This is a genomic window from Thauera sp. WH-1 (assembly GCF_047806685.1).
Taxonomy (GTDB): domain Bacteria; phylum Pseudomonadota; class Gammaproteobacteria; order Burkholderiales; family Rhodocyclaceae; genus Thauera.
The window spans coordinates 1-57,048 of sequence record NZ_JBLQGP010000020.1; the positions used below are offsets into that span (position 1 = coordinate 1).

50 protein-coding genes and 1 pseudogene (1 of these 51 only partly in view) are annotated in these 57,048 nt (G+C 68.1%); 28 read left to right on the forward strand and 23 right to left on the reverse strand.

Annotation, left to right across the window (positions count from 1 at the left end; genetic code table 11):
- Positions 1-202 precede the first annotated feature (202 nt).
- The 14 genes and pseudogenes from ACMV5O_RS17040 to ACMV5O_RS17105 form a co-directional block, all read right to left on the reverse strand.
- Positions 203-460 (reverse strand): annotated as a pseudogene (locus tag ACMV5O_RS17040) (Uma2 family endonuclease); the annotation flags it as partial.
- 278 nt (positions 461-738) lie between these two features.
- On the reverse strand, positions 739-1,917 hold the full coding sequence (locus ACMV5O_RS17045; protein ID WP_416164593.1) for a multidrug effflux MFS transporter: 1,179 nt from the start codon (positions 1,915-1,917) through the stop codon (positions 739-741).
- A gap of 92 nt (positions 1,918-2,009) precedes the next feature.
- Positions 2,010-3,794 carry a complex I subunit 5 family protein gene (locus ACMV5O_RS17050; protein ID WP_416164594.1) on the reverse strand — a complete coding sequence of 595 codons (1,785 nt, stop codon included), beginning with the start codon at positions 3,792-3,794 and terminating at the stop codon, positions 2,010-2,012.
- Between the two features lie 31 nt (positions 3,795-3,825).
- The gene (locus ACMV5O_RS17055) at positions 3,826-5,322 is read right to left on the reverse strand and encodes a complex I subunit 5 family protein (RefSeq protein ID WP_416164595.1); all 1,497 of its coding nucleotides are present in this window, start codon (positions 5,320-5,322) and stop codon (positions 3,826-3,828) included.
- Entirely contained in the window at positions 5,319-6,875 is a 1,557-nt protein-coding gene (locus tag ACMV5O_RS17060; protein ID WP_416164596.1) for a complex I subunit 5 family protein, read from the reverse strand. The genes ACMV5O_RS17055 and ACMV5O_RS17060 overlap by 4 nt, the downstream gene beginning before the upstream one ends.
- A complete protein-coding gene (locus ACMV5O_RS17065) occupies positions 6,872-7,183 on the reverse strand; it encodes an NADH-quinone oxidoreductase subunit K (protein WP_416164597.1) in 312 nt (103 codons plus the stop codon). Before ACMV5O_RS17065 ends, ACMV5O_RS17060 begins: the two co-directional genes overlap by 4 nt.
- Positions 7,180-7,896 (reverse strand): hydrogen gas-evolving membrane-bound hydrogenase subunit E, encoded by a 717-nt coding sequence (gene mbhE, locus ACMV5O_RS17070; RefSeq protein ID WP_416164598.1) that lies wholly within the window; start codon positions 7,894-7,896, stop codon positions 7,180-7,182. The genes ACMV5O_RS17065 and mbhE overlap by 4 nt, the downstream gene beginning before the upstream one ends.
- Positions 7,893-8,216 carry a Na(+)/H(+) antiporter subunit B gene (locus ACMV5O_RS17075; protein ID WP_416164599.1) on the reverse strand — a complete coding sequence of 108 codons (324 nt, stop codon included), beginning with the start codon at positions 8,214-8,216 and terminating at the stop codon, positions 7,893-7,895. Before ACMV5O_RS17075 ends, mbhE begins: the two co-directional genes overlap by 4 nt.
- Positions 8,213-8,545 (reverse strand): monovalent cation/H(+) antiporter subunit G, encoded by a 333-nt coding sequence (gene mnhG / locus ACMV5O_RS17080; RefSeq protein WP_416164600.1) that lies wholly within the window; start codon positions 8,543-8,545, stop codon positions 8,213-8,215. The genes ACMV5O_RS17075 and mnhG overlap by 4 nt, the downstream gene beginning before the upstream one ends.
- Entirely contained in the window at positions 8,542-8,940 is a 399-nt protein-coding gene (locus ACMV5O_RS17085) for a monovalent cation/H+ antiporter complex subunit F (RefSeq protein WP_416164601.1), read from the reverse strand. The genes mnhG and ACMV5O_RS17085 overlap by 4 nt, the downstream gene beginning before the upstream one ends.
- Positions 8,937-9,440, reverse strand: coding sequence for a Na+/H+ antiporter subunit E (locus ACMV5O_RS17090; protein WP_416164602.1), 504 nt, complete (start codon positions 9,438-9,440; stop codon positions 8,937-8,939). The genes ACMV5O_RS17085 and ACMV5O_RS17090 overlap by 4 nt, the downstream gene beginning before the upstream one ends.
- Before the next feature lie 23 nt (positions 9,441-9,463).
- Positions 9,464-9,757, reverse strand: a complete 294-nt coding sequence (locus tag ACMV5O_RS17095; protein ID WP_416164603.1) for a hypothetical protein — start codon at positions 9,755-9,757, stop codon at positions 9,464-9,466.
- 27 nt (positions 9,758-9,784) lie between these two features.
- Positions 9,785-10,423: a hypothetical protein gene (locus ACMV5O_RS17100; protein WP_416164604.1), complete on the reverse strand. Its 639-nt coding sequence runs from the start codon at positions 10,421-10,423 to the stop codon at positions 9,785-9,787.
- Entirely contained in the window at positions 10,420-10,959 is a 540-nt protein-coding gene (locus tag ACMV5O_RS17105) for a superoxide dismutase family protein (RefSeq protein ID WP_416164605.1), read from the reverse strand. Before ACMV5O_RS17105 ends, ACMV5O_RS17100 begins: the two co-directional genes overlap by 4 nt.
- A 137-nt stretch (positions 10,960-11,096) precedes the next feature.
- Between ACMV5O_RS17105 and ACMV5O_RS17110 the strand changes: the two genes are divergently transcribed.
- The 5 genes from ACMV5O_RS17110 to ACMV5O_RS17130 all read left to right on the forward strand — a co-directional run bounded on the left by ACMV5O_RS17110 (position 11,097) and on the right by ACMV5O_RS17130 (position 18,194).
- A complete protein-coding gene (locus ACMV5O_RS17110; RefSeq protein WP_416164606.1) occupies positions 11,097-12,734 on the forward strand; it encodes an NYN domain-containing protein in 1,638 nt (545 codons plus the stop codon).
- A complete protein-coding gene (gene ugpQ, locus ACMV5O_RS17115) occupies positions 12,731-13,486 on the forward strand; it encodes a glycerophosphodiester phosphodiesterase (RefSeq protein WP_416164607.1) in 756 nt (251 codons plus the stop codon). The genes ACMV5O_RS17110 and ugpQ overlap by 4 nt, the downstream gene beginning before the upstream one ends.
- A gap of 75 nt (positions 13,487-13,561) precedes the next feature.
- Positions 13,562-14,782, forward strand: a complete 1,221-nt coding sequence (locus ACMV5O_RS17120) for a ChaN family lipoprotein (RefSeq protein ID WP_416164608.1) — start codon at positions 13,562-13,564, stop codon at positions 14,780-14,782.
- Between the two features lie 4 nt (positions 14,783-14,786).
- Complete coding sequence (locus ACMV5O_RS17125; protein WP_416164609.1) at positions 14,787-16,940, forward strand: M1 family metallopeptidase; 2,154 nt, start codon at positions 14,787-14,789, stop codon at positions 16,938-16,940.
- 36 nt (positions 16,941-16,976) lie between these two features.
- Positions 16,977-18,194, forward strand: coding sequence for a lytic murein transglycosylase (locus ACMV5O_RS17130; protein WP_416164610.1), 1,218 nt, complete (start codon positions 16,977-16,979; stop codon positions 18,192-18,194).
- A 105-nt stretch (positions 18,195-18,299) separates the two neighbouring features.
- Here ACMV5O_RS17130 and ACMV5O_RS17135 read toward each other — a convergent pair whose 3' ends face one another.
- Complete coding sequence (locus ACMV5O_RS17135; RefSeq protein ID WP_416164611.1) at positions 18,300-19,070, reverse strand: GntR family transcriptional regulator; 771 nt, start codon at positions 19,068-19,070, stop codon at positions 18,300-18,302.
- 298 nt (positions 19,071-19,368) lie between these two features.
- Here ACMV5O_RS17135 and ACMV5O_RS17140 point away from each other — a divergent pair, with 298 nt between their 5' ends.
- The 4 genes from ACMV5O_RS17140 to ACMV5O_RS17155 all read left to right on the forward strand — a co-directional run bounded on the left by ACMV5O_RS17140 (position 19,369) and on the right by ACMV5O_RS17155 (position 24,099).
- On the forward strand, positions 19,369-21,066 hold the full coding sequence (locus ACMV5O_RS17140) for an L-lactate permease (protein WP_416164612.1): 1,698 nt from the start codon (positions 19,369-19,371) through the stop codon (positions 21,064-21,066).
- Between the two features lie 79 nt (positions 21,067-21,145).
- Positions 21,146-21,991: a (Fe-S)-binding protein gene (locus ACMV5O_RS17145; protein ID WP_416164613.1), complete on the forward strand. Its 846-nt coding sequence runs from the start codon at positions 21,146-21,148 to the stop codon at positions 21,989-21,991.
- On the forward strand, positions 21,988-23,427 hold the full coding sequence (locus ACMV5O_RS17150; protein ID WP_416164614.1) for a LutB/LldF family L-lactate oxidation iron-sulfur protein: 1,440 nt from the start codon (positions 21,988-21,990) through the stop codon (positions 23,425-23,427). Before ACMV5O_RS17145 ends, ACMV5O_RS17150 begins: the two co-directional genes overlap by 4 nt.
- Entirely contained in the window at positions 23,428-24,099 is a 672-nt protein-coding gene (locus tag ACMV5O_RS17155; protein WP_416164615.1) for a LutC/YkgG family protein, read from the forward strand. It abuts the gene before it with no gap.
- Positions 24,100-24,193: 94 nt separating this feature from the next.
- Here the strand turns inward: ACMV5O_RS17155 and ubiG are convergent, their stop codons facing one another.
- The 3 genes from ubiG to ACMV5O_RS17170 all read right to left on the reverse strand — a co-directional run bounded on the left by ubiG (position 24,194) and on the right by ACMV5O_RS17170 (position 27,170).
- Complete coding sequence (ubiG, locus tag ACMV5O_RS17160) at positions 24,194-24,898, reverse strand: bifunctional 2-polyprenyl-6-hydroxyphenol methylase/3-demethylubiquinol 3-O-methyltransferase UbiG (protein WP_416164616.1); 705 nt, start codon at positions 24,896-24,898, stop codon at positions 24,194-24,196.
- A 148-nt stretch (positions 24,899-25,046) separates the two neighbouring features.
- Complete coding sequence (locus ACMV5O_RS17165) at positions 25,047-25,751, reverse strand: OmpA family protein (RefSeq protein ID WP_416164617.1); 705 nt, start codon at positions 25,749-25,751, stop codon at positions 25,047-25,049.
- Between the two features lie 99 nt (positions 25,752-25,850).
- Entirely contained in the window at positions 25,851-27,170 is a 1,320-nt protein-coding gene (locus ACMV5O_RS17170) for a TRZ/ATZ family hydrolase (protein ID WP_416164618.1), read from the reverse strand.
- 249 nt (positions 27,171-27,419) lie between these two features.
- Between ACMV5O_RS17170 and ACMV5O_RS17175 the strand changes: the two genes are divergently transcribed.
- Positions 27,420-28,781: a serine/threonine protein kinase gene (locus tag ACMV5O_RS17175; protein ID WP_416164619.1), complete on the forward strand. Its 1,362-nt coding sequence runs from the start codon at positions 27,420-27,422 to the stop codon at positions 28,779-28,781.
- Between the two features lie 49 nt (positions 28,782-28,830).
- Here ACMV5O_RS17175 and hemH read toward each other — a convergent pair whose 3' ends face one another.
- Both hemH and hrcA read right to left on the reverse strand, forming a co-directional pair.
- Positions 28,831-29,928 (reverse strand): ferrochelatase, encoded by a 1,098-nt coding sequence (hemH, locus tag ACMV5O_RS17180; RefSeq protein WP_416164620.1) that lies wholly within the window; start codon positions 29,926-29,928, stop codon positions 28,831-28,833.
- 61 nt (positions 29,929-29,989) lie between these two features.
- Positions 29,990-31,018: a heat-inducible transcriptional repressor HrcA gene (gene hrcA / locus ACMV5O_RS17185; protein WP_416164621.1), complete on the reverse strand. Its 1,029-nt coding sequence runs from the start codon at positions 31,016-31,018 to the stop codon at positions 29,990-29,992.
- A gap of 155 nt (positions 31,019-31,173) precedes the next feature.
- Here hrcA and ACMV5O_RS17190 point away from each other — a divergent pair, with 155 nt between their 5' ends.
- A complete protein-coding gene (locus ACMV5O_RS17190; RefSeq protein WP_416164622.1) occupies positions 31,174-32,055 on the forward strand; it encodes an NAD kinase in 882 nt (293 codons plus the stop codon).
- 126 nt (positions 32,056-32,181) lie between these two features.
- Positions 32,182-33,837, forward strand: a complete 1,656-nt coding sequence (gene recN / locus ACMV5O_RS17195) for a DNA repair protein RecN (RefSeq protein WP_416164623.1) — start codon at positions 32,182-32,184, stop codon at positions 33,835-33,837.
- A 35-nt stretch (positions 33,838-33,872) separates the two neighbouring features.
- On the opposite strand, the gene fur is transcribed toward recN, so the two are convergent.
- Entirely contained in the window at positions 33,873-34,319 is a 447-nt protein-coding gene (fur, locus tag ACMV5O_RS17200; RefSeq protein ID WP_416164624.1) for a ferric iron uptake transcriptional regulator, read from the reverse strand.
- A gap of 167 nt (positions 34,320-34,486) precedes the next feature.
- Between fur and ACMV5O_RS17205 the strand changes: the two genes are divergently transcribed.
- The 6 genes from ACMV5O_RS17205 to greA all read left to right on the forward strand — a co-directional run bounded on the left by ACMV5O_RS17205 (position 34,487) and on the right by greA (position 43,430).
- Positions 34,487-34,903, forward strand: coding sequence for an outer membrane protein assembly factor BamE (locus tag ACMV5O_RS17205; protein WP_416164625.1), 417 nt, complete (start codon positions 34,487-34,489; stop codon positions 34,901-34,903).
- Positions 34,904-34,982: 79 nt separating this feature from the next.
- A complete protein-coding gene (gene dapB, locus ACMV5O_RS17210) occupies positions 34,983-35,789 on the forward strand; it encodes a 4-hydroxy-tetrahydrodipicolinate reductase (protein ID WP_416164626.1) in 807 nt (268 codons plus the stop codon).
- Positions 35,790-35,791: 2 nt separating this feature from the next.
- The gene (locus ACMV5O_RS17215; protein WP_416164627.1) at positions 35,792-38,257 is read left to right on the forward strand and encodes a response regulator; all 2,466 of its coding nucleotides are present in this window, start codon (positions 35,792-35,794) and stop codon (positions 38,255-38,257) included.
- Between the two features lie 223 nt (positions 38,258-38,480).
- Positions 38,481-39,623 (forward strand): glutamine-hydrolyzing carbamoyl-phosphate synthase small subunit, encoded by a 1,143-nt coding sequence (carA, locus tag ACMV5O_RS17220; RefSeq protein ID WP_416164628.1) that lies wholly within the window; start codon positions 38,481-38,483, stop codon positions 39,621-39,623.
- 103 nt (positions 39,624-39,726) lie between these two features.
- Positions 39,727-42,957 (forward strand): carbamoyl-phosphate synthase large subunit, encoded by a 3,231-nt coding sequence (gene carB, locus ACMV5O_RS17225; protein WP_416164629.1) that lies wholly within the window; start codon positions 39,727-39,729, stop codon positions 42,955-42,957.
- Entirely contained in the window at positions 42,954-43,430 is a 477-nt protein-coding gene (gene greA, locus ACMV5O_RS17230) for a transcription elongation factor GreA (RefSeq protein ID WP_324539071.1), read from the forward strand. The genes carB and greA overlap by 4 nt, the downstream gene beginning before the upstream one ends.
- Before the next feature lie 89 nt (positions 43,431-43,519).
- Here the strand turns inward: greA and yhbY are convergent, their stop codons facing one another.
- On the reverse strand, positions 43,520-43,981 hold the full coding sequence (yhbY, locus tag ACMV5O_RS17235; protein ID WP_416164630.1) for a ribosome assembly RNA-binding protein YhbY: 462 nt from the start codon (positions 43,979-43,981) through the stop codon (positions 43,520-43,522).
- An 88-nt stretch (positions 43,982-44,069) separates the two neighbouring features.
- Between yhbY and ACMV5O_RS17240 the strand changes: the two genes are divergently transcribed.
- From ACMV5O_RS17240 to ACMV5O_RS17280, 9 genes are all read left to right on the forward strand, one after another.
- Entirely contained in the window at positions 44,070-44,693 is a 624-nt protein-coding gene (locus tag ACMV5O_RS17240) for an RlmE family RNA methyltransferase (protein WP_416164631.1), read from the forward strand.
- A 123-nt stretch (positions 44,694-44,816) separates the two neighbouring features.
- Complete coding sequence (gene ftsH, locus ACMV5O_RS17245) at positions 44,817-46,709, forward strand: ATP-dependent zinc metalloprotease FtsH (RefSeq protein WP_416164632.1); 1,893 nt, start codon at positions 44,817-44,819, stop codon at positions 46,707-46,709.
- A 119-nt stretch (positions 46,710-46,828) separates the two neighbouring features.
- Entirely contained in the window at positions 46,829-47,659 is an 831-nt protein-coding gene (gene folP, locus ACMV5O_RS17250) for a dihydropteroate synthase (protein ID WP_416164633.1), read from the forward strand.
- Between the two features lie 30 nt (positions 47,660-47,689).
- A complete protein-coding gene (gene glmM / locus ACMV5O_RS17255) occupies positions 47,690-49,042 on the forward strand; it encodes a phosphoglucosamine mutase (RefSeq protein ID WP_416164634.1) in 1,353 nt (450 codons plus the stop codon).
- 275 nt (positions 49,043-49,317) lie between these two features.
- On the forward strand, positions 49,318-50,343 hold the full coding sequence (locus tag ACMV5O_RS17260; RefSeq protein ID WP_416164635.1) for a substrate-binding domain-containing protein: 1,026 nt from the start codon (positions 49,318-49,320) through the stop codon (positions 50,341-50,343).
- Between the two features lie 120 nt (positions 50,344-50,463).
- A complete protein-coding gene (gene pstC, locus ACMV5O_RS17265) occupies positions 50,464-51,840 on the forward strand; it encodes a phosphate ABC transporter permease subunit PstC (RefSeq protein ID WP_416164636.1) in 1,377 nt (458 codons plus the stop codon).
- 74 nt (positions 51,841-51,914) lie between these two features.
- Entirely contained in the window at positions 51,915-53,225 is a 1,311-nt protein-coding gene (pstA, locus tag ACMV5O_RS17270; RefSeq protein WP_416164637.1) for a phosphate ABC transporter permease PstA, read from the forward strand.
- An 86-nt stretch (positions 53,226-53,311) separates the two neighbouring features.
- Positions 53,312-54,058 (forward strand): phosphate ABC transporter ATP-binding protein PstB, encoded by a 747-nt coding sequence (gene pstB, locus ACMV5O_RS17275; protein ID WP_324539150.1) that lies wholly within the window; start codon positions 53,312-53,314, stop codon positions 54,056-54,058.
- A 26-nt stretch (positions 54,059-54,084) separates the two neighbouring features.
- Positions 54,085-54,630: an arsenate reductase ArsC gene (locus tag ACMV5O_RS17280; protein WP_416164638.1), complete on the forward strand. Its 546-nt coding sequence runs from the start codon at positions 54,085-54,087 to the stop codon at positions 54,628-54,630.
- 137 nt (positions 54,631-54,767) lie between these two features.
- Here ACMV5O_RS17280 and ACMV5O_RS17285 read toward each other — a convergent pair whose 3' ends face one another.
- Positions 54,768-55,607, reverse strand: a complete 840-nt coding sequence (locus tag ACMV5O_RS17285; protein WP_416164639.1) for an aldo/keto reductase — start codon at positions 55,605-55,607, stop codon at positions 54,768-54,770.
- Between the two features lie 326 nt (positions 55,608-55,933).
- On the opposite strand from ACMV5O_RS17285, the gene ACMV5O_RS17290 reads away from it, so the two are divergent.
- On the forward strand, positions 55,934-57,048 hold the 5' portion of the coding sequence (locus ACMV5O_RS17290) for a molybdopterin-dependent oxidoreductase (protein ID WP_416164640.1). It continues 1,534 nt past the right edge of the window; 1,115 of the gene's 2,649 nt are visible here — the first part of the coding sequence; it begins with the start codon at positions 55,934-55,936; its stop codon lies beyond the right edge, outside the window.

Genomic DNA, 57,048 nt, shown 5'->3' on the forward strand with positions numbered 1-57,048 from the left:
TCCTCCGCTCCGCATGCATGAAGCATGATAGCGGAAGTCGTCAATTAAGTATCCTCAAGAGCACAGCACTACACTAGGCTGACGCGGATCTTCAAGCTCACTGAGTTTCTCCATCAGACTGACTCCCGCTCCACGCATTTCTTCCGCCCAAAAAGCGAGAGTAGACGCGTTTTCGAGAAGGTCCACAAGATGGCTGCATAAGCTATTGAACGTGAACGACTTTTCTGGAGATTTTCAGGAGGAGCATGTCATTCGAGTGCGATGACCCTGGGACGTCGGGGTAGAGATAAGCCTCGTCCTCTGCGGCCTGGACCTTCATGTCGGCCATGTAGGCGCGACAGGGCGTGCCTTCGAGAGCGTCGTCGAGGGCAGCGAAAACGTTGCCCGAGATCGTCACATGCCGCCGGCTGGCGCCGCCCATGGCGAAGGTTTCGCCGCGCACGTATTCGTGCTTGTCGGGCTGCTCTGCTTCCCACTACAGGTAGTCTGCGGCGGTGGAGGGGGCGGCGGGCTGGGGCAGGGCCATGGTGTCCTCGTCCGGGCAGATGAATTCTGCGTCGAATTATAGTCCCGAGGATGAGCCCGCTCGCCCCCATGCGCGGGACCCGATGGACGGGGCGCCATGCAGCAAGGTTCGGGCTCGCGCCGCAAGCCGAGGCGGTTCGCGATCAGGTGCGAGCCGCTACGGCTGCGTCGCCCTCGGCGTGGGCCGGGCGCGAAGCGGTGGTGGCCCTTGAGTCACAGCCGCACGCGCTGCACCGGCACCCAGGCAATGAAGGCGACGAGGGCGCTGCACAGGGCGATGCCGACGATCATCGGCATGGCGCTGCCGTCCATCAGGGCGCCTACCCCGTAGGCGGCGCCGAAGGCGACCAGCATCATCAGGAAGCCGGTGAGGGCCGAGGCGGCGCCGGCGGTTTTGGGAAAGGGGGCGATGGCGCCGCTCTGGCCGCAGGGCTGGTGCACGCCATGGCCGATCATGAACACGAAGGCCGGCACCATGATGGCCCAGACGCTGTTCACGCCGGCGAGCGCGAGCGCGAGCATCAAACCGCCACCGATGAAGGACAGCACGCCGCCGATCATCACCGTGCGTTGCACACCGAGGCGCAGGATCAGGCGGCGGCAGACGATGGTGCCGGTGATGTAGAAGGCCGAGAGTAGAAGCAGCAGCACACCGTAGAAGCTCGGCGAGCTGCCGTGAAGATTGATGAAGACGAAGGACGAGGCCGACAGGAAGCAGAACAGCCCGCCGAAAGAGGCGGTGCACAGGGCGGCATAGGTCCAGAAGCTGCCATTGCCCAAGATGCTGCCTGCGGTGCGCAACAGCACCGCCGGCTGCAGCGCCTCGGGGTGGCGTTGGTGCAGGGATTCCTCGAAATACCGTGCCACCACGAACAGCGTGATCGCACCCATCACCGTCAGTGCGAGCAGGGTCGAGCGCCAGCCGAACCATTCGGCGAGCAGGCCGCCGAGCAGCGGGCTGAGGCAGGCGGCCACGCCCAGGCCCGACAGCCCCTTGCTCATCGCCCGCGCGCCTTCCTGCGGCGTGTACAGGTCACGCACGATGGCGCGCGCGCACACCGTGCCCGCGCCCATGAAGGCGCCTTGCAGCACGCGCCAGAACACCATCAGCTCGATCGAGGTGGCGAGCGCGCTGCCGATGGCGGCGAGCGTGTAGCCGGCAAGGCCGATCAGTAGCACCCGGCGCCGTCCGACGCGATCGGACAGCGGCCCCCAGAACAGTTGCGACGCGCCGAAGGCGAGCAGCAGCGCGGTCAGTGTCAGCTGGGCCTGGGCCGGCACGGCGCCGAAGGCGGCGGTAAGTGCCGGCAGGGCAGGGAGGTAGAGATCGGTAGTGATCGGCTGCAGGCCGAGCAGCAGCGACAGGATCAGAATGACGAGCAGGGCGGACATGGAGGCCGATCACTATAACGTGGTTCAAAAATCTCGAGATTATAGCAGGTTTGATCGCCTCGACATGCCGGCGGCCGCGGGCTGTCGTCGAACTACGGTGCCGCGCCGAGCCCGAGCAGCACCAGTGTCAGCGTCACGGCGGCCAGCAGCGCGAACAGCGCCGCGGCATGTCGGCGCAGGGCCAGTTCGAGCGGGTTGGCCGGTGGTGGCGCAATGGCGTCCGTGTGAACCTGGGCCGATTGCGCGGCCGATGGCCGGTAGCGTGCGCCCCATCCGGCCAGGCCGGCGCCGATCCGACCGCCCCGTTCGGTGCCTGCCCGCAGCAGTTCGAGCAGTGGTCCGAGCACATCACCCGCCGGCACCGGCCACGCCTGCACACGGCGGGCGGCCCACAGCGCAAGCACGCCGCCGACCAGCACCGGCCACAGCAGATCCGGCAGGTAGGCCGGGTCAGGCGGAAAGCCTGCCGGTACCGGCACCCAGGGCAGCAGGATCAGGCCGGCGACGCTGGCACCCAGCACCAGCCCCCAGCCCAGCCACTGGGCGGCGACGGGCGCGGCATGCGGATGGTCGTCGGCGCCTTCTTGCACGCTGTGCGCCAGCAGCCACAGGTAGCGCGCGATCAGCGCGGTGGTGCCGACTGCGGCCAGGCTCAGTACCAGCGGCAGGTGCTGCCACCACGCTGGCGTGACGATGCCCGCCGCGAGCGCGCTCTTGAGGCTGATCTTGGCTGCGGCGCCGCTCACCATCGGCCCGGCCAGGGCGAGGCCGGGCAGCGCGAGCGCCAGCCACAGCGCGCGTCGGCGCCCGCCCTGCAGGCCCGCCAGCGCCGGCGCGATGCCCACGCCGAGGAACAGCGCGCCCTTGGCCAGGCCGTGGTGCAGCGCGTACAGCGCAATCGCCGGCGCCAGCGCCGGCCACAGCGCCGGCTGATGCAGGCCGGCGCCGACGCCGACGGTGATCAGCCCCATCTGGCTGATGCTCGAATAGGCGAGCACGGTCTTGGGTTTGCGCTGATGGATGCCGATGGCGGCGGCACCGAAGGCGGCGGCAAAGCCCACCGTAATCAGCGCGCCGCCCCACTGCGGCAAGGCCAGCAGGCCGAGCGGCAGCGTGTTGAGCCAGCCCAGCAGGCCGGCCTTGATCATCGCCCCCGACAGCACCGCGCTCGCCGGCACCGGCGCCACCGGGTGCGCCAGCGGCAGCCACATGTGAAGCAGCGGCAGGCCGGCCTTGATGCCGAAGCCGGCGATGAGACAGGCGATGGTGAGGTCGCGGCGCGGCGAGGCGGCGATGGCCGCGGGCAGGTCGGCGAGCAGCGGCGCCTGCGGCGCAGGGCTGGCGCCGGCGGCGAGCAGCAGGCCGGCGATGATGAGCCCCTCGCCGATCACCGCCATCGTCAGATACACCCGCCCGGCGTGGAGCGCCGCGCGGCTGCGGTCGTGGATCACCAGGCCGTAGGCGGCAAAGCTCATCAGCGCGAAGCTGGCGTAGAAGCTCGCCAGGTCGCGGGCGAGGATGAGGCCGAAGTTGCCCGCCATGGTCGCCAGCCACAACAGGCGGAAGGCGCTCGCCCGTTCGTCGCCGGCCAGGGTGCCGCGGCTGTAGAAGCCCGCGCCCAGCCACAGCAGCGCGGTGAAGGCGAGAAACACCCGGCTCAGGTCGTCCAGCGCCAGCACGGTGCCGAACAGCACGGCGTCCAGGCGCACGCTCACCCCCTGCGCGCCGCTCAGCGCCAGCAGCAGGGCCGGCAGCGCCGCCCACGGCGTCCAGCATTCGATGCGGCAACGCCAGCCCGGCACGCACCAGGCGAGCATCATCGCCAGCGGCAGCGCCGGCACCAGCACCAGGCCGAAGGCGTCGATCGCGCGGTCCATCAGCGGGCCTCCCGGATGATCGCGGCGGGCTTCACGGCAGGTACTCCCGCCCGACCACCACCTCCGCCCAGTACAGCGGCGAGTAGGGCAGGCTGGCGAAGAGGCCGGCGATGAGGCTGAAGGCGGCCGTCGCCAGGGCTGGGGCGAGCAGCAGCGGATGGGTGTCGTGACAGTGCTGGAAGCGCTCGTCGGGCCACGGCCCGCGCTGCGCCCGGAACCAGATGCGGTGCAGGATGGGCAGGAAGTAGGCCGCATTGAGCAGGCTGCTCGCCACGAGCACCGCGATGACCCAGCCCATGCCGGCCTCCAGCGCGCCCAGGCCCAGATACCACTTGGTGACGAAGCCCGCCAGCGGCGGCACGCCGATCATGCCGAAGGCGCCGATGGTGAAGGCGATGCTGGTGGCGGGCATGCAGCGCCCGGCACCGTCGAGCTCGTCCACGCGGTGCACGCCCAGGGTCTCGGCGTAGTTGCCGGCGCAGAAGAACAAGGTGATCTTCATCAGCCCCTGGTGCAGCAGATGCACCAGGCCGCCGGCGGTGCCGAGCGGGCCGAACAGCGAGATGCCGAGCACGATGTAGGACACCTGGCTCACCGTCGAGAACGCCAGCCGGCGCTTGAGGTCGGTCTGCGCCAGGGCGCGCAGCGAGGCATACAGGATGGTGAAGCAGGCCAGCGCCGCGAGCGGCTCGAGCAGACCGAGCTGCCAGGCGAGCTCGATGCCGAACACGTCGTACACCACGCGCACGATGCCGAAGGCGCCGGCCTTGACCACCGCCACCGCATGCAGCAGCGCGCTCACCGGCGCCGGCGCCACCATCGCGGTGGGCAGCCAGCCGTGCAGCGGAAACAGCGCCGCCTTCACCCCCAGGCCGGCGACCAGCAGCACGAAGATCAGGATGAGTTGCGGATGCGAGGCCGTCTCGAGTGCGGCCAGGGTCGCGCCGGCGCCGAACGCCACATCCCCGGCCAGGGCATGCAGCCAGGCGATGCCGAGCAGCAGCACGGCACCGCCGCCGAGGGTGTAGACCAGATAGATCCGCCCGGCGGCGAGCGCCTTCTCGGTGCCGCGATGCACGACCAGCGGATAGGTCGACAGTGTCAGCAGCTCGTAGAACAGGAAGAAGGTGAACAGGTTGCCGGCGAGCGCGATGCCCACCGTGCTCGCCACGCACAGGCTGAAGAAGCCGAAGAAGCGGCTGCGGTTGGGCGCGTTCTCGAGGTAGCCGATCGCGTAGATCGTGGTGAACAGCCACAGCACCGAGGACAGGCCGGTGAACATGATGCCCAGCGCATCGGCACGGAGCACGAAGGCGACGCCGTCCACCAGGCTGTAGCGCAGCTCGAAGCGCTCGCCCTCCAGCACCCCGAGCGCCATCCACACCACCAGCCCGAGCTTGAGCAGCGCGGCGGCGAGGTTGAAGCCGCTGCGCAGGCGGTGGCGGTGCTCGGCGAGCAGGAAGATGCCGAGCGCGGCCAGCAGCGAGGTGCCGATCACCGCCAGCGGCAGCACGGCGTTGGCGTTCATGGCGCACCGCCGGCGAGGATGGGGATGCCTCCGGCGAGGATTGGTACGCCTGCGGCGAGGGGGCCGCCGATGCGCAGCCAGGCCAGCGGCGCCTGCGCGGCGAGGCCGAGCAGGATGCTCGCGCTGCCCAGCAATAGCGCCGACAGCTCCAGCCCGAGCGGCGGCGAGGCGAAGCGGTCGCGCGCCGGGCCTTCGACGAAGGCGTGGGCAAACACACGGAACACGTAGGCTGCGCTCAACAGGCCACCGCCCACGAGTACCCCGATCCACACCCATTGCCCGCTCGCCAGCGCGCTTTGCAGCAGCAGCCACTTCGCGCTGAAGCCCGCGCTCGGCGGCAGCCCCATCAGGCTCACGCCGGCCAGGCCGAAGCTCATCAGCGACAGCGGCCGGAAGCGGCTGATGCCGGTGAGGTCGGCGATGTGCGGGCTGCCCACCGCCAGCACCAGGTTGCCGGCGGCGAGGAACATGCCGGCCTTGGCCAGCGCATGCGCCACCAGCATCAGCAGCGTGCCGTCCCACGCCAGGCGGGCGGCCTCCGCGCTGGCCACGCCGAATAGCGGGAAGAACAGGAACAGGTAGCCGATCTGCGCCACGGTGGAATAGGCGACCAGATGCTTGAGCCGCGCCTGGCGCAAGGCCATCCAGCCGCCCCAGAACACCGCGGCAGCGCCCAGCACGCCGAGCAGCCAGCCGAGTGCGAGCGGGGTCAGGTCCGGGCCGAGGGTCAGCCACAGGCGGATCAGGATGTAGAGCGAAGCCTTGATGACCAGCGCCGACAGCAGCGCGCTGACCGGCGGCAGGGCCCCGCCGTGGGCCGGCGGCAGCCAGCCATGCAGCGGAAACAGCGCGGTCTTGAGCAGCAGGCCGACCGTCATCAGGGTGAGCGCGACCACGCTGGTGGGGTGCGTGTGGAGGTGTCGCGCGGCGCCTGCGCCAGCCATCTCCCCCGGGCCGCCAGGGCTGGTTGCGGCGATGAAGCGGGCCAGATCGGCGAGCGACAGGCTGCCCCAGGCGGCATACAGCAGGGCGACCCCGATCAGGTAGGCGAGCGAACCGAGCAGGGCCGCCAGCAGGTAGCGCATCGCCGCGGCGAGCGCCGCGGCCGAACCCTTGAGGGCGACCAGGCCGACGGCGGCGAGGCCGAGCAGCTCCAGCCCCACATAGAGGTTGAACAGGTCGGCCGACAACCAGATGCCGTTGAGCGCCGCCCACAGGAACCAGAACAGCGGCCAGAAGCCGTCTTCCGGGGCCGTGCCGCGCAGGCCGAGGGCGGCGTGCAGTGCACAGGGCAGGGCGATCGCGGCGCTCAGCAGCACCATGCCCGCGGCCAGCCCATCGGCCCTCAGCGAAATGCCGAGGGGTGCCGCCCAGCCGCCGAGCGCGTGCGTCTGCAGCCCGGCGCCGACCACCTCGACCTGTAGGCTGATGGCCGCAGCGGCCACCAGCAGTGCAAGCGCCACCCCCACGGGTCCACGCCAGCGCAGTGGCAGCAGCATGGTCGCCAGCGCCGCGCATAGCGGCCCCATCACCAGCGCGGGCAGCAGGTTCATACGTCCTCCGGCAGCGTGCTCTCGCCGCTGACGCGGTGCCAGCGGCGAAAGATCACCAGCGCCAGTGCGGTGGAGGCGACCGCGACCACGATGCCGGTGAGCACCAGCGCCTGCGGCACCGGGTCCGGCCCGCGGCCGTCCTGCGCGAGCCCGACCAGCAGCAGGAAGCTGCCGCTGCCCATGATGTTGAAGGCCAGCAGACGGCGCAGCAGGTGGCGATGGACGACGAAGGCGAACAGGCCCAGCCCGCACAGCAGCACGCCGAGCCAGGCGTAGAAGGCAGCGCCGCTGGCCAGCGCGGCACTCATTGGCGCGGCCTCCGTCGACGTTCGGCCAGGCGCTCGACGTCGGACTGTGGCGGTGCGAGGCGGAACAGGGACAGCAGGGCGAGCGCGATCGACAGCGTGAGCGCGAGCTCGATGACGAGGATCAGGCCGCCGGCGAGGGCAGGCGGATAGTCGAGAAAGGCACGACCGCCAAGCTGTGTGCCGAGCCCGACCGCGACGAACGCCGCCGGCCCGAGCACGAGCAGCAGGCGCAGCCGGGTGGCGCCTCCGGTGCCTGCGAAGCCGCCCAGGCGCACCCCCGCCAGGCGCAGCAGCACGCCCGCCGCCGCGAGCACGGCGCCGGCCTGGAAGGCGCCGCCCGGGCGCGTGGCGCCGGCCCACAGCAGGTAGGCCGATACCAGCAGCATCAGCGGCAGCAGCCAGCTCATCACCGCGCGCAGCAAGGGGTTGTCCAGGCCCATGCGGTCGGGGCCATCGGGCTGGGCTTCGCGCAACGCGAGCGCGACCACCACGGCGACCAGCAACACCGCCACCTCGAGCAAGGTGTCGACGCTGCGGAAATCGAGCAGCACCGCGGTGATGGGGTGGGCGGCGCCGGCGTCGGCGATGTGCTGGCTGACGCGCTGCGGCAGGTTCTCGGCCGGGGCGGGACGCTCCAGCACGGCGAACGCCAGCGCGGCGGTGACGATCAGGCTGGCGATCGCCGCGAGCAGGGTCGGGAGGCGCGGCTTCATGGGTTGCCCCCCTCGCCGTGCTGGCCCTGGCGGCCCCGCTGGCTCTGTGCGGGTGGCGTCGTGTCCTGCGCGCGCGGGCGCTCGAAGCGGCGGCGCAGGTAGCCCAGCGTGTCGAGCAGCAGCACGCCGGTCAGCCCGGCACCGATCGCCGCCTCGGCGAGCGCGATGTCGGGCGCCTGCAGCCGCACCCAGGCCAGCGCCATCAACAGGCCGAACACGATGAACATGACGATGGCGCGAAACAGCTCGCGCGAGGCGAGCGCGCCGACGGCGGTGGCGAGCAGCGCCAGGCCGAGCACGACATCGAATCCGCCCGTCACCGCCCGTCCTCCGCAGGGCGGGCGCTGGGCGCGCGCTGCCAGGGGGCGATGCCGCGCCGGCGCGCCGCGCGCGCCACCAGGTAACCCGAGCAGGCGCTGGCGAGCAGGGCCAGGATCCACACCAGCAGCAGCTTCAGCGCAGCAGCGACCGACTCCGCGCCGGGTAGCAGGCCGAGCACGACCAGGCCGAGGCCGAGGTTGTCGGCCTTGGTGAGGGCGTGGATGCGGGTGTACACGTCCGGAAAGCGCAGCACGCCGATCGAGCCGACCACGAAGAAGGCCACCCCGGCACTGATCAGCAGGCCCTGCAGCACCGCGATGAGCATCATCCGCGCCTCCCGCTGGCCTCGCCTGAACGGCCCGTTTGCCGTGTCGGCCTCGCGCTGCTTCCGTCCGTCCGGCTTGCCGGGTGCGCGTCGGGCGCGCCAGCGCCGTCGTCCTGAGGCCGTTCGTCCGGATCCCACACCCGGGCGACGAAGGCGAGCACCGCCAGCACCGCGAGCAGGGCGAGCACCAGCGCCACGTCGCGCAGCGCCGGCAGCCCGAGCGGGTCGGCCAGCAGAAGCAGCATCGCTACCCCGGTGGTGCCCAGCAGTTGCGCGGCGAGCATGCGATCGGCAAAACCCGGACCCTGCCAGATGCGCAGCAGGCCGAGCACCAGCGACAGCAGCAGTACCAAAGCGAAGGCTTCGAGCAGGGTGTCCATGGTGAGCATGGCCTTCATTGCCGCACCGCTGCGGTTGGGTCCGCTGCGAGCTCGATCCCGAACAGGCGGGCGATCTGGGCCTCGGCATGGCGCACGTCGGCCTCGACATTCAGCCCGGCGTCGAGGCAGTGAATCTCCAGGCCGGGCCCCCGACGCTGCACGCTCAGCGTGCCCGGCAGCAGGCTGATCACCAGCATCAGCCACCAGCCTGGCGCGCCCTCGGGGAGCCTCGGCGCCATGCTGAGCAAGCCCGGGTCGAGCGGCAGGGCCGGATGCAGGGTGCGCCGCGCCACGTCCCAGCCGGCGCGCAGGGATTGCAGCAGGAAGAAGGCGACGAAGGCGGGGAGGCGGCGCGCGCGCAGCCGATGGGCCGCCGGTGGCGTCAGGCGCAGACTCAGCGCAGCCGCCAGTGCGGCGGCGGCCACGCCGAACAGCCATCCCTCGCCGCCGCTCAGCATCCACCACAGCAGGAGCAGGGCGAGGGCACGAAAGCTGAAGGCCTGCAGCGAGTCGGGCATCGGCAATGAAGGGGGCGTGTCGTTCAGGACTCCCGGGAGAGTAGCCGAAGGAAGCGCTGCCACGCAGTCAGGGCTTGCCCGCCGGATACGATCGCGCTGCCATCCGGAGGGCGGTGGATGTCGGCGGACGGCTCGGCGGCGGACGGCTCGGCGGCAGACCGCTGCGCAGCGGACGACGGTGCGCCAGGCGACGCCTGCGCGGCCATGTACGCCTCGAGCTCGGCGCGGCTCATCATGTCCATGTCCCAGTGCTTCGTATGGGCGAGCTTCACCTCGTCCTGGAAAATCTGCATCTTCGGCTTGCGCGCTGCGTCCATGGACCGGCTCTCCGCGTGTCGATGTGGTCAGGAGCGGGGCGGGGGGCCTTGTCCGGCGCCCTTGCCACGACCGCCGAACTGAAGCAGCAGGTCGCAGCTGCGGCCGCCGGCGAACCAGCGGGCGACCACTCGTGCGCCGCCTTCGAAGCGGAAGCGGAATTCGTCCGACACCGGCTTGCGTTCCATCGCTTGCGCTGTGGCCGCGCCCAGGCGGTGAGACAGTGCCTGGGCGAAACGTTCGCCATGGGCCTGGCAGGCCTCGGCGCTGTCCAGACGCCGTGCGCCCTCGACCGGCAGCGCGAGGACCTCGTCGATCCGCCCATCGGCGCCGGCCATTGCCATCACCGTCAGCAGGTGGTTCTCCACCTGCAGTACCACGCTGACCTGGTCGCGATCGTCACAGCCGGGGCCGATCTGCGCGGCAGCGGGGTCGAGCGGCAGGGTACGGCGGGCAGCTTCGGTCAGGCGGGCGCCCAGGACGAGCGGCCCGACCCCGTTGGCGTGCAGGGGCACGCCGGCTGCGGCCTGGGCGACGATCCCGGGATCGGCCGGAACAGCCTCGCCAGCCTGTGCGATCGGTGCCCCGCCCAGCCAGGCGCCGAGCAGCAGCGCGTGGCGGGCGAGTGCGGTGCAGCCGAGGGGGCTGCGGGCGCGGGCTTGCTTCACTGGGCCTTGATCACGCCGCAGAAGAAGCGCGGGCCGGCGCCGCCGATCGGCTGCGTCAGGTGGTCGTCGCGGTTCTCGTGGATCACCAGCGCGGCACCGTCCTCGTCGAGGATGGTCGGGCGCTGGCCGGCACCGCCGAGGCTGGCCAGCGTGGTGAAGAACTCGGCCTCGACCGAGCCGTCGGCATGCACGAACAGGTTGGGCAGGTCGCCCGCATCCGGGCCCTCGGGGTTCATCAGGCCGTGGGGCTTGGCGGCGGGGTTGAGGTGGCCCTTGGAGGCGACGAAGCCCTTGTCGGGGTCCTCGCAAGTCCCGACGCTGTGGATGTGGATGGCCTTTGGACCGGGCGGCAGGCCCTTGGCGGCGACGTGGATGAGCACGCCATGCGGGCCTTCGGTGAGGGTAGCGGTGCCGACGGCCTTGCCGTCGCGGTCGATGATCTCGGCGCTGGCGCGCTCCGTTGCTGCAGCCGGCGTGGCGAAGGCGGCAAGCGCGACGGTGAAAAGGCTCAGGGCGAGGGCAGGGCGGTGGCGCATGGGTTTGTCTCCTCTAGATGTGTGTCTGTGCAAGGCCTGGCTGCGATCAAGCCAATTGCATGATAGGCGATGGCGCCGGCTGGCGCCGCGTCGGCCCAGGCCTTACCATCGACGCCTCGACTGCAACGGAGACGTTCATGGCCTCATCCCCCGACAGCATCAGCATGGCGCTGTTCTGCGACTTCGAGAACGTGGCGCTGGGCGTGCGGGATGCCAATTACGAGAAGTTCGACATCAAGCGCGTGCTCGAACGCCTGTTGCTCAAGGGCAGCATCGTGGTCAAGAAGGCCTATTGCGACTGGGACCGCTACAAGAGCTTCAAGGCGGCGATGCACGAGGCCAATTTCGAGCTCATCGAGATCCCCCATGTGCGCCAGTCGGGCAAGAACTCCGCCGACATCCGCCTCGTCGTCGATGCGCTCGACCTGTGCTACACCAAGTCCCATGTCGACACCTTCGTCATCATCAGTGGTGATTCGGATTTCTCGCCGCTGGTGTCCAAGCTGCGCGAGAACGCCAAGCAGGTGATCGGCGTCGGCGTCAAGCAATCGACCTCCGACCTGCTGATCGCCAATTGCGACGAGTTCATCTTCTACGACGACCTGGTGCGCGACAGCCAGCGCGCGGCGGCCAAGCGCGATGCGCGCGACAGCGCGCCGGCACCCAGGCGCTCGCCGGAGGAGGAAAAGCGGCGCAAGGAAGAGAGCGAGGCGCGGCGCCGCCAGGCGATCGACATCGCGGTGGAGACCTTCGAGGCGCTGCTGGCCGAGCGCGGCGAGAGCGGCAAGATCTGGGCCTCGATGCTCAAGGAGGCGATCAAGCGGCGCAAACCGGACTTCAACGAGAGCTACTTCGGCTTCCGCGCCTTCGGCAACCTGCTCGAAGAGGCGCAGACGCGCGGCCTGCTCGAGCTCGGGCGGGACGAGAAGTCGGGCACCTATGTGAGCCGACCGAGTGCGACGGTCGAGCGTGCAGCCGCCGAGCATGAGGCGGCGCTGGCGCATGCGGAGCCGCCGGCGGTGTCGGACGAGGTGGTCGTCGAGCCCGTGACGGCGGAGGTGGCCGCGCCAGAGGAGCGCGGTGGTCGCGGGGACAGGGGCGCGGCGCGCGCGTCGCGTCGGCGCGGCAGTGGCCGGGGGGCTGCGGAGTCCACGTCCAGGGAGCAGGAGGCGACGCAAGCAGCGGCCGACGAATTGGGTACGGGGGGTGCGGGCGCAACGGAGGCCGCGTCTGTCGCAGCCGCGGCGGCCCCGGCAGCTCCAGCCTCCGCAGTGCCCACATCCGGACGTCCGGCCTCCAAACCTCCGGCCGCCGCGGCGGAGACGCTGCCGGCAGCGGCTGCAGCCATGGCCGCGAGTCCCGCCGAGGCGGGCAAGGCAGGGCATGCGGCGGATCGCGTCGAGCCCGCAAGCCCTGAAGCCGCCGTCGCGTCCGCCCCGGCCAGGAAGCCGGCGCGGCGCACGCGGGCGCCAGCCGAGAGTGCGCCGGCGGCCAGCGAAGCGCGCGCGAAGGGCGGCGCACGACGCAAAGCCGGTGGCAAGGCAGAGAAGGACGCCGCAGCGGCGGCGGGAGCCTCCACGGTGCCGGTGCGGGCCGGCGAAGTTGCGCCCTTGGCGAGCGCGCCGTCCCCGGCTGCACCGCTGCCCGCCTCGAGCGCGGGTGGCACGGCCGCGGGCAGCACCGCAGAGGGTGCAGAGGCCGACGCCCCGCCCGTAAAGAAGCCGGCCAGCCGCAGCCGCCGTTCGCACAAGCCGAAGGCCGAAGCGGGCGGATGAGCAGGGACGGGCCGGCCTGGCCCTATCCGCGCTGGATCGCCCATCGCGGTGCCGGTCGCCTGGCGCCCGAGAACACGCTGGCGGCCTTTGCGCTCGGTCATGCGTACGGCTATCGCATGTTCGAATGCGACGTCCGTCTGAGCGCGGACGGGCAGGCCTTCCTGCTCCACGATGATCGCCTCGAGCGCACCACCAGTGGCTGCGGCGAGTCCCTCGATTTCGACTGGAACACGCTATCCGTGCTTGACGCCGGCGCCTGGCATTCGGCTCGCCACGCGGGCGAGCGCCTGCCTTCGCTTGCGGCGGTGGTGGACTTCTGTCGTCGCCAGGGGTGCGCATTGAACGTCGAGCTCAAGCCTGCGCCCGGTGACGAGCGGCGCACCGGACGGGTGGTGGCGCAGCAGCTGGCGCGAAGCTGGACGTGGGCGCCGCCGCCGCTGCTGTCGTCCTTTGCGGTGGCGGCGCTCGAAGCCGCCGCCGGGGCAGCGCCCGATCTGCCGCGCGCCCTGCTGCTCGCGCGTTTCGAGGGCAACTGGCGGGCGACCGCGCAGCGCCTCGGCTGCGTGGCGGTGGTGGGCGAGCGTTCGGCGTGGACGGCCGCGCATGCCGAGCGCGCGCGACACGCCGGGCTGCGCCTGCTGGCCTACACGGTCAATACCGACGAGGATGCGCAGCGCCTGCTCGCCCTGGGGCTCGACGGGCTGATCACCGATCGCGTCGATCATTTCACGCCGGACGCGCTGCCCGCCTAGTTCGCCCTTGGCGCCGGCCGGAACTCGCGCGCGGACCCGCGCTCTACCGCTTGTTCTTTTGACGAGCAGACCATCATGTCCCTACGTTCTCGGTTCGGCGCCGTCGCGCTTGCCGGCAGTCTCCTGGCCCTGGCCGCGCCGGGCGCGTTCGCCCAGCCTGCCCGTGCCGGTGGGCAATGCCTGGAGCCGGGGAACTGGATGCGGCTCGACGCGGCGACGCCGCAGGCAGCCGACGCCGTGTCCTTGCTCGCCGCGATGGCGCGGCGCGACGTGGTGCTCCTCGGCGAGCAGCACGACGACATGGACCACCACCGCTGGCAGTTGCAGACGCTGGCCGCGCTGCATGCGCAGCGGCCGCACATGGTGATCGGCTTCGAGATGTTCCCGCGCCGGGTGCAGCCGGTGCTCGACCGCTGGGTTGCGGGCGAGCTGAGCGAGGCCGACTTCCTCGCCGAGGCCGACTGGGGCCGGGTGTGGAGCATGCCGGCCGAGCTCTACCTGCCGCTGTTCCACTTCGCGCGCCTGAACCGCATCCCGATGGTGGCCTTGAACGTGGACTCGGCGCTGACGCGCAGCGTGGCACAGAGGGGCTGGGCCGCCGTGCCCGAAGCCGAGCGCGAGGGCGTGGGGGCTGCTGCGGCCCCTTCGAGCGAGTACGAGGACTTCCTGTACGGGATCCATCGCCAGCATGCCGGCATGGGTGGCCGCGATCCGCGCCCGGGCGGGCGGCGCGACGCCAGCTTCCGCAACTTCGTCGATTCGCAGCTCACCTGGGATCGCGCGATGGCCGAGGCCCTGATCGCGGCGCGCAGCGCGCATGTCACGGCGGGCGGCGAGGCGCCGCTGGCGGTCGGCATCATGGGTAGCGGGCACGTGCGCTTCGGCCATGGCGTGGCGCACCAGTTGCGCGATCTTGGCGTGGCTTCGATCGGTCAGTTGCTGCCGATGGCGGCGACGACCGATTGCCGTCAGCTACGCCCTGGCCTGGCCGACGCCGTGTTTGCCGTGCCGGCGCCGATCCACAACGCGCCACCGCCGCCGCGCCTGGGCGTGGCGCTGGAGGAGCATGCCGATGGCGTGCGCATCGCGGAGGTCAGCGCGGGCAGCCTGGCCGAGCAGAGCGGGCTGCTGAGCGGGGACATCGTCACCGAGGCGGCGGGCGCGCCGATGAAGCGCAGCATCCACCTCATCGCCGCGGTGCGCCAGCAGCCGCCCGGCACCTGGTTGCCGATGAAGCTCAAGCGCGGTGCAGAGACGCTGGAGATGGTGGTGCGCTTCCCGCAGCAGGGACGCTGAGGGCATGAGGGTGGAGGGTTTTCGCCGGCTGGCGGTGCTGCTGCTGTGCGGCCTGCTGGGGGTTTCCGTCCGCGCGCTGGCAGCGCTGGAGGCGGCGCCCGAGCGACCGGTCGACATTCATCTCGAGGTTCGGCTCGATCCAGCCACGCGGGTTCTGGCGGTGCGCGCCGAGTTGCAACCGGCCGAAGCGGATTTTCGCTTCCTGCTGCACGAGAGCCTGCAGCCGCGCGTGGCGAGCGCCGCCGGCCGAAGCTTGGCGGTGCAGGCGCTGGGCCAGCGCGGCAGCCTGCGCGCGTGGCGGGTGCAGGTGCCGGACGGTGCGCGCCTGCGGCTGGAGTACGGCGGCACGCTGGCGGCGCTCGAACGGGGGCGTGATCACCGCGGCGTGCTGCAGGGCATGCCGCCGATGGCGGCGCCCGCGGGCAGCTTCCTGCCGGCGGGCAGTGCCTGGTATCCGCGTCCGGCCGAGCTCTTCTCCTATCGGGTCGATATTGCCGTACCTGGCGCGCAGCGCGCGCTGGTGGCGGGACGGTTGGCGGATGAAGGACTGCCGACGGCCGACGATCCCGAATACCGCGCCTCCTTCGTCTTCTCGCAGCGCAGCGATGGCATCGACCTGATGGCCGGGCCCTGGCAGGTGCGCGAGCGCGAACATGTGCAGGCGGACGGTCGCCCGCTGCGCATGCGCACCTATTTCACGCCCGAACTCGATGCCGAGCCGGGCCTCGCGGACGGCTATCTCGCCGACAGCCTGCGCTACATCGAGCACTACAGCGCGCGTATCGGCGCCTACCCCTTCACCGAGTTCTCGGTGGTGGCGAGCCCGCTGCCGACCGGCTTCGGCATGCCGACGCTGACCTACATCGGCGAGCAGGTGCTGCGCCTGCCCTTCATCCGCGCCACCTCGCTCGGCCACGAGGTGCTGCACAACTGGTGGGGCAACGGCGTGCTGGTGGATTACGCGCACGGCAACTGGTCGGAAGGGCTGACCACCTTCATGGCCGACTACGCCTACAAGGAGGCTGAGTCGGCCGCGGCGGCGCGCGAGATGCGCCTGGGCTGGCTGCGCGATTTTGCCGCGGTGCCGGCCGGCGAGCACCAGCCGCTCGCCGCCTTCCGCTCGCGCACCCATGGCGCGGCCGCGGCGGTGGGCTATGGCAAGGCGGCGATGGTGTTCGTGATGCTGCGCGACCGTCTGGGCGAGGCGGCGTTCGAGCGCGGCATCCGCTTGTTCTGGGCGCAGCAGCGTTTTCGCATCGCGGCCTGGGGCGAGCTGCAGGCCGCGTTCGAGTCGGTGTCGGGCGAGGCGCTCGACGGCTTCTTTGCGCAGTGGCTGGAGCGGGCGGGCGGCCCGCAGGTGCGCGTGGCGGCGGCGCGGATCATCGATGACATCACGGACCGGGCGGCGGGCGACGAGGAGCGGGCGGGAGCGATCGCGGAGCCGGGGGATGACGGGGCCAGGGCAGCGAGGACGACGCGCGTGCAGGTGCGCCTCGAACAGGATGCCCCCGCGTACGTGCTGGACTTGCCGCTGGAGTTCGTCGCCGATGGGCGGCGGCAGACGCACTGGGTCAGGCTCGATACCGAGTCGGCCGAGACCGCGCTGACGCTCGACTTTCGTCCCGACGTACTGCACCTCGACCCGGAACTGCGTGTCTGGCGCCTGCCCGAGGCCGAGCAGCTGCCGCCCATCCTGCGCCAGTGGATCATCGCCCGCGCACCGCGCCTGGTGCTCGCCGATCGCGAGCAGGCCGGGCGCGCGGCGAGCGCCGAGGTGATGGCGGCCGCGGACGCGCTGGCGCAACGCCTGTTCGAGCGTCCGCCGCGCAGCTCGGGGCGTGCCGAGCTGGCGCGCGGCAGTGAGCCGCTGCTGCTGGTCGGCAGCCATGCGGCGGTCGATGCACTGCTCGCCGGGGCCGGACTGCCGGCGCGGCCGACGGTCCTGCAGGGCAGGGGGACGGCCCAGGTGTGGACCGTGGAAGGCCGCGATGGCCCGCGGCTGGCCGTGGTGTCGGCACAGGATGCGGCGGCGCTGGAGGCCTTGCTGCGCCCGCTGCCGCATTACGGCAGCCAGAGCTGGCTGGTGTTCGACGGCAGTCGCGCCATCGACCGCGGCGTCTGGGATGCGCCCGGGCGTGCGATCGAGATCGCGCCCTGAGGTAGACTCCGCCTGACCATCAGCAACGGAATTCCCATGCGCCGCCACCTGCTCGCTGCCACGCTCGCCGTCTCCCTTGTTCCTGCCATTTCCCCCGCCCGGGCCGATGAGGCGGCGTTCGCCGCCTGCCTGGCGGGCCTGCGCGCCGAGGCGCCCGCCAAGGGTGTCAGCACGGTAAGCTTCGACACCCATACCGCCGCCCTGGCGCCGGACATGGCGGTGATCGGCTTTCTCGACGCCCAGCCCGAGTTCGTCACCCCGATCTGGGATTACATGGCCGGCCTGGTGGATGAGGAGCGGGTGGCCGACGGCCGGGCGATGCTCGCCGAGTGGCGCGAAGTGCTCGCTCGCGTGGAGGCCGAATATGCGGTCGATGCCGCCACGGTGGTGGCGGTGTGGGGCGTGGAGAGCAACTACGGGCGCAATTTCGGCAGCCGGCCGCTGCTCACTTCGCTGTCGACGCTGTCCTGCTTCGGACGGCGCCAGAGCTTCTTTCGCGGCGAGTTCTTCACCACGCTGAAGATCATCCAGGACGGGCATGTGGCGCCCGAGCGCCTCACCGGCTCGTGGGCAGGGGCCTTCGGCCACACCCAGTTCATGCCCAGCACCTTCATGCGCCTGGCGGTCGATTTCGATGGTGACGGACGGCGCGACCTGGTCGACAGCGTGCCCGATGCGCTGGCCTCGACCGCCAACTTCCTCAAGCGCGCCGGCTGGCGCAGCGATCTGCCGTGGGGCTTCGAGGTGAGCCTGCCGCGCGGTATGGACAGCTCGGGCGCGGGGCGGCGCAACAAGCAGCCGATGAGCGACTGGGCGGCGCGCGGCGTCAGGCGCGTCGATGGTTCGCCGCTGCCGGCGGGTGCGACGCCCGCCGGCCTGTTGCTACCCGCAGGGGCGGCGGGGCCAGCCTTTCTGGTCACGCGCAACTTCGACGCGCTGTATTCCTACAACGCCGCCGAGAGCTACGGCCTGGCGATCGCCCACCTGTCCGACCGCCTGCGCGGCGCCGGCAGCTTTGCCACCCCCTGGCCGACCGAGGATCCGGGCCTGTCGCGGGCCGAGCGCCGCGAGCTGCAGGAACTGCTGATTGCCCGAGGCCATGACATCGGTGCCGCCGACGGCATGATCGGCGCGCGCACGCGCGAAGCGCTGAAGCTCGAGCAGGCCCGGCTCGGACTGCAGGCCGACGGCCGCGCCGGCCAGCGCGCACTCAACGCGCTGCGGGCGCAGGCGGCGCGTCAAGGCGGGGGCTGAGCGAGGCGAGCGGGCTTGCGAGGCGCCGTTTCACCGGCCGACCGTCATGCGGCGGTGTGGTGCGCAGCGCGGCAGTGCCGGGTCGGGCCGCGCGTGCGCTGACGCTCAGGCCGTCGCCCGCCGGCGCTGCGAGCGCTCGATGCGTCGGGCTTCGTTCTGTGCTTCGGTGAGGACGTCCCGCACGTAGTCGAGGTGCGAATACACGAGCTGGCGCGCATCCTCCGCACGCCGCTCCATGATGGCGTGGTAGAGCGCGCGATGCTGGTCGAGCAAGGCATCCCGCACTTCGCTGCCCGCCGGCAGCATGCCGCCGATATTGGTCACGACATTGCGTTCGAGCAGCTCGAACAGGCTGCGGATGGTGTGCAGCAGCACCGCGTTGTGGCTGGCCTCGGCGATGGCGAGGTGGAAGTGCGCGTCGGCTGCCCCTTCATCGGCACGGCTCACCCGACCCTTGCGTAGATAGCACGCTTCCACGCGCTCGAAGGCGGCGGCGAGGCGTTCAAGATCGGGCTCGGTGGCGCGCAAGGCGGCGTAATAGGCGCAGGAGCCCTCCAGCGTATGGCGGAACTCGATGAGGTCGCGCTGGGCCTCGGGGCTGTGCTCGAGCAGCTCGATCATCGGGTCGCGGAAGGACGAGCCGAGCGCGTCGCTGACGAAGGTGCCGCCGCCATGGCGGCTCAGCAGCAGACCCCGCGCGATGAGCTTTTGCAGCGCTTCGCGCACCGAGGGGCGGGAGACGCCGAACTGCTCCGCCAGCGCACGCTCTGCCGGCAGGCGCTCGCCCGGGCGCAGGCTGCCCTCGAGGATCAGCGTCTCGACGCGCTCGACGATGTCGTCGGACAGGCGACGTTGCTGCAGGGGCATGGCTTTCATCGATTCTTCTCCAGGTTCGTACACCGGCGCCGCGTGCATCGGCACGCGGCGGCTGGAATCTAGCCGCTAGAGGTGCCGCGGGCAAGCCGCCGGAGTCTTATGTGCTAATCGGAAAAATTGATCTTTGCGATTGACAGCCCTCACCGGCTCCCCTAGTCTAAGCCAACAAATGGTCAAGTGGTAAGACCAGTAAGGGTAAAAGATGAATTCAACTGCTGCGTGGAGAGTGTCGATGTCGGGTCTGGTCCTTCAATCCCTGGTGCGCAGCGCGCGCCTGCCGTTCTGAGCGAGGTGCTGCATGCAAGCCGGTACGCTCGCTTTACTTGCCTTTTCTCCGATCCTGCTCGCCGCGATCCTGCTCGTCGGCCTGCGCTGGCCCGCCAAGCGGGCGATGCCGCTGGTGTATGTGCTCACCGCGTGCATCGGCCTGTTCGTGTGGGACATGAGCTTCAACCGCGTCCTCGCGTCGACGCTGCAGGGCCTGATCATCACCATCGGCGTGCTGTGGATCATCTTCGGCGCCATCCTGCTGCTCAACACGCTGAAGTACTCGGGGGCGATCAGCACGATCCGCGCCGGCTTCGCCACGATCAGCCCCGACCGTCGCATCCAGGCCATCATCATCGCCTGGCTGTTCGGCTGCTTCATCGAGGGCGCCTCGGGCTTTGGCACGCCGGCCGCCATCGCCGCGCCGCTGCTGGTGGCGATCGGCTTCCCCGCGCTGGCCGCGGTGCTGCTCGGCATGCTGGTGCAGAGCACGCCGGTGTCGTTCGGGGCGGTCGGCACGCCGATCATCATCGGCGTCAATAGCGGTCTGGACACGGCGGCGATCGGTGCGCAACTGGTCGAGCGGGGCTCGAGCTGGGAGGTCTTCCTGCAGCTCATCACGAGCAATGTCGCGATCATCCATGCCTTCGTCGGCACCGTGATGCCGCTGATCATGGCGATGATGCTGACGCGCTTCTTCGGCAAGGACAAGAGCTGGAAGGCCGGCTTCGAGGTGCTGCCCTTCGCGCTGTTCGCCGGTCTGTCCTTCACCGTCCCGTATGCGCTGACCGGCGTCTTCCTGGGGCCGGAGTTCCCCTCGCTGCTCGGCGGCCTGGTCGGCCTGGCGATCGTCACCTCGGCGGCGCGCTTCGGCTTCCTGGTGCCGAAGAAGCACTGGGACTTCGCCGAGCCCAAGGACTGGCCGAGCGACTGGATGGGCAGCGTCGAGATGAAGCTCGACCAGCTGCCCCGTCACCAGCAGATCGGCATGCTGCGGGCCTGGCTGCCTTATGTGCTGGTCGGTGCGCTGCTGGTGCTGAGCCGCGTGGTGCCGGAGTTCGGCGATGCGCTCAAGGCGGTGGTGGTGAGCTTCCCCAACCTGCTCGGCGAGAAGGGCATCAGCGCCAACTTCCAGCCGCTCTACTTACCCGGAGGCATCCTGGTGGCGGTGGTGCTGATCACGGTCGCACTGCATGGCATGCATGCGCGCTCGCTGGCCAAGGCGGTGGGAGAGTCGTCGCGGGTGCTGCTCGGCGCCGGTTTCGTGCTCCTCTTCACGGTGCCGATGGTGCGCATCCTGATCAACTCCGGTGTCAACGCGGCCGACCTGCCGAGCATGCCGATCGCGATGGCGCAGTGGGTGGCCGACAGCGTGGGCGGGGTCTATCCGCTGCTCGCACCCTCGGTCGGCGCGCTGGGCGCCTTCATCGCCGGATCGAACACGGTCAGCAACATGATGCTGAGCCAGTTCCAGTTCGGCGTGGCGAGCACGCTCGGCATCTCCGGCGCGGTGATCGTGGCGGTGCAGGCGATCGGGGCGGCAGCGGGCAACATGGTGGCGATCCACAACGTCGTCGCGGCATCGGCCACCGTCGGCCTGCTCGGGCGCGAGGGCGCGATCCTGCGCAAGACCTTCTGGCCGACGGTGTATTACGTGCTGATGTCCGGCGTGGTGGCGATGGTCGCGATCTACGTCCTCGGCGTCACCGATCCGCTGGTCGCGCAGTAGCCGCAGTAAGTGTTAGCAGCAGTCGCGGGCACCCCCGCGCTGCTGCAGAATCAGCAAGACCCCAAGGGAGACGATTCGCATGAGTCATTCCACATCAGCCGCAGCAAACGCGACCCGGGTGGCGCCGGCCATCGAGCCGCCGCGTGCGTATCCGGCCAAGCCGTCGGACGTGTTCCTGTTCGGGACCTGCGTGCTCGACCTGTTCTTTCCGAGCGCCGGCATGGATGCGATCCGCCTGCTCGAGCGCGAGGGCATCCGGGTGCATTTCCCGCAGGCGCAGAGTTGTTGCGGCCAGCCGGCCTACACCTCGGGTTACACCGATGAGGCGCGCGAGGTGGCGCGCGCGCAGCTCGCGCTGTTTGCCGGCGAGTGGCCGGTGGTGGTGCCGTCCGGCTCCTGCGCCGGGATGTTCCGCCATCATTACTTCGAGCTGTTCAAGGACGAGCCGCAGACCTTGAGCCAGGTCGAGTCGCTGGCGGCACGCACCTTCGAGCTTGCCGAGTTCCTGCTGAACGTGTGTCGCGTCCAGCTGCACGACGGCGGCGCGCCGGTGAAGGTCGCGCTCCACACCTCGTGCTCGGCACGGCGCGAGATGAACACCCACCTGCATGGGCGCGCGCTGCTGGCACAACTGGACGGCGTGGAGCGGGTCGATCACGACCACGAGAGCGAATGCTGCGGCTTTGGCGGTGCCTTCAGCGTGCGCATGCCCGACATCTCCGGGGCGATGGTCAAGGACAAGACCGCGGCGCTGAAGGGCTCGGGTGCGGCCGAAGTGGTGAGCGCCGACTGTGGCTGCCTGCTCAACATCAACGGCTGTTTCGAGAAGCAGGGCGAGCGCCTGCGCGGCGAACACCTGGCCAGCTTCCTGCTGCGTCGCACAGCGGCCGGGGCAGGCGAGGGCAAGGAAGGAGTTCGGCAATGAGCACGATCACCGAGGTGCCTGCCGTCCCGATCGCGTTCAAGCGCAACGCACGCGAGGCGCTGGCCGATCCGCAGTTGCGGCGCAACTTCCGTGGTGCGATGGACTTCCTGATGGACAAGCGCCGCGCCCAGTTTCCTGACGGCGACGAGCTCGAGCGCCTGCGTGCATTCGGCAACCGCGTGCGCGCGCGCGCCCTGTCAAAGCTGCCCGAGCTGCTCGAGCGCCTGGATGCGAACCTGAGCCGCAACGGCGTCAGGGTGCATTGGGCGGAGACGGTGGACGAGGCCAACGCCATCGTGCACCGCATCGTCGAGCAGCACGCGGCGAAGAAGGTGATCAAGGGCAAGTCCATGGTCAGCGAGGAAATGGAGATGAACCATTACCTCGGTGAGCGCGGGGTGGATTGCCTCGAATCCGACATGGGCGAATTCATCGTGCAACTGCGCGAGGAGAAGCCCTCACACATCATCATGCCGGCGATCCACCTCAACGTTGGCCAGGTGGCGTCGCTGTTCCATGACAAGCTCGAGGTGGATTACACCGAGGATGTCGATCGCCTGATCCAGATCGGCCGCGAGACGCTGCGCCGCAACTTCTTCGAGGCCGATATCGGCGTGTCGGGGGTGAACTTCGCCATCGCCGAGACAGGCACCCTGCTGCTGGTCGAGAACGAGGGCAATGGCCGCATGTCGACCACGGTGCCACCGGTGCACATCGCGGTGACTGGCATCGAGAAGGTGGTGGAGAACCTGCGCGACGTCGTGCCGCTGCTGTCGCTGCTGACGCGCTCGGCCACCGGACAGGCGATCACCACCTACGTCAACTTGATCTCGGGTCCGCGCAAGGCCAACGAACTCGACGGCCCGCAGGAGGTGCACCTGGTGCTGCTCGACAATGGCCGCAGCCAGGCTTTTGCCGACGGCGAACTGCGCCAGACGCTCAACTGCATCCGCTGCGGTGCCTGCATGAACCACTGCCCGGTCTACACCCGCATCGGCGGCCACGCCTACGGCACGGTGTATCCGGGGCCGATCGGCAAGATCATCACCCCGCACATGCTGGGCCTGGACACGACCCGCGACCTGCCCACGGCCTCGTCCATGTGTGGCGCCTGCGGCGAGGTCTGCCCGGTCAAGATTCCCATCCCCGCGCTGCTGCGTCGGCTGCGCGAGGAGGCGGTGCGCCCGCCTGAAGCCGAGCCGCACCACATGCGGGGGCAGGGTACGAAGTATTCGAAGAAGGAGGCGATGGTGTGGAAGGCATGGCGCAAGATGAATACCTCGCCCGCCCTCTACCGCGCCCTCACCTTCGCCGGCACGCGCTTGAGCGCCTTGATGCCGTCCAGGATCGGCCCCTGGACCGAGCATCGCAGCGCCCCCAAACCCGCCGCACGAACCCTGCACGAGCTCGCGCGCGAGCATCTCGGAGAAAGTTGAATGAGCGCCAAGGACAGGATTCTCGCCAAGCTGCGCGCCAGCCTGGAAGGCACGACCCCGGTCGCCGACGACTACGACGTCGCCCTGCTCACCGAGCCGTGGCGTTACGCGCCGGCCGATCGCATCACACGCCTGCGCACCATGCTCGAGGCGGTGCACGGTGAGACCCAGCTGACGACCCAGGCCACGTGGCCGCAGCAGGTGCTCGAGGCGCTGGCCGCGCGCAACATCGGCGAACTGCTGATCTCGCCGGCGACCACGCATGGCCAGCAGCTTGCGGGCCATATTGCGCTCACCGGCGCCGGCTTGCGCCTGAAGGCCTACGATCGCCCGGTGGAGGAGTGGAAGGATGAGCTCTTCTTCCGCACGCCGGCCTCGTTGACCGGCACGCTGGGCGGCATCGCCGCCACCGGCAGTCTGGTGGTGTGGCCGACGCCGCACGAGCCGCGCCTGATGAGCCTGGTGCCGCCGTTCCACATCGCCCTGCTGAAGGCGAGCGAGGTGCGCGACAACCTGTTCGAGATGATGCAGGCACAGAACTGGTCCGCAGGCCTGCCGACCAATGCGCTGCTGGTCTCGGGGCCGTCCAAGACCGCCGACATCCAGCAGACGCTGGCCTATGGCGCCCATGGGCCCAAGGAGCTGCTGGTCCTGATTGTCGAAGACGCCTGACACCGGGCTGTGAATGCACTGCGCCCCGATCGGCCCCTTGAGGGCGATCGGGGCGCAGTGCATTTCGGGGCGCGGATCCGCTCAGCGCGCGGACTCAGTCCGGGCGATGGGTATGCAGCAGGTAATTGACGTCGGTATCGCGACCGAGGGAATAGACCTTGGTGAGCGGGTTGTAGCTCATGCCGATCAGTTCCTGCGCGTCGAGACCAGCGTGGCGGCAGTAGCGCGTGAGTTCCGAAGGCTTGATGAACTTGGCGTACTCGTGGGTGCCGGCGGGCAGCAGCTTGAGGACGTACTCGGCACCGATGATGGCGAACACATAGGACTTGAGGTTGCGGTTGAGCGTGGAGAAAAACACGTGGCCGCCCGGCTTGACCAGGCGCGCGCAGGCGGCGATGGTGCTGGCGGGGTCGGGCACGTGTTCGAGCATTTCCATGCAGGTGACGATGTCGAAGGCGGCCGGGTTCTCGTCGGCGAAGGCCTCGGCGCTGACCAGGCGGTAGTCGACCTTGTGGCCGCTTTCGAACAGGTGCAGTCGCGCCACGCTGAGCGCCTTTTCCGACAGGTCGATGCCGGTCACCTCGGCACCGACCGCTGCCATGCCCTCGGCCAGGATGCCACCACCACAACCGACGTCGAGGACCTTCTTGCCGGCAAGCTCGGCCTTGCCGTTGATCCAGCCCAGCCGCAGGGGGTTGATCTCGTGGAGCGGGCGAAACTCGGAGGCAGGATCCCACCAGCGGTGGGCGAGCTCACTGAATTTCTGCAGTTCGGCGGGGTCGGCGTTGAGTGTGCTCATGGTCGGTGGACTCGCGTTGCAGTTTGCGAAGGGATGCGTGCCAAAAAGGACCGCAAGGTCGGGGCAATGTTCCAGGGGTGCCGCGCAGGCCGCGGTCCAAATGAAAAAGCCCCGCCGAAGCAGGGCTTTTCTGGCATCGGACTCGAGATTACTTGGAGCCGATGACTTCCACTTCCACGCGACGATCCGGCTGCAGGCAGGAGATCAGCGCAGCGCGACCACGAACGTTGTCGCACTGGTTGCCGGTCACCGGCTGGGTCTTGCCCTTGCCTTCGGTGTAGATGCGGTTGGCGTCGACGCCCTGCGAGACCAGGTAGGTCTTGACAGCGGCGGCACGGCGCTCGGACAGGCGCTGGTTGTAAGCGGCCGAGCCGATGCGGTCGGTGTGGCCGACGGCGAGGATCACTTCAAGCTTGAGGTCCTTGGCCTGAGCGGCGAGTTCGTTCAGGCGAGCCTGGCCTTCGGGCTTCAGCACGGCCTTGTCGAAGTCGAACAGGGCGTCGGCCGACAGCTTGATCTTGTCGGCGGTGGGCTTCGGAGCCGGCGCCGGTGCAGCGGCAGCGACCGGGGCGACGCATTTGTCGGCCGGAACGATGTCGGCGTCGCAAGCGCAACCAACCGGGAACTCGCCAGCCAGCGCGGTCGAGGCGGCAGCCGGGCTCCAGTAACCGGTGCGCCAGCACAGGCCGGTACCGCTACGGGCGACGACGTTACGGGCGTCGATGACGTACGGGATTTCCCCCTGGCCGGCCACGACAACATCGTTGACCTGCGCGAAGGCGCTGGGAGCGGACACGCCGAGCGAGGCGATGGCGGCCAGCATGAGCATCTGCTTCTTGGTTTGTTTGATCATGGTTTCCTCTTTGAAGGGCGAGTCGCCGGAATTGCCACTGAACGAAATGAAAACGTGCGTTATGCCGTCTTCGCGTCGGGTTGCACCAGTATATCCAGTTCAATTACCGAGCTTAGTTTGCCACACCGACGCGAGCCGCAGCAATTCGCTGTCTCTAATATGCAACAGCGGAACGCCTTTGTCCACGCGGGTTTCTCCGTTTACCCACACATGGCTGACGTCCTCGCGGCCGGCAACATAGACGAGGTGTGAAACCGGATCAAAGCGGGGCCGACAATGCAGGCTGCCAAGGTTGACTGCGCACAGGTCTGCGGCCTTGCCGGGCTCGATCGAACCGATGCGTGCGCCGAGTCCCAGTGCCTGTGCGCCGCCGAGTGTCGCCATGTGCAAGGCGGTGTGGGCGGGCACGGCGGTGGCGTCGTGGCTGGCCACTTTCGCGAGCAGGGCGGCGTGGCGCATCTCCTGCAGCAGGTCGAGCCGGTTGTTGCTGGCGGCGCCGTCGGTGCCCAGCCCGACGCGGATGCCGGCTTCGAGCAGGCGCGGCAGCGGGGCGATGCCGCTTGCGAGCTTCATGTTCGAGGTCGGGCAGTGGGCCACGCTGCAACCGTGGCGCGCGAGCAGCTCGATGTCGCCGTCGTCCAGATGCACGGCATGCACGCCGATCAGGTTCTCGCCGAGGAGGCCGAGCCGAGCCAGTCGGGACAGCGGGCGCATGCCGTGGGCGGCAAGCGAATCGGCGATTTCGCCCGTGGTCTCGTGCACATGGATGTGGATCGGCAGGCCAAGCTCGTCGGCAATCGCCAGCGCGCGGCCGAAGCTCGCGTCGCTCACGGTATAGGGCGCATGCGGGGCGATGGCGAAATCGATCAGAGGGTCGGTCTGCCAGCGATCGCGGGCGGCCAGGCCCTTGCGCAGATAGTCGTCGGCGTCGCTTGCGAAGGGGGTGGGAAACTCGAGCATGACGACGCCGACCACGGCGCGCATGCCCAGCGTCGAGAAGGCCTCGGCCGCGGCTTCCGGGTGAAAGTACATCTCGTTGCAGGTGGTGATGCCGCCACGCAGCATCTCGGCCGCTGCCAGCAGGGTGCCGTCGCGCACGAAGGCGGCGGATACATGGCGCGCCTCGGTGGGCCAGATCGCCTCCTGCAGCCAGCGCATCAGCGGCATGTCGTCGGCTATGCCGCGCATCAGGCTCATCGCGGCGTGGACGTGCAGATTGACCAGGCCGGGCATCAGCAGGTGCTCGGGCAGTTCGACCACCTTTTCGGCGCGGAAGGCCGCGGCAGCCCGGGCGCGCGGCAGCAGCGCGACGATGTTGCCGCCACGGACGGCGACCGTATGGTCCTCAAGGACGACGCCGGCCGGTTCGACGGGGACGATCCAGCGCGCGTGGATGAGCAGGTCGACGGTTTCGATCAAGGCGGTGCTCCGGGTCGGATGAGGGCGGATCGGTTGGGGTCAGGACAGCGGCCGATTTAAGCATCCGGGCCGCCATGCACACAACACGCGGGGCTGCGAACCCGATGCGGTTTGTGGCGGACGCAGAGGGTCGGCAGCCGCACGCGGGAAATCGCCCGGCGTGCGGAGGCTCACTGCCACGCACCGGTTCATGCAACAATCAGTGCATTCGTCACGCCGCATGGCAGTGCTGCAACTGCCCACCAACGCATGAACCGGATTCCGAACCGTATCGGCAACTACAGGATCGTCAGGGAGGTCGGTCGGGGCGCCACCGCGATCGTCTATCTTGCCGAGAGCGATGATCATCCCGGGCCGGTCGCGGTCAAGCACGTGCGCTTCGACGACAAGGTCAAGGACGAGGCCAAGTGGAACCGCCGTCTGGTGAAGCTGCTGAAGGCCGAGCAGGTGGTGTCGAGTCGCCTCAATCATCCCAACATCATCCGAATCTTCGATGCGTCGATCGAGCCGACCCAGGCCTACGTGGTGATGGAGTACTTTCCCGGCGCTTCGCTTGAGCGCTATTGCAGCTTCGATAAGCTGCTGCCCATCCACCGCACCATCGGCATCGTGTTCAAGTGCTGCATGGCGCTCGATCACGCCTACAGGCAGGGCATCGTCCATCGCGACATCAAGCCGGCCAACATCCTCGTCGACGACGAGGACAACGTGAAGATCACCGACTTCGGCCTGGCGCTGAACATCAACAAGAAGATGGATACCGACTCCACCTTCATCATGGGGGTCGGCTCGCCCGCCTACATGAGTCCGGAGCAGATCAAGGGCTACCCGCTCAACCAGAAGACCGACCTGTATTCGCTCGGCGTGTTGCTTTTCCATCTGCTCACCGGTCGCCTGCCGTTTCGCGCCAGCAACCCGGCCCAGCTCGTATACAAGATCATCAATGCCGACCCGCCCTCGGTGTCGCAGCTCAATCCCGACGTGCCCGAGCAGATGGATGCGGTGATCCGCAAGGCACTGGAGAAGGACCTGTACTCGCGCTACCGCAACGGCGCCGAGTTCGCCAAGGATCTGGCCGCGGTGCGCTATCAGATCCTGGATGAGAACTACGTGCCGCTCGATGCCGAGCGCTTCGGCAAGTTGCGCCGACTGGCCTTCTTCACCGAGTTCGAGGACGTCGATCTATGGGAAGTCATGCGCATCTGTGCCTGGCGCAAGGTGGGGCCGCGGGTCGCACTGATGCGGGAGGGGGATAACGACCAGCGCTTCGGCATCGTGCTCGAGGGGCGCATCGAGCTGTCGGTCGAGGGGCGCCGCGTGATGGAGCTGGGCCCAGGCGAGGTGTTCGGCGTGCAGGCCTGGCTCGATCAGCTCGAGCATCGTCACATGCTCACCGTGGTGTCGCTCGAGGACCTGAGCTACCTCGAGGTGAATCCGGCTGCGCTCGCGCTGGCCAGCGAGGAGGTGCTGGAGCGCTTCCGGCGCGAGATCTCGACCGTGGTGGTGCGGCGTCTGGCGCACCTGTCCCGGCAGATGGCGGCCGCTGCGCCGCCGGCCGTGCGTGCCGAGCACACGGCGACCGGCTTCGACCTGCAATTGCTCGACACCTGAGCGGCGCTGCCGTCCGATCGGGAATCCCCCGCCGCCGGGCGCCCCGCGTTCACTGTTTGGCGCCGAGCGCGCGCGCGCGGGCTTGGCAGGCGGCGCTGGCGGCGGCGTCCAGCGGCGGGATGTCGAGCCAGTTGCCGAGATGGCTACGGGTGAGTTCCATCAGGGCACGGATCCAGTCGTCGCGCTCGTTGAGGCAGGGGATGTAGTGGAAGACCTTGCCGCCTTTCTCGAGGAAGGCCTCCTTGCACTCCATTGCAATCTCCTCGAGGGTCTCGAGGCAATCCGCGACGAAGCCGGGGCACATCACGTCGACCCGGCCCACGCCCTGGGCGGCGAGCGCTTCCAGCGTAGGCTGGGTATAGGGTTTGAGCCATTCTGCCTTGCCGAAGCGCGACTGGAAGGTGACCATGACGCGCTCCGGCGCGACGCCCAGTGCTTCGGCAACCAGGCGGCCGGTCTTGTGACATTCGCAGTGGTAGGGGTCGCCCAGATCGAGCGAGCGCCGCGGCACGCCGTGGAAGCTGAGCAGCAGGCGGTCGGGCGCTCCATTGACGGCCCAGTGGTCACGAACGCTCTGCGCCAGCGCGGCGATGTAGCCCGGGTGGTCCTGGAAGCTGCGCACGAAACGCATCTCGGGCTGGTTGCGCCAGCGGGCGAGGCAACGGCCGACCTCGTCGAACACGGTGGCCGAGGTGCTCGCCGAATACTGCGGATAGAGCGGCAGCACCAGGATGCGCGTGCAGCCGCGGCTGCGCATCGCATTCAAGGTGTCAGCGATCGAGGGGGCGCCGTAGCGCATGGCATAGGCGATGTCGAGCCCGTCATGGCCGGCCTTGGCCAGGTAGCCGGCGAGCAGCTTGGCCTGGCGCTCGGTATGGACCTTGAGCGGCGAGCCTTCGTCCATCCACACGCTGGCGTACTTCTTTGCCGAGGCCTTGGGGCGGGTGTTGAGGATGATGCCGTTGAGGATGGGCCACCACACGAGGCGCGGAATCTCGACCACCCGCGGGTCGGACAGGAACTGCTTCAGATAGGGGCGCAGGGCGGTCGCGGTGGGCGCCTCGGGCGTGCCGAGATTGACCAGCAGCACGCCGGTGCGAGGCGAGGTGCCATGCTTGAACGGGGGTTCGGTCCAGTAACGGGGCATCGGGGTCCTTTGCAGGGGCGCAGCCGGGGCCGGCGCAAGCCCTCGCCCCGTGCGTTGATGTTCAGTGATTCGAGGACAGGGCGTTCGACAGCAGGCGGGCCGTGATGTCGACGATCGGGATCACGCGGTCGTAGGCCATGCGCGTGGGGCCGATGACGCCGAGCGAGCCGACGATGCGGCCATCGACCTCGTAGGGCGCGGTGATCACGCTGCAGCCATCGAGCGGGGCGAGGCCGGATTCGCCGCCGATGAAGATCTGCACGCCCTCGGCGCGTTTGGACAGGTCGAGCAGCTGCATCAGACCGGTGCGCTGCTCGAAGAGCTTGAACAGCTCGCGCAGGCGCGACATGTTCGAGGACAGGTCTTCGACGTCGAGCAGGTTGGTCTCGCCCGAGATGACGTAACGCGTTGCGTTTTCCTCGGCGGCCTGGCTGCCGGCGTCGACGGTGGCGGTCATCAGCTCGGTCATGTCGCTGCGCAGCTGGCGCAGTTCGTCGGTGAGGCGGTGGCGGATCTCGTCGAAGGACAGGCCGGCGAAGTGTTCGTTGAGGTAGGTCGCGGCGCCGCTCAATTCGCCCGTCGTGTACGCGCGGCGGGTGATGAGGATGCGGTTCTGCACATCGCCCGCCGTGGTGACGATGATCAGCAGCACGCGGTTTTCGGCGAGGCTGATGAACTCGAACTGGCGGATGCGCACCGCATCCTTGCGCGGCGCGACGACGATGCCGGCAAACTGGGTGAGTTCCGACAGCAGGTGCGAGGCCGAGTTGAGCAGGCGTTGCGGCTGATCGGGCACCAACTGACCCTCGAGGGCACGCACCCGGGCGTTCTCCAGCGGCTGCACGGTGAGCAAGGAGTCGACGAAGAAACGGTAGCCCAGTGCGGTTGGGATCCGCCCCGCCGAGGTGTGCGGACTGGCGATGAAGCCCATCTCCTCGAGGTCGCTCATCACGTTGCGTACGGTCGCGGGCGAAAGCTCCAGGCCGGAGTAGCGCGACAGAGCGCGTGAGCCAACGGGCTGACCGTCCGCGATGTAGCGTTCGATCAGGGTTTTCAGCAGGATCTGGGAGCGTGCGTCGAGCGAGTTCATGGCAGTCGCAAACTATACTGCGAATTGAAGTGGATTGCGGTGGGTGAGCGTGCACGACACTGCCCGGCGCGAGCTTGCGCCGGGCGAGTGGCACAAGGTGGAACGACTGTGTGGCGATGCCAGCGCGCTGCATGATTGTGGTTTAATCCGCGCTCATGAGCACCGAGTTCCGCACCCTTGCCCTGATCGGCAAATACCAGAGTCCCGACGTTGCCGAGTCGGTGTTGACCATCGCACGTTTCCTGCGTGAACGCGGCCTGCAGGTGTTGATCGAGCAAGGTACGGCGAGTTCAATCGGCGGCGCGCCGGATTTTCCCGTCGCCAGTTACGAGCACATCGGCGCCGAGGCCGATCTTGCGGTGATTATCGGAGGCGATGGCAGCATGCTGCACAGCGCGCGTCGCCTGATCGAACACGGCGTGCCACTGGTCGGCGTCAATCTGGGGCGCCTGGGCTTTCTCACCGACATCTCGCGCGCCGACGCCTGCGAGCGCCTCGGCGAGATGTTGTCGGGACGCTACAGCGAAGAGACGCGCTTCATGCTCGACGCCGAGATCCTGCGCGCTGGCGTGCGCGTGTTCCACACCCTGGCGCTCAACGACGTGGTGGTGAACAAGGGCGACCTCGGGCGCATGATCGAGTTCGATCTGTCGATCGATGGCGAATTCGTCTATACGCAGCGTTCCGACGGCATGATCGTGTCCACGCCGACCGGCTCGACCGCCTACGCGTTGTCGGCCAATGGCCCGATCCTGCATCCGAGCGTGGGGGGCATCGCACTCGTCCCGCTGTGCCCGCATGCCTTGACGGCGCGCCCGATCACCCTGCCTTCGTCCTGCCGCATCGACATCGAGTTGCTCCCGCCGCAGGACGCCCGGGTGCATTTCGATGGCCAGACGCGCTTCGATCTGCGCGCCGGCGACTGCGTACGGCTGTCGCGTTCATCGCGCTCCCTGCGCCTGTTGCATCCCGAGGGCTACAGCTATTTCGCCATGCTGCGCCAGAAGCTGCACTGGAGTGCAACGCCGCGCAACTGATCCGTCGTCCGTGCCGGCGAAGGGATGGGCGCCAGGGTCCATCCCTCGCCCCAATCGGCTGCCTCGCCCGGCCTCAACGGGCGGCGACCTCCAAGTCCTCCAGACCTTCAACCTGCCGAATCCGCCATGCTGCGCAGTCTCACCATCCGCGACTTTGTCATCGTCGATCGCCTCGAGCTGGAGTTCCAGGCCGGCTTTGGCGCGCTCACCGGCGAGACCGGCGCCGGCAAATCGATCCTGCTCGATGCGCTGGGCCTGGCCCTGGGGGGGCGTGGCGAAGCGGCGATGGTGCGTGCCGGGCGCGAACGCGCCGACGTCGCGGCGGAGTTTGATCTGCCCGCAGAGGGCAGCCTGCTCGCCTGGCTGCGCGAGCAGGACCTGCCCTCGGATGAGGGTGTGGTCATCCTGCGCCGCACGATCGACGCCGGCGGGCGCAGCCGCGCCTGGATCAACGGCAGCACGGTGACGCTGGCGCAACTGCGTGCCGCAGGCGAATGGCTTGCCGACATCCATGGCCAGCACGCCCATCACGCCCTGTTGCGCGCCGACGCGCAACGCGCCTTGCTCGACGCCTATGCGGGCGCCGTCGACGTGGCGGCCGAGGTGGGGGGGCTGCATCGCGAATGGCAGCGCCTCGTGCGCCTGCGGCGCGAGGCCGAGGCCGATTCGGCAAGCTCGGAACGCGAGCGCGAACTCCTTGCCTGGCAACTGCGCGAGCTCGACGAACTCGGCTTCGATGCCGGCGAATGGGAGGAGACCAACCTCGAGCACAGCCGCCTTTCGCATGCGGCCGGCCTGATCGAGGGCGCGGACGAAACGCTCGCCGCGCTCGGCGAGGGGGACATGGCCGTGTGTTCGATCCTGCGCCATCTCGACAGCCGCATGGCGGCACTCGCCGATTACGACGCCGGGCTGGCGGACGTGCGTGAGTTGCTGTCGGCGGCAGCCATCCAGGCGGATGAGGCGCTGCATGCGCTGCGTCGCTATCGTGACCGCCTGGATCTCGATCCGCAGCGCCTCGCCGAGGTCGAGCAGCGGATTGCCGCGGTGATGGACATGGCGCGCAAGTACCGTGTCGCCCCTGAGCAATTGCCCGAACTGCGTGAGCAGTGGGCGGCGCGCCTCGCCACCCTCGAGGCGACCGCGGATCCGCAGCGGCTGGCGCAGGAAGAGGGCGCCGCACGCGCAGCCTTCGATGCCGCCGCCGCACGCCTGAGCGCAATGCGGGCACCGGCCGCGCGGCGACTGTCCGACGAGATCACCGATGCCATGCAGACGCTGGCCATGACGGGCGGGCGTTTCGAGGTCGCGCTCGAGTCTTGCGACGCGGCGCCAGGCGGGGTGGAGACCGTGGAGTTCAGGGTTGCGGCCAACCCCGGGCAGGCACTGCGCAGCATGGCCAAGGTGGCTTCGGGAGGAGAGCTGTCACGCATCGGGCTGGCGATTCAGGTCATGAGCAGTCGCGACTCCGCAGTGCCGACGCTGATCTTCGACGAGGTCGATGTCGGCATCGGCGGCCGCGTGGCCGAGATCGTCGGCAAGCTGCTGGGCCGGCTCGGCAAGGACCGTCAGGTCTTGTGCGTGACCCACCTGCCGCAGGTCGCAGCCTGTGCCGACTGGCAGTGGCGCATCGCGAAGCGCGAGCAGGCGGGCGAGACCCTGAGCGAGGTGCTTGCGCTCGATGGCGAAGGCCGGCTGGAAGAGATCGCGCGCATGCTCGGCGGTGTCAGCATCACCGCGACCACGCGCGAGCACGCGGCGGAGATGCTCGGGCAACGCTGAGCGGCGTTTGGCGCGGCCGCCGCTGGCGTGCCCCATCAGCCGCCTTGTTGTTCGCCGTCGCGGTTGGGGCAGTTCTCGCGCTTGCAGTCGGCGTAGATGTAGAGCGCATGCTCACGGATCGCATAGCCGCGCTCTTCGGCGATCTTGTTCTGGCGGCGCTCGATCTCGGCGTCGAAGAACTCCTCGACCTTGCCGCACTGCATGCACACCAGATGGTCGTGGTGGCCGCCCTCATTGAGTTCGAACACCGCCTTGCCCGACTCGAAATAGTGGCGCTCGAGCAGGCCGGCCTGCTCGAACTGGGTCAGCACGCGATACACGGTGGCCAGGCCGATGTCCATGCCTTCGTTCATCAGGGCACGATAGACATCCTCGGCCGTGAGGTGGCGTTGATCCGAGCTCTGAAAGAGGTCGAGGATCTTCAGCCGCGGATAGGTCGCCTTCAGGCCGATGCTTTTCAGGTTCTTCGAATTGTCGGACATGGGAGCCTGGGGAGGTGAGGAGGGCGGCATGGCAGAAATTGACTCGTCGTGAGCGGCGCCGGCAGCGAGCCTCATGTCGAGCGGGCGCCTTGCAAAGACAGCCTATGTTATATTTTTTACCCCCTTCTGAGAACTGCGACCCCGTCGCGCCAGGCCCGAAACCTTTCATGCGTTCCTATCTCGCTGCGACGCTCGTCGCCTCCGGCCTGCTGGCCGGCTGCTCCTTCGATTCTGCCGTCGGCATGGTCAATCCCTACCGCATCGATGTCCGTCAGGGCAACTACGTCGATCAGGAGATGCTGTCCCAGTTGCGTCGCGGCATGTCGCGCGACCAGGTGCGCTTCGTGCTCGGCTCGCCGCTCGTGGTGGACATGTTTCGCGCGGACCGCTGGGATTACGTCTATCACCATAGGCCTGGCCGCGGACAGCCCGAGCAGCGGGTGATCTCGGTGTTCTTCGTCGATGAGGTGCTCGATCGCATCGAGGGGGACGTCGAGGTTGCCGCCGATGCGGGCGCCGCCGGCGAGGTGCAGCAACCGCGCACGCGCGTGGTCGAGGTACCCGCCCCCGCCGCGCGCGACTGAGCTCGCCACCGCAACACACGCGCCCTTGTTTGTGCCCGCCAGGTTTGGGCGGGCGCGTCAATTTCAGGAATGGAGTTCCATGTCCGACATTCGAGTAGCCATTGCCGGGGCGTCCGGCCGCATGGGCAGGATGCTGATCGAGGCCGCGCTCAGGGAACAGGGGGTCGCGCTCGGCGCCGCCTTCGATCGCCCTGGCACACCATTCATCGGTCGCGACGCCGGCGAGATGGCCGGGGTGCACACGGGTGTGTCGATCAGTGACGATCCGGGTGCCGCGATTGCCCAGGCGGATTGCGTGATCGACTTCACGCGGCCCGAAGGCACGCTTGCCCATCTGAATCTGGCGCGCGAGCTGGGCAAGGCGGTGGTGATCGGCACCACCGGTTTCGACGCTGCCGGCAAGGCTGCGATTGCCGACGCGGCATCGGCGATCCCGGTGGTGTTCGCGCCCAACATGGCGGTGGGGGTCAATGCGGTGTTCAAGCTGCTCGAGGTCGCCGCCCGCATTCTCGCCGAAGGCTATGACGTTGAGGTGATCGAAGCCCACCACCGCTTCAAGGTCGATGCGCCGTCCGGTACCGCCTTGCGCATGGGCGAGGTCGTCGCGCGCGAGCTCGGTCGCAGCCTCGACGAATGCGCGATCTACGGTCGCGAGGGGCACACGGGCGAGCGCAAGGCCGAGACCATCGGTTTCTCGACGATTCGTGGCGGCGACGTGGTCGGCGACCATACCGTGCTGTTCGCCGGCATCGGTGAGCGCATCGAGATCACGCACAAGTCGGGCAGCCGCATGCCCTATGCCCTGGGGGCGATGCGCGCGGCCCGCTTCCTCGCGGGACGCAGGCAGGGACTGTTCGACATGCAGGACGTGCTCGGCTTGCGCTGACCATGCCGACCAACGGGGAGCCGCCTCTCGATCCTGAGGAGGCGATGGCCGAGCTTGCCAGGGCGCGCAGGCATCTCGAATTGGTGCAACGCAACATCGGTGTGGGCGTGTGGGAGCTCGACCTGGGTAGCGGCAGGCTCGAATTCGGATCTGGCCTGTTTACGGCATTGGGGCTGGATCAGGACCAGGCCGACGAGTGGCTGTCGTTCGTGCAGGACGAGGATCGCGAGGCCTTGCGCGAGCGCTTGACTGCGCACCTGAGCGGTGACGCCCCCGAGCTGTTCGCCGAGGTCCGGGTGCGCGCGGGCGATGGCAGCTGGCACTGGGTCGAGGTGCGCGGTCAGGCCGGCGGGCGCGGTGCCGATGGGCGCTGGCAGCGCGTGGCCGGCACCCATCGCGACATCACCGAACGCAAGCGGCGCGAGCTCGAGCTGCTCGAAGCCAAGGAGGCGGCAGAGGCGGCGAATCGCGCCAAGGGCGACTTCCTCGCCAACATGAGCCACGAGATCCGCACGCCGATGAACGGCATCATCGGCATGACCGATCTGCTGCTCGATTCGGGCCTGGTCGGTGAGCAGCGCGAGTACCTGCAGACGGTCAAGTCATCGGCCGAAGCCCTGCTCACCATCATCAACGACATCCTTGATTTCTCGCGCATCGAGGCGGGTCGGCTCAACGTGGAGTCGATCGACTTCTCGATCGCGTCGGTCATCACCGAGACCGCGCGGGCGCTGGCGCTGCGGGCCAGCCAGAAGGGTGTCGAGCTGTTCTATGACATTTCGCCCGACGTGCCGGCCGTGCTCAGGGGCGACCCCACGCGGCTGCGCCAGATCCTGTTGAACCTGATCGGCAATGCGATCAAGTTCACGGACAAGGGCGAGATCGAGGTCGTCGTGCAGGCCTCGGCGGCGGCGGACGGGGTGGCGCTGCAGGTCGAAGTGCGCGACACCGGCTGCGGGATTGCGCCGGACAAGCTGGAGACGATCTTCGGTGCCTTTTCCCAGGCCGACACCTCGACCACGCGCAAGTACGGCGGAACGGGCCTCGGTCTGGCGATCACCCGTCACCTGGTCGAGCTGATGCATGGTCGCATCGAGGTCGACAGTCAGCCCGGACGGGGCAGCAACTTCCGCTTCTCGCTGCCGCTGGAGCGCGTCGCCGATGCGCGGCCGCGGGACGCGTCTGACCTGCGCGGCGCGCGGGTGCTGGTCGGCGCGCGCAACCCTGCCTTTGCCGCCATGCTGTGCCGGCTGCTGGAGGCGTTGGCGATGCGGCCGCAGCCCGCAACCAGCGCCGATGCAGTGCTCGCCGCGCTCGTTTCGGCCCGCGATGGCAGTGATCCGTTCGATTTCCTGCTCATGGATGCGGACATGCCTGAGCCTGCGGGCTTTGCGCTGGCGCAGCGCTTCGCCGATGCGGATGCCCGGCTCGACCGGTTGATCATGATGCTGTCCAGCCATTCACAGCGCAACGATGCAGCCCGTTGTGTCGCCATCGGCCTGCCGTTCCGGCTCGCCAAACCCTTCTCGCGCGACGACCTGCTCGACGTGCTGGGGCTCGCACGCCGCGGCGGTGGTGCTGGCGCGGACGAAAGCGTGGATGATGCTGGCTTCGCGCTCGAGCCCGCACGCCTGCCCGAGGACGGCGCGGTCGAGCCTCAGGCCGCCGAGCACCTTGATGTCCTGGTGGTCGAGGATAATCCGGTCAACCAGACCGTCGCGCAGCGCATCCTCGAGCGCGCGGGCCATCGGGTGACGCTTGCCAACAATGGCGAGGAGGCGCTCGAGGCTTTCGACAGCGGTCGTTTCGATCTCATCCTGATGGACGTGCAGATGCCGGTGATGGGCGGCATCGAGGCCACGCAGGCGATCCGCGCGCGCGAGGCCAGGCACAGTTGGGTGGTGCAGGGCGACTGGCGGCCGATGCCGATCATCGCCATGACCGCGCACGCGATGGAAGGCGACCGCCAGCGCTGCCTCGATGCGGGCATGGACGACTACGTCTCCAAGCCGATCCGTCCCGACGACTTGTTCGCGGCCATTGCGCGGGTGTCCGAACCCGGTGGCGAGGCCGACGAGCAGGGCAGTGACATCAGCCTGCTCGAACTGGGCGACGCAAACCGTCGCCAGATCGCATGCCTCGACGAAGCGCGGGCGATGTTCGAGGGCGACGACGCCGTGGTGCAGCAACTGGTGAGCGTCTTCCTGCGCGACCACGACCGCATCGTGGGCGAGCTTCAGCACGCCGCGGCGAGTCTGGATTTCAAGCACTTGCGCGAACTCGGTCATGGGGTGAAGGGCTCGGTCGGGCTGTTCTCCGCAAATCGTGCGGTCGAGGCGGCGAAGCGGCTGGAGGAACTCGCGCGCGCCAGCGACCCGGAGGCGGCGACTTCGCAGGCGCGCGTGCTGATCGGTGAGCTCAATCTGTTGAGCCAGGTGCTGCGCTCGGAGCTCGCCCAAGCGCGCTGAACCCCGCGGCGCGGCGCGTTCGCCACGTCGATGGCGCGCCGCGGTGAGTCGCTCGCCCTTGTGCCGGTTCGCTCTTGCGTCGGTTTGCCTTCAATCTCGCGAAAATATACAATTTCGGGGTTTGTAAGCGGGATCGGCCCCGAGGCCCGTCCCGCTTTTTGTACATATCGGGTGTGCGCGTCGTGTGCGCCCCGGATCATCAAGCTGAATCCAGGAGCTTCTCGTGAGTGCATACCCGTCCGCCCTTCTTGCGCTTGCCGACGGAACGATCTTCCACGGCAAGGGTATCGGCGCGGTTGGCAGCACGGTTGGCGAGGTCGTATTCAACACCTCGATGTCGGGTTACCAGGAGATCCTGACCGACCCGAGCTATTCCCGCCAGATCGTCACGCTGACCTATCCGCACATCGGCAACACCGGTGTCAATGCCGAGGACGTCGAGTCCACCCGCGTGCATGCGGCCGGCCTGGTCATTCGTGACCTGCCCCTGCTGCCGTCGAACTTCCGCATGAGCCAGCGCCTCGATGCCTACCTGCGTGGCGAGAACGTGGTCGCCATCGCCGGGCTCGACACCCGCAAGCTGACTCGCGTGCTGCGCGAGAAGGGCGCCCAGGCGGGTTGCATCGTCACCGCCGCCGAGGGTGAGACCCTCAATGCCGAGGCAGCCGTCGCGCAGGCGCGCGGCTTTCCCGGCCTGGCCGGCATGGATCTCGCCAAGGTGGTCAGCGCCACCGAACGCTACGAATGGAGGCAGGGCGAGTGGGCGCTTGAGGGCGGTTATGCCGATCGCAGCGCGGGCCGCTTCCACGTTGTCGCCTACGACTTCGGCGTCAAGTTCAACATCCTGCGCATGCTCGCCGAGCGCGGCTGCCGCCTCACCGTGGTGCCCGCACAGACGCCCGCGGCCGAGGTGCTGGCGCTCAAGCCCGATGGCGTCTTCCTGTCGAATGGCCCGGGCGACCCCGAGCCGTGCGATTACGCGATCGAGGCGATCCGCGAGATCGTCGCCTCCGGTACGCCGACCTTCGGCATCTGCCTGGGCCACCAGTTGCTGGCGCTGGCCTCCGGCGCAAAGACCATGAAGATGGTCACCGGCCACCATGGTGCCAACCACCCGGTCAAGGATCTCGACACCGGCAAGGTGCTGATCACCAGCCAGAACCACGGCTTCGCCGTCGATCCCTCGACCATGCCAGCCAATCTGCGCGTCACCCACGTGTCGTTGTTCGATGGCACCAATCAGGGCATCGCGCGCACCGACGCGCCGGCCTTCTCGTTCCAGGGTCACCCGGAAGCGAGCCCCGGCCCGCACGACGTCGCCTATCTGTTCGACCGCTTCATCGGTCTGATGGACGCCGCTCAGTAACACATGGCACGCGGCGGAAGGCACCCCGCCGCAACCCCTGCCACCTCCCGTATCGGACGCGCGCGCAGCCTGCGCGCCGTCGAAGAATCATCGAGGCAAGACAATGCCGAAACGTACAGACATCAAGACCATCCTGATCATCGGCGCCGGCCCGATCATCATTGGCCAGGCCTGCGAGTTCGACTACTCCGGCGCCCAGGCCTGCAAGGCCCTGCGCGAGGAAGGCTACCGCGTCATCCTGGTGAATTCGAACCCGGCAACGATCATGACCGACCCGGAGACGGCCGACGTCACCTATATCGAGCCGATCACCTGGCAGGTGGTCGAGCGCATCATCGACAAGGAACGCCCCGACGCCATCCTGCCGACCATGGGCGGCCAGACGGCGCTCAACTGCGCGCTCGACCTCGGCCGCCACGGCGTGCTCGCCAAGTACGGCGTCGAGCTGATTGGTGCCTCGGAAGAGGCGATCGACAAGGCCGAGGACCGCCTCAAGTTCAAGGACGCGATGACCAAGATCGGCCTTGGCTCGGCGCGCTCGGGTATCGCCCACAGCATGGAAGAGGCGCTGCAGGTGCAGGGCGGCATCGGCTTCCCGGTCATCATCCGTCCCAGCTTCACGCTCGGCGGCACCGGCGGCGGCATCGCCTACAACATGGAAGAGTTCCACGAGATCTGCAAGCGCGGTCTCGAGGCCAGCCCGACCAACGAGCTGCTGATCGAGGAGTCGCTGCTGGGCTGGAAGGAATACGAGATGGAGGTCGTGCGCGACCGCGCCGACAACTGCATCATCGTGTGCTCGATCGAGAACCTCGACCCGATGGGCGTGCACACCGGCGACTCGATCACCGTCGCACCGTCGCAGACGCTGACCGACAAGGAATACCAGATCATGCGCAACGCCTCGATCGCCGTGCTTCGCGAGATCGGGGTGGATACCGGGGGCTCGAACGTGCAGTTCGCCATCAACCCCCAGGACGGTCGCATGATCGTCATCGAGATGAACCCGCGCGTGTCGCGTTCGTCCGCGCTCGCGTCCAAGGCCACCGGCTTTCCGATCGCCAAGGTCGCGGCCAAGCTGGCGGTCGGCTACACGCTCGACGAGCTCAAGAACGACATCACCGGCGGCGCCACGCCGGCCTCCTTCGAGCCCTCGATCGACTACGTCGTCACCAAGATCCCGCGCTTCGCCTTCGAGAAGTTCCCGCAGGCCAACGACCGCCTGACCACCCAGATGAAGTCGGTGGGCGAGGTCATGGCCATGGGCCGCAGCTTCCAGGAGTCCTTCCAGAAAGCCTTGCGCGGCCTGGAGGTGGGCGCCTACGGCCTGGACGAGATCGAAGCCGACAGTGCCGATCTCGAGCACGAGCTCTCCAGCGCCGGCCCGCAGCGCATCTGGTACGTCGGCCAGGCCTTCCGCGAAGGCATGAGCCTCGAGCAGGTGCACAACCTCACCAAGATCGACCCCTGGTTCCTCGCCCAGATCGAGGACATCGTGCTCTCCGAGAAGGCGCTCGTCGGCCGTTCGCTGAAGGCGCTGCAGGCGCCCGAACTGCGCGAGCTCAAGAGGAAGGGGTTCTCCGACCGCCGGCTGGCCAAGCTGCTCAATGCCGACGAGACCGCGGTGCGCCTGCATCGTCATGCGCTCGGCGTGCGTCCGGTGTTCAAGCGCGTGGACACCTGCGCGGCCGAGTTCGCGACCTCGACCGCCTACATGTATTCGTCCTACGAGGACGAGTGCGAGGCCCGCCCGACCGACAGGAAGAAGATCATGGTGCTCGGCGGCGGGCCGAACCGTATCGGTCAGGGCATCGAGTTCGATTACTGCTGCGTCCATGCCGCGCTCGCGCTGCGCGAAGACGGCTACGAGACGATCATGGTCAACTGCAACCCCGAGACCGTGTCGACCGACTACGACACCTCGGACCGCCTGTACTTCGAGCCGATCACGCTCGAGGACCTGCTCGAGATCGTGCATATCGAGAAGCCGGTCGGCGTCATCGTGCAGTTCGGCGGCCAGACGCCGCTCAAGCGTGCTCAGGCGCTGGCCGACAACGGCGTGCCGATCATCGGCACCAGCCCGGACATGATCGACGCCGCCGAGGACCGCGAGCGCTTCCAGAAGCTGCTCAACGACCTCGGCCTGCGCCAGCCGCCCAACCGTACCGCGCGCACGCCCGAAGAGGCCGTGCGCCTCGCGGCCGAGATCGGCTATCCGCTGGTGGTGCGCCCGTCCTACGTGCTGGGTGGCCGCGCAATGGAGATCGTGCACGAGCAGAAGGACCTTGAGCGCTACATGCGCGAGGCGGTCAAGGTGTCCAACGAGTCGCCGGTGCTGCTCGACCGCTTCCTCAACGACGCCACCGAGGTCGACGTCGACGCGCTGTCCGACGGCAAGCAGGTGATGATCGGCGGCATCATGGAGCACATTGAGCAGGCCGGCGTGCACTCGGGCGACTCCGCCTGCTCGCTGCCGCCCTATACGCTGTCGGCTGCACTGCAGGACGAATTGCGCCGCCAGACCGAAGCCATGGCCCGCGCCCTCAACGTGGTCGGCCTGATGAACGTGCAGTTCGCCATCCAGGGCGAGGGCGACAACGCGGTCGTCTACGTGCTCGAGGTGAACCCGCGCGCCTCGCGGACCGTGCCCTTCGTCTCCAAGGCCTGCTCGCTGCCGCTGGCCAAGGTCGCCGCGCGCTGCATGGCGGGCCAGAGCCTGGCCAGCCAGGGCGTGACCGGCGAGATCGTGCCGCCGTACTACTCGGTCAAGGAAGCGGTGTTCCCGTTCGTCAAGTTCCCGGGTGTCGACACCATCCTCGGCCCCGAGATGAAGTCCACCGGCGAGGTGATGGGCGTCGGGCGCAGCTTTGCCGAGGCCTTTGTCAAGAGCCAGATCGGCGCCGGCGTCAAGCTGCCGACCTCGGGCACGGTGTTCATCAGCGTCAAGCCGAGCGATCGTCCGGTCGCCGTGGAGGTGGCGCGCGAACTGCACGATCTGGGCTTCACCCTGGTCGCCACGCGCGGCACCGCGTCGGTGATCGAGGCCGCCGGCATCCCGGTCGCCGTGGTCAACAAGGTCAATGAAGGCCGGCCGCACATCGTCGACATGATCAAGAACGAGGAAGTCGTGATGGTCATCAACACGGTCGAGGAAAAGCGCCAGGCGATCACCGACTCGCGTTCGATCCGCACCAGCGCGCTCGCCGCCAAGCTGTCGATCTTCACCACCATCGAGGGCGCGCGCGCCGCGTGCATGGGCATGCGTCATCTGGCGGGCGGGCTCGAAGTCTATTCCGTGCAGGGCCTGCACCAAGAACTGAACCAGCAAGCATGAACAAGACCCCGCTTACCGTTGCCGGCGCCGAGAAGCTGCGCGCCGAGCTCCATCGACTCAAGACGGTCGAACGTCCGAACGTGATTGCGGCCATCGCCGAGGCCCGTTCGCACGGCGACCTGTCCGAGAACGCCGAGTACGAGGCTGCGAAGGACCGTCAGGGCTTCATCGAAGGCCGCATCATGGAGGTCGAGTCCAAGCTGGCGAACGCCCAGATCATCGACCCCAAGCTGCTCGACGCCGACGGCCGCTGCGTGTTCGGCGCCACGGTCGAGCTCGAGGACATGGACTCGGGCCAGGTCGTGACCTATCAGATCGTCGGTGACGACGAGGCCGACATCAAGGACAACAAGATCTCGATCAGTTCCCCGATCGCGCGCGGCCTCATCGGCAAGTACGCCGGCGATGTCGCCGAAGTGCAGGCGCCGGGTGGGGTGCGCGAATTCGAGATCATCGACGTACGTTACGTCTGAGCGCCGCGGGTGCTCAAGGCATGAAAAAAGGCGGTGCGCTGCACCGCCTCGTGCTTTTCGGGGGCCGCCGTGGCCAGGACGGTTGGGGTTCAGCGCCCGCGCGTGCCGCCCCCGGGTGTGCGGCCACGAGGCGCAGGGGTGCGCGCGGGAGAGCGGCGCGGGCCGGCGCTGGCCTTGGCCAGTGCGGCGCGACGGGCAGCAGCGGCGAAGGCGGCGGCCGATTTGGCGGTGGAGCTGCGGACGGCTTTCTTTTCGACCGTGGCGGCGGGCTTGTCCTCTTCGCGGCGCGCGCGCCAGACGATGAGGATGCTGCCGATGTGCTGCACCGGCTCGGCCTGCAGCGTGGCGCACAGCGCCTGCATCAGGGCGTCTCGCTGCTCGCGTTCGGCGCCCTGGACCTTGACCTTGATGAGTTCGTGGGCTTGCAGCGAACGCTCGATCTCGGCGACCACGCCGGGTGTGAGGCCGTTGCCGGCGATGGTGACCACCGGGTTGAGGTGATGGGCGCGGGCGCGCAGGTCGCGGCGCTGGGCCGGGGTGAGCTCGATCATTGAAATTCTCTGGGTGCTTGAAGCCTTGGGACCCGGATTCTACTCCGAGAGCAGGCCTCGCGGCCGCAAGGAAAGGGCGGACACAGCGATGAAGAAGAACAAGACCAGTCGTGCCTGGGTGCACGATCATGTGAATGACCCCTACGTGCAGCGCGCCCAGGCCGAGGGCTATCGCGCGCGTGCGGCCTACAAGCTGCTCGAGATCGACGAGCGCGACCACCTGCTCAAGCCGGGCGCGCTCATCGTCGACCTTGGTGCGGCCCCGGGCTCGTGGTGCCAGGTCGCGGTGCGGCGTTGTGGCCCGAAGGCGCGCATCTTCGCGCTCGACCTGCTGCCCATGGAGCCGGTCGCCGGCGTCGACTTCCTGCTCGGCGACTTCACCGAGGATGCGGCGCTGGAAGAGCTCGAGAACCGGCTCGAGGGCGCGCGGGCCGATGTGGTCTTGTCCGACATGGCGCCGAACCTGTCGGGGGTGGCGACGGTCGACCAGGCACGATCCATCCATCTGTGCGAACTCGCGCTCGATTTCGCCGTCCGTCACCTCAAACCGGGCGGCCAGTTCGTCGTCAAGGTGTTCCAGGGCGAAGGCTTCATGGAATTCCGCAAGCAGATGGAGTCCGCGTTCAGCGCTGTCCAGGTGCGCAAGCCCAAGGCCTCGCGCGACCGCAGCGCCGAGGTGTATCTGCTCGGCAAGGGACCGCGCCAGACCTGAGTCGGCGATCGGCGATGGGTATTGCCTGTTCCAATGACGCCCATTGGTTTGCCGGTGGGAACGTTCACCTCTAGAATCGGTCTGTCGCGTACATGGCCGAACAGGCTTTCGGGGAATAGAAAGTTGAACAATCTCTTCAAGAATCTCGCGATCTGGATGGTGATCGGCGTCGTACTGATGACCGTATTCAACCAGTTCAATGCGCGCCAGACACCGCCGAACACCATGGAATACTCGCAGTTCCTGGAAGAGGCGAGGGCGGGGCGGATCACGCGTGCGACCATCGACGGGCGCATGCTCAAGGCCACGACCCAGGAGGGGCGCACGATCACCGTGTACACCCCGGGCGTGCAGGACATCTGGATGGTGTCCGACCTGATGCGCTACGGCGTTCAGGTCAATGCGACCAAGCCCGATGAGGAGCAGTCCTTCCTCGCCAGCATCTTCGTGTCGTGGTTCCCGATGCTGCTGCTGATCGGGGTGTGGATCTTCTTCATGCGCCAGATGCAGGGTGGTGGCAAGGGAGGTGCGTTTTCCTTCGGCAAGAGCAAGGCGCGCATGCTCGATGAGTCGGCGAACTCGATCACCTTCGCCGACGTGGCCGGGTGTGACGAAGCGAAGGAAGAGGTCTTCGAGCTGGTCGAGTTCCTGCGCGATCCGTCCAAGTTCCAGAAGCTGGGCGGCCGCATCCCGAAGGGTGTGCTGATGGTGGGCTCGCCCGGCACCGGCAAGACCTTGCTCGCCAAGGCCATTGCGGGCGAGGCGAAGGTGCCCTTCTTCTCGATCTCGGGTTCCGACTTCGTCGAGATGTTCGTCGGCGTGGGCGCGGCGCGCGTTCGCGACATGTTCGAACAGGCCAAGAAGCACGCGCCCTGCATCATCTTCATCGATGAGATCGACGCGGTCGGTCGCCAGCGTGGCGCTGGCATGGGCGGGGGCAACGATGAGCGTGAGCAAACCCTCAACCAGTTGCTGGTCGAGATGGACGGTTTCGAGGGTCAGGCCGGCGTGATCGTGATCGCTGCCACCAACCGCCCCGACGTGCTCGATCCGGCGCTGCTGCGCCCCGGTCGCTTCGACCGCCAGGTGGTGGTGGCGCTGCCCGACATTCGTGGCCGCGAGCAGATCCTGAAAGTGCATATGCGCAAGGTGCCGATCGCGCCCGACGTCGATCCGCAGGTGCTCGCGCGTGGTACGCCCGGTTTTGCCGGTGCCGACCTGGCCAACCTGGTGAATGAGGCTGCGCTTTTTGCCGCGCGCAGCAACAAGCGCCTGGTGGACATGGAGGACTTCGAGCGTGCCAAGGACAAGATCATGATGGGCGCCGAGCGCCGCTCGGTGGTCATGCCCGAGGAAGAGCGCCGCAACACCGCTTACCATGAGTCGGGTCACGCGGTGGTCGCGCGATTGCTCGACAAGACCGACCCGGTGCACAAGGTCACCATCATTCCGCGCGGTCGCGCGCTCGGCGTGACCATGCAATTGCCGACCGAAGATCGCTACAGCCAGGATCGCGAACGATTGTTGCAGACGATTGCGGTGCTATTCGGTGGCCGCATCGCCGAAGAAATCTTCATGAAGCAGATGACTACCGGTGCTTCGAACGACTTTGCGCGCGCCACCGATCTGGCGCGTCGCATGGTCACGCAGTGGGGCATGTCCGACACGCTGGGGCCGATGGTGTATGGCGAGGAGGAAGGCGAGATCTTCCTTGGCCGCCAGGTCACCACGCACCGTAACGTGTCCGAAGCCACGATGCAGAAGGTCGATGCCGAGATCCGGCGCATCATCGACCAGCAGTACTCGCTCGCCCGTCGGCTGATCGAGGAGAACAGTGACAAGGTCGAAGCGATGACCAAGGCGCTGCTGGAGTGGGAAACCATCGATGCCGACCAGGTGAACGACATCATGGCCGGCCGTCCGCCGCGCCCGCCCAAGCCGGTCGCCACGCCGACGCCGCGTCCGAAGGACGAATCGCCGGGCGCCGAGCCCAACGCGCCGGCACCCGCAGCCTGAAGCCTGGCGCAGTACCGCGTAGTTCCCCGAGAATGGGCCGGTTGATCCGGCCCATTTTCCTTGCCTGCGTCCCGCTTGGCCGAATCCCTTCCACATTTTCTTTTGCTCGTGAGCCCCTCATGACCCTTCTGCACTGCGGCCGTTTCCAGCTCGATCTGAGCCAGCCCAAGGTGATGGCGATCATCAATCTGACCGACGACTCCTTCTCCGGGGACGGTCTTCACGGCGATGTGTCGGCCGCGCTGGCGCGCGCCGAGCGCGCGCTGGAAGAAGGCGCGGACATGCTCGACATCGGCGCGGAGTCGTCCCGCCCCGGCTCGGACCCGGTGCCTGAGGGGCAGGAACTCGAGCGCGTCGTGCGCTTCGTCGAGCGCGCGCGCGACTGGCAGGTGCCGCTGTCGATCGACACCCTGAAGCCGGCGGTGATGCGCGCGGCGCTGGCAGCGGGGGCGGACATGATCAACGACATCAACGCCTTTCGCACGCCGGGCGCGGTCGAGGCGGTTGCCGCCAGCGCCGCCGGACTGTGCGTGATGCACATGCAGGGCGAGCCGCGGACGATGCAGGCCGACCCGCGCTACGACGACGTGGTGGTCGAGGTGTCCGCCTTCCTCGACGAACGGGTGGCGGCCCTGCAGGCGGCTGGTGTGGCGCGCGAGCGCATCGTGCTCGACCCCGGTTTTGGTTTCGGCAAGCGCACGGTGCATAACTTCACCTTGCTGCGCGAGCTCGCGCGCTTCGGCGAGGGCGGGCTGGCGGTGCTCGCGGGCATGTCGCGCAAGTCCATGCTCGGCGCGGTCACCGGACGCGAGGTCGATGCGCGCATGCCGGCCAGCGTTGCCGCAGCCCTGATCGCAGTGCAGCGCGGGGCGGCCATCGTGCGGGTGCACGACGTGGCGCCGACCATCGATGCGCTCAAGGTGTGGCAGGCGGTTTCAACGCTGTCATAATCCGGGTTTTCGACTGCGGCGGGTGTGCTGATGGGGCGTAGATATTTTGGAACGGACGGTGTGCGCGGCAGGGTCGGCGAAGCCCCCATTACGCCTGAATTCGTCATGCGACTGGGCTACGCGGCGGGCCTGACCCTGGTGGCACGCGAGAAACTGCCGGCGGGCGAACACCCGGCGGTGCTGATCGGCAAGGACACCCGCATCTCGGGCTACATGCTCGAGGCGGCGCTGGAGGCGGGCTTTGCCGCGGCGGGCGTCGACGTGATGCTGGCGGGCCCGATTCCGACCCCGGCGGTGGCCTACCTGACGCGGGCGCTGCGCCTGCAGGCGGGCGTGGTGATCTCGGCCTCGCACAATCCCTTCTACGATAACGGCATCAAGTTCTTCTCGGCCGGGGGGACGAAGCTGCCCGACGCGGTCGAGGCCGAGATCGAGGCCAGGCTCGACGAGCCGATGGGCTGCGTGGATTCGGCGCGGCTCGGCAAGGCCCGGCGCGTCGCGGATGCGGCCGGGCGCTACATCGAATTCTGCAAGAGCACGTTTCCGAACGAGCTCGACCTGCGCGGCCTGCGGATTGCAGTGGACTGCGCCCACGGCGCGGCCTACCACATTGCGCCCAAGGTCCTGCACGAACTCGGTGCCGAAGTGGTGCCGGTAGGGGTCGAGCCCAACGGCCTCAACATCAACGACGGCGTCGGTGCGACCCGTCCCGAACACCTCAAGACGGCCGTCCTCGCGCAGGCTGCGGATCTTGGCATCGCGCTCGATGGCGATGCCGACCGCCTGATGATGGTGGACCGCCAGGGCGAGATCTACGACGGCGACAAGCTGCTCTACGTGGTCGCGCGGGCGCGTCACGCCGAAGGCCGGCTCGAGGGCGTGGTCGGCACGCTGATGAGCAACCTGGGCTTCGAGCATGCCATCGGCCGCCTCGGTGCGCCCTTTGCGCGCGCCAAGGTCGGTGACCGCTACGTGCTCGAGCTGCTGCACGAGCGCGGCTGGAAGCTGGGCGGGGAGAACTCCGGCCACATCATCTGCCTGGACCGCCACACGACCGGCGATGGCATCGTGTCGGCGCTGCAGGTGCTGGCCGCCCTCAAGCAGCGCGGCGAGAGTCTTGCCGAGGCCTGCGCCGATCTCCTCTTCTACCCGCAGCGTCTGATCAACGTGCGCATGGCCGCCGGTTTCGACTGGCAGGCTGACGCCACCATCGCTCGTGCGCGCGACGACGCCGAGCGCGAACTCGGTGACAGCGGCCGCGTGCTGCTGCGGCCTTCGGGCACCGAGCCCCTGTTGCGGGTGATGGTCGAAGGACGCGACGGAGCGCAGGTCGAGCGCCTGGCCAAATCGATCGCGTCGGCCGTGGAGCACGCCATCGGCTGATCCTGCATCCACGACTTCTTGCGCCGCAAGATGCGGCGCTGACAGACAAGGGCTTGGCGCTTTACTGCGCCAAGCCCTTGTTGCATTGGGACTTCCGTCTCCTGGGTGAGTCGTGCTCATGCCATCAGGAAGTGGTCTGCATGCTGCTCTTGCGATTGTTTCGTGACGTTTAACAGAACTGTCATCTTGGGTCCCGATAATCCACTCCGTTCCCGCACGACGGGGGCACCCGCCCCCCGGGGCAAGATGAATTCACGAATCTGGAGAGCCTGTACATGTTCAAGAAGAGCCTGATCGCAACTGCCGTCGTGGCCATGGCTGCCTCGGTCGCCGCGCCCGCCATGGCGCGCGACAACCTGCAGATCGCAGGTTCGTCCACCGTCCTGCCGTTCGCCAGCATCGTCGCCGAAGAGTTCGGCAGCGCCTTCCCGCAGTTCAAGACCCCGGTGGTCGGCTCCGGTGGCTCGGGTGGCGGCCTGCGCCAGTTCTGCCAGGGCGTCGGTGTGAACACCATCGACATCGCCAACTCCTCGCGTCCGATCCGCCCCGCCGAAGTCGAGAGCTGCCAGAAGGCGGGCGTCGCCAAGATCATCGAGGTGCAGTTTGGCTACGACGGCATCGTGTTTGCATCGCGCGCCGACAAGGGCAGCTTCGCGCTGACGCCGCAGCAGGTCTTCCTGGCTGCTGCCGCCCAGGTGCCGGTCGATGGCAAGATGGTCGCCAACCCCAACACTCGCTGGTCGCAGATCGACAGCGCGCTGCCCGACCAGGAAATCGTGCTGGTGATCCCGGCCTCCAACCACGGCACGCGTGAGGTGTTCGAGGAGAAGGTGACGCACCCGGGTTGCGAGTCGCTGGCCGAGGTCAAGGCACTCGACAAGGACGCGCAGAAGGCCTTCTGCAACAGCTTGCGCCAGGATGGTCGCATCATCGAGATCGCCGGCGACTACACCGAGACCCTGGCTCGCCTGCAGGCCCAGGCCGACGCGGTTGGCGTGTTCGGTCTGTCCTTCTACGACCAGAACCGCGACCGCCTGAAGGTGGCGACGGTCAATGGCGTCACGCCGAGCCTGGAAACGATCGCCTCGGGCGAGTATCCGGTCTCGCGCCCGCTCTTCTTCTACATCAAGGGTGAACACCTTGGTGTGGTGCCGGGCCTCAAGGAGTACGCCGAGTTCTTCCTTAGCGAGCAGATGTCGGGCTCGGGCAGCGCGCTCGAGAGTGCCGGCCTGATCCCGCTCGCCGACGAAGAGCGTGCCCGCATCGTCGCCGACGTGCGTGCCGAGAAAGTCGTCCAGTGATGTGTCCGGGGGTGGCGCTGATTGTCGGTGGCGCCCCCGAACTGAGGAAATGATGCCCAGCCCCGTGAAACGAAGCCTGTTTCCGGGGCTTTCATCCAGGGCCTCGGCTGCGGAGAAAACATGAATAACTGGATCATGATCGGTGCGCTGCTGGTGCTGATGGGTTTTGCCTATCAGTTCGGCGTCCTGCGCAGCCGTTCGGTGGCGGCCGGTGGGGCAGTGCGGATGCACTCCCGGCCCGGCTATTACGGCTTGCTGGTCGCGCTGTGGTGCGGGCTGCCGGCGCTGGCGGTATTCCTGCTGTGGTCCATGGTCGAGCCGAGCATGATCCGCTCCGTGGTGATCGAGCAGTTGCCACCGGAGGTGGCCGCGCTCGACGGCAACCAGATCAACGTGATCCTGCGTCGGGTGGAGTCGATCGCGAGTGGCTTCGGCGTGTCGGACCAGCCCGCGGCCTATGAACTTGCCGCCGCCGCGCGCGTGAGCGAGCTGCAGAGCACCGGTCGCCTGTCGATGGTCGCCCTGATGGCCGCACTGGCGGTCGGCGGCCTGGTGTTCACCCTCAGGCGCATCTCGCCGGCCCTGCGTGCGCGCAACAAGGTCGAGCGCGTGGTGCAGACGCTGCTGATCGTGTGCTCGACCATCGCCATCCTGACCACCATCGGCATCGTGCTGTCGATGCTGGGCGAGGCGATGCGCTTCTTCCAGTTCGTCAGCCCGGTCGATTTCTTCTTCGGCACGGTGTGGAATCCGCGCTTCTCCACCGTCGGCACCGGTGGCCAGGGCCAGTTCGGGCTGCTGCCGCTGCTGTGGGGCACGATCATGGTCAGCATCGTCGCGCTGCTGATTGCGGTGCCGATCGGCCTGATGACCGCCATTTACATGGCCGAATACGCGCCGGACTGGCTGCGCGCGATCGCCAAGCCGGTGATCGAGGTGCTGGCCGGCATCCCCACCATCGTCTATGGCTTCTTCGCCCTGGTGACCGTCGGCCCCTTCTTCCACGGCCTCGGGCTCGCCGTGGGCCTCGACATCCGCGCCACCAGCGCGCTGACCGCAGGCGTGGTGATGGGCATCATGATCATCCCCTTCGTGTCCTCGCTGTCGGACGACATCATCACCCAGGTGCCGCGTGCGATGCGCGACGGCTCACTGGGCCTGGGTGCGACCAAGGCCGAGACGATCCGCAACGTCGTCTTGCCGGCGGCCTTGCCGGGCATCGTCGGTGCCTTCCTGCTCGCGGCCAGCCGCGCCATCGGCGAGACGATGATCGTCGTGCTGGCCGCCGGCAACAGCCCGGTGCTGCACGCGAACCCCTTCGAGGCGGTGTCCACGGTGACCGTGACCATCGTCAATCAGCTCACCGGCGACCTCGATTTCGCCAGCCCGCAGTCCCTGGTCGCCTTCGCGCTGGGCCTGACGCTGTTCGTCATCACGCTGGCGCTGAACGTCGTCGCGCTCTACATCGTGCGCAAGTATCGCGAGCAATATGAATGAGTGAGCAAGCCGTGACCCACGATACCCTCCGCGTTCCTCCCCCATCCGACCGGCGGCGGACACCGCAGCACGAGTTGGTCAAGAATTCGCTTGGTCGTCGTCATGCTGCCGAGCAGCGCTTCCGCGCCGCCGGCATGGCAGCGGTGCTGTTCGGCCTTGCCATGGTGGCCCTGCTGTTCATCACCATCTTTGCCAAGGGCATTCCGGCCTTCTGGCAGGCGACGCTGGAAATTCCCGTTCATTTCGACCCGGAAATCGTCAAGGTCGAGCCGCGTCCGCAGATGCGGGCCGACGAGACGCCCGCCCAGCTGCGCGATCGCGAGCTGGCCTGGCAGACCCAGGTGACCATGGTCAACTGGAACCGGGTGATCGAGAACGCGCTGATCGAGCACCTGCCCGAGGCCGCCTCCAAGCGCGCCCTGGTGCGTCGGCTCGTGACCAGCGGCGAGCGCTTCGGCTTGCGCGACATGTTCGTCGCCAACCCTGATCTGCTCGGTCAGCGCGTCACGCTGCGCCTGCTGGCGGACGCCAACGTGGATGTCTGGCTCAAGGGCAACATCGACCGCGAGCTCCCCGACAGTCAGCAGCAACTGCCGCCCGAAGTCCGCCAGTGGGCCGATCAGCTCTATGAGCGCGGCGTGATCGAGATGAGGTTCAGCACCTCGCTGTTCATGAACCCCGACTCGCGCAGCTCGCTGGCCTCTGCCGGCCTGGCCGGGGCGATCATGGGCACGCTCTACATGATGCTGATCGTGATCCTGATCGCGGTGCCGGTGGGCGTGGCGAGCGCGATCTACCTCGAGGAATACGCGCCGCGCAACAAGTTCACCGACCTCATCGAGGTGAACATCAACAACCTCGCCGCGGTGCCTTCGATCATCTTCGGCCTGCTCGGCGCGGCCGTGTTCATCAATTGGTTCAAGATGCCGTTGTCGGCGCCCATCGTCGGCGGCCTGGTGCTGTCGCTGATGACCTTGCCCACGGTGATCATCGCCACGCGCTCGACCCTGAAGGCGATTCCGCCGTCGATCCGCCAGGCGGCGCTCGGCATCGGCGCCTCGAAGACGCAGACGATCTTCCACCATGTGCTGCCGCTGGCGCTGCCCGGCATCCTGACCGGGGCGATCATCGGCGTCGCCCAGGCCATCGGCGAGACCGCGCCGCTGCTGCTGATCGGCATGAGCGCCTTCGTCGCCTCGGTGCCGGCCACACCCCTCGACCAGGCCACGGCGCTGCCGGTGCAGATCTACCTGTGGCAGGGCAACGAACTGCGTAATTTCTTCGAAGCACGAACCTCGGCGGCGATCGTCGTCCTGCTTGCGGTGATGATCAGCATGAACGCGCTGGCAATCCTTCTGCGCAGACGGTTCGAACAAAGGTGGTGATGATGAAAATGGAATCGAACGTATTGCGCCAGGCGCCCGCTGCGCCGGGCGAGGCGGGCAAGTCGGTTGCCACGCCGGTGATCAAGATGCAGGCCCGCGACGCGCGCGTGTTCTACGGCGACAAGGAAGCCCTGCACGGCGTCGATCTCGACGTCTATGAGAAGGAAGTGCTCGCCTTCATCGGTCCGTCGGGTTGCGGCAAGTCGACCTTCCTGCGCTGCCTGAACCGCATGAACGATACCATCGACGGCTGCCGGGTGACCGGCCGGATCGAGCTCGACGGCGAGGACATCTACGACCGCTCGCTGGACGTCGTGCTGCTGCGCGCGCGCGTGGGCATGGTGTTCCAGAAACCCAACCCCTTCCCCAAGTCGATCTACGAGAACATCGCCTACGGCCCGCGCCTGCACGGCCTCGCGGCGTCCAAGAGCGAGCTCGACGGCATCGTCGAGAGCAGCCTGCGGCGGGCGGGCCTGTGGGAGGAGGTCAAGGACCGCCTCGACCAGCCTGGCACGGGCCTGTCCGGCGGTCAGCAGCAGCGCCTGTGCATCGCACGGGCGGTGGCGGTGAGCCCCGAGGTGATCCTGATGGACGAGCCGTGCTCGGCGCTGGACCCGATCGCGACCGCGAAGGTCGAGCAGCTCATCACCGAGTTGGCCTCGAACTACACCATCGTCATCGTCACCCACAACATGCAGCAGGCGGCGCGCGTCTCCAACCGCACCGCCTTCTTCCATCTGGGCGACCTGGTCGAGGTAGGCGATACCGAGGAAATCTTCACCCGGCCGAAAGAGTCGCGGACCGAGGACTACATCACCGGCCGCTTCGGTTGATGCCAATGGAGTCCAAGGAGAAACGCATGGCGAGCGAAGAATGCTTCAACGTCCTCTTCCTTTGCTCCGGCAACTCGGCGCGCTCGATCTTTGCCGAGGCCATCCTCAACCAGGAGGGCAAGGGGCGCTTCCGCGCCTGGTCGGCGGGCAGCGAACCCAAGGGCGAGGTTCACCCTCGCGCGCTCGAACTGCTGGAGAAGATGAGCTACCCCACCGCGGAGTTGCGCTCCAAGAGCTGGGACGAGTTCGCCGGTGGCGAGGCCCCCGAGATGGACTTCGTGATCACCGTGTGCGACAAGGCCGCGCAGGAAGTGTGCCCGGTGTGGCCCGGCCAGCCGATGACGGCGCACTGGGGCGTCCCGGATCCGGTGGTGGCCGAAGGCAGTACCACCGAGAGGCACCTGGCGTTCGTGGACGCCTATCGGATGCTGCGCAACCGCATCGCGGTGTTCGTGAACCTGCCGATCGCGAGCCTCGATCGGCTCAGCCTGAGGCGGCGGATGGACGAAATCGGCCAGATCGGGCCCGAGGATCAGGCTGGCGGCACGAAGGGCGACGCCCTGACGGGCTGAGCAAGGTGCCGGCCCGCACGGGGCTGCGCGATCGGGCTGAATCAGACGAAGGGGCGCCGTGGCGCCCCTTCGTGCGTGTGTTCGGCACCGTCCGCACGCCCACCGCGCGGGTAGGCGAGGGGCTCAGCGCGTAAGGCTCAGTGCCCGAAGCTGTCCGCGTCGAACATCTCCGGGTCGGGACGATCGAGGCTGCCCAGCGCGGCCATTTCCGCGTCGCTGAGGGCGAAGTCGAAGATGGCCAGGTTCTGCGCCATGCGCGTCGGGTTGGAGGACTTCGGCGTGGCGACGAAGCCCTGCTGCACCAGCCAGCGCAGCACGATCTGCGCGCTGGTGCGACCGTGACGCTCGGCGATCGCGGTGATTACCGGGTCGGCCAGCATGGCGTTGCCGCAGCCCAGCGGGCGCCAGGCGCCGGTGACGATGCCGCGCTCGCGGTGGAGGGCGACGAGGTCGTCGCGCAGATGGTAGGGGTCGAGCTGGATCTGGTTCAGGTGCGGCACCAGGCCGAGGTCGAACAGGCGCTGCAGGTGGGCGGGCTTGAAGTTGGAGGTGCCGATTGCCCGCACCACGCCCGCCTCGAGCAGCTTCACCAGGCCCTGGAAGGCCTCGACGTAGCGGTCCTGGTCGGGGTTGGGCCAATGCACCAGCAGCAGGTCGATGTAATCCAGCCCGAGGCGCTCGAGGCTGGCCTCGCAGGCCTGGCGGGCGCCGTCCACGCTGTGCCACTTGCGGTTGAACTTGGTGGTGACGAAGACCTCCTCGCGCGCCACGCCCGAATTGCGGATGCCTTCGCCGACGCCGCGCTCGTTCTCGTAGTTCTCGGCGGTGTCGATATGGCGATAGCCCATCTGCAGGGCGGCGGCCACGGTGAGGGCGCATTCGGCATCGTTCATCGGCCAGGTGCCGAGGCCGAGCTGGGGTATCCGTACGCCATTGAGGAGGGTCAGGGTCGGTGCGGGCTTGATGACTTCACTCATTGTGCTGTGCTCTCTTTGATCGGTGGCTGCAGGAGCCGGGGAGGGGGCCCGAGCATACCGCAGCGCCGCAACGGACGGCCACCCTGCGCGACGACCGCTCGGGGCCGCGCGGGGCAAGCCCGCTTTCCTAGCTTGGTGCCTACCGCGTCTGGCGGTGTAGGTGCCGCGAGGTGAATCCCCAATGTGAATCCCCGATGTAAATCCCGTTAACACAGCCGCAGGCGCGGTTCGCATTTCTGCGGCTCGCATTAACCGTGGCCGCGGAAGATCGCGGTCATGGGGCGGTCTCGGTATTCGAGATCGCCAACTGACCGAGGAGATTCATCATGTCGCTCAGCCGCCGCGCCTTCCTGAAGTCCACTGCTGCCGTGGCCGTTGCCGCGGGCAGTCTCAAGCTGTTCGGCATCAACGAGGTGTTCGGTTCGGACACCGTGCTGATCCCGCACGCTTCGCACTACGGCCCGTTCAAGGCGGTGGTGAAGAACGGCATCCTCGTCGGCGTGCAGCCGCTGAAGGGCTTCGACCCGATGCCGACGCAGATGCTGCTCGAAGGCGTGCTGAGCCGCACCTACCACCCCACCCGCGTGCAGTACCCGATGGTGCGCCGCTCCTACCTCGCCAGTCCGCGCGGCGACACCAAGCCCCACCTGCGCGGCAAGGAGCCCTTCGTGCGCGTGTCGTGGGAAGAGGCGCTCGCGCTCGTCGCCGACGCCAGCCTGCGCACGATCGAGCAGCATGGCAACGATGCACTGTTCAGCTCGTCCTACGGCGGCTGGTCGCATGCCGGCGTGCTGCGCCCGCAGGTGCTGCAGGGGCGGCTGTTCGGCCTCATCGGCGGCCACAGCGTGACCACCGGCGACTACTCGGGTGGCGCCTCGCAGATCAGCCTGCCGCACATCATCGGCGACATGGAGGTGTATTCGCCGCAGACCGCGTGGGAAGTGATCCGCGACCACACCGAGGTCTTCGTGCTGGTCGGTTGCGATCCATGGAAGAACAACCGCATCGAATACACGGTGGCCGACCACCAGATGTATTCGCGCTGGGAGGCGATCCGCGACGCCGGGGTGAAGTTCGTGTCGATCAACCCGCAGCGCACCACCACCGACGAGGCCATGCGCGCCGAGTGGGTGAAGATCGTCCCCAATACCGATACCGCGCTGTTCCTGGCGATGAGCTGGTACGTCTACACCACGGGCAAATACGACAAGGCCTATCTCGACAAATACACCGTCGGCTTTGACAAATTCCTGCCCTACCTGTTGGGCAAGGACGCCGACGGCACCCCGCCCAAGACGCCCGAGTGGGCCGAGAAGATCACCGGCATCCCGGCGGCGAAGATCGTCGACATGGCCGAGCTGTTCGCTAGCAAGCGCACCCAGTTCGCCGGTGCCTGGTCGCTGCAGCGTGCCCATCACGGCGAGATGAGCCACTGGGCGAT

Coding starts and splice junctions, on each gene's coding strand:
- ACMV5O_RS17140 (WP_416164612.1), top strand. CDS start 19,369: ATGCAAGCCGGTACGCTCGCTTTACTTGCCTTTTCTCCGATCCTGCTC.
- ugpQ (WP_416164607.1), top strand. CDS start 12,731: ATGAGCAGGGACGGGCCGGCCTGGCCCTATCCGCGCTGGATCGCCCAT.
- recN (WP_416164623.1), top strand. CDS start 32,182: ATGCTGCGCAGTCTCACCATCCGCGACTTTGTCATCGTCGATCGCCTC.
- hemH (WP_416164620.1), bottom strand. CDS start 29,928: ATGCCCCGTTACTGGACCGAACCCCCGTTCAAGCATGGCACCTCGCCT.
- dapB (WP_416164626.1), top strand. CDS start 34,983: ATGTCCGACATTCGAGTAGCCATTGCCGGGGCGTCCGGCCGCATGGGC.
- pstC (WP_416164636.1), top strand. CDS start 50,464: ATGAATAACTGGATCATGATCGGTGCGCTGCTGGTGCTGATGGGTTTT.
- ACMV5O_RS17110 (WP_416164606.1), top strand. CDS start 11,097: ATGGCCTCATCCCCCGACAGCATCAGCATGGCGCTGTTCTGCGACTTC.
- mnhG (WP_416164600.1), bottom strand. CDS start 8,545: ATGATGCTCATCGCGGTGCTGCAGGGCCTGCTGATCAGTGCCGGGGTG.
- ACMV5O_RS17240 (WP_416164631.1), top strand. CDS start 44,070: ATGAAGAAGAACAAGACCAGTCGTGCCTGGGTGCACGATCATGTGAAT.
- hrcA (WP_416164621.1), bottom strand. CDS start 31,018: ATGAACTCGCTCGACGCACGCTCCCAGATCCTGCTGAAAACCCTGATC.
- carB (WP_416164629.1), top strand. CDS start 39,727: ATGCCGAAACGTACAGACATCAAGACCATCCTGATCATCGGCGCCGGC.
- ACMV5O_RS17105 (WP_416164605.1), bottom strand. CDS start 10,959: ATGCGCCACCGCCCTGCCCTCGCCCTGAGCCTTTTCACCGTCGCGCTT.
- ACMV5O_RS17055 (WP_416164595.1), bottom strand. CDS start 5,322: ATGAACGCCAACGCCGTGCTGCCGCTGGCGGTGATCGGCACCTCGCTG.
- ACMV5O_RS17060 (WP_416164596.1), bottom strand. CDS start 6,875: ATGAACCTGCTGCCCGCGCTGGTGATGGGGCCGCTATGCGCGGCGCTG.
- ACMV5O_RS17215 (WP_416164627.1), top strand. CDS start 35,792: ATGCCGACCAACGGGGAGCCGCCTCTCGATCCTGAGGAGGCGATGGCC.
- ACMV5O_RS17165 (WP_416164617.1), bottom strand. CDS start 25,751: ATGATCAAACAAACCAAGAAGCAGATGCTCATGCTGGCCGCCATCGCC.
- ubiG (WP_416164616.1), bottom strand. CDS start 24,898: ATGAGCACACTCAACGCCGACCCCGCCGAACTGCAGAAATTCAGTGAG.
- ACMV5O_RS17085 (WP_416164601.1), bottom strand. CDS start 8,940: ATGAAGGCCATGCTCACCATGGACACCCTGCTCGAAGCCTTCGCTTTG.
- ACMV5O_RS17135 (WP_416164611.1), bottom strand. CDS start 19,070: ATGAAAGCCATGCCCCTGCAGCAACGTCGCCTGTCCGACGACATCGTC.
- ACMV5O_RS17045 (WP_416164593.1), bottom strand. CDS start 1,917: ATGTCCGCCCTGCTCGTCATTCTGATCCTGTCGCTGCTGCTCGGCCTG.
- ACMV5O_RS17285 (WP_416164639.1), bottom strand. CDS start 55,607: ATGAGTGAAGTCATCAAGCCCGCACCGACCCTGACCCTCCTCAATGGC.
- glmM (WP_416164634.1), top strand. CDS start 47,690: ATGGGGCGTAGATATTTTGGAACGGACGGTGTGCGCGGCAGGGTCGGC.
- ACMV5O_RS17120 (WP_416164608.1), top strand. CDS start 13,562: ATGTCCCTACGTTCTCGGTTCGGCGCCGTCGCGCTTGCCGGCAGTCTC.
- mbhE (WP_416164598.1), bottom strand. CDS start 7,896: ATGAAGCCGCGCCTCCCGACCCTGCTCGCGGCGATCGCCAGCCTGATC.
- folP (WP_416164633.1), top strand. CDS start 46,829: ATGACCCTTCTGCACTGCGGCCGTTTCCAGCTCGATCTGAGCCAGCCC.
- ACMV5O_RS17150 (WP_416164614.1), top strand. CDS start 21,988: ATGAGCACGATCACCGAGGTGCCTGCCGTCCCGATCGCGTTCAAGCGC.
- ACMV5O_RS17065 (WP_416164597.1), bottom strand. CDS start 7,183: ATGAGTGCCGCGCTGGCCAGCGGCGCTGCCTTCTACGCCTGGCTCGGC.
- ACMV5O_RS17280 (WP_416164638.1), top strand. CDS start 54,085: ATGGCGAGCGAAGAATGCTTCAACGTCCTCTTCCTTTGCTCCGGCAAC.
- ACMV5O_RS17125 (WP_416164609.1), top strand. CDS start 14,787: ATGAGGGTGGAGGGTTTTCGCCGGCTGGCGGTGCTGCTGCTGTGCGGC.
- yhbY (WP_416164630.1), bottom strand. CDS start 43,981: ATGATCGAGCTCACCCCGGCCCAGCGCCGCGACCTGCGCGCCCGCGCC.
- fur (WP_416164624.1), bottom strand. CDS start 34,319: ATGTCCGACAATTCGAAGAACCTGAAAAGCATCGGCCTGAAGGCGACC.
- ACMV5O_RS17130 (WP_416164610.1), top strand. CDS start 16,977: ATGCGCCGCCACCTGCTCGCTGCCACGCTCGCCGTCTCCCTTGTTCCT.
- ACMV5O_RS17205 (WP_416164625.1), top strand. CDS start 34,487: ATGCGTTCCTATCTCGCTGCGACGCTCGTCGCCTCCGGCCTGCTGGCC.
- ACMV5O_RS17050 (WP_416164594.1), bottom strand. CDS start 3,794: ATGGACCGCGCGATCGACGCCTTCGGCCTGGTGCTGGTGCCGGCGCTG.
- ACMV5O_RS17175 (WP_416164619.1), top strand. CDS start 27,420: ATGAACCGGATTCCGAACCGTATCGGCAACTACAGGATCGTCAGGGAG.
- greA (WP_324539071.1), top strand. CDS start 42,954: ATGAACAAGACCCCGCTTACCGTTGCCGGCGCCGAGAAGCTGCGCGCC.
- pstB (WP_324539150.1), top strand. CDS start 53,312: ATGCAGGCCCGCGACGCGCGCGTGTTCTACGGCGACAAGGAAGCCCTG.
- ACMV5O_RS17090 (WP_416164602.1), bottom strand. CDS start 9,440: ATGCCCGACTCGCTGCAGGCCTTCAGCTTTCGTGCCCTCGCCCTGCTC.
- ACMV5O_RS17260 (WP_416164635.1), top strand. CDS start 49,318: ATGTTCAAGAAGAGCCTGATCGCAACTGCCGTCGTGGCCATGGCTGCC.
- ACMV5O_RS17190 (WP_416164622.1), top strand. CDS start 31,174: ATGAGCACCGAGTTCCGCACCCTTGCCCTGATCGGCAAATACCAGAGT.
- ACMV5O_RS17095 (WP_416164603.1), bottom strand. CDS start 9,757: ATGGACGCAGCGCGCAAGCCGAAGATGCAGATTTTCCAGGACGAGGTG.
- ACMV5O_RS17155 (WP_416164615.1), top strand. CDS start 23,428: ATGAGCGCCAAGGACAGGATTCTCGCCAAGCTGCGCGCCAGCCTGGAA.
- ACMV5O_RS17145 (WP_416164613.1), top strand. CDS start 21,146: ATGAGTCATTCCACATCAGCCGCAGCAAACGCGACCCGGGTGGCGCCG.